The organism is Enterobacter sp. E20 (assembly GCF_000801755.2).
Classification (GTDB): domain Bacteria; phylum Pseudomonadota; class Gammaproteobacteria; order Enterobacterales; family Enterobacteriaceae; genus Enterobacter; species Enterobacter asburiae_B.
Window position 1 is genome coordinate 1,770,785 of sequence record NZ_CP012999.1, and the last position, 57,671, is coordinate 1,828,455.

The window sequence follows — 57,671 nt, forward strand, 5'->3', positions numbered from 1 at the left end:
GTTGAATATTTTTGATATTGCCGGTTCGGCGTTAACCGCGCAGTCCAAACGCCTGAACGTGGCTGCCAGCAACCTGGCGAACGCCGACAGCGTAACCGGACCAGACGGCCAGCCTTATCGTGCCAAACAGGTTGTCTTTCAGGTCGATGCTGCGCCGGGCGCGGCGACGGGCGGCGTGAAGGTGTCTGATGTGGTAGAGAGCCAGGCGCCGGACAGACTGGTGTATGAGCCGGGTAACCCGCTCGCGGATGCCAGCGGATACGTGAAAATGCCAAACGTGGATGTGGTGGGTGAGATGGTGAACTCCATGTCGGCTTCCCGCAGCTACCAGGCCAACGTTGAAGTGCTGAATACCGTGAAGAGCATGATGCTCAAAACGCTCACTCTCGGCCAGTAAAGGAGACATGCATGTCCATCGCCGTAAATGTGAATGATCCTACGAACTCGGGTGTTAATAACACGAAGAGTACGACAGGTTCTAACTCCCTCACCGGGAGCAATGCCTCCGATCTTCAGGGCAGCTTTCTGACGCTGCTGGTGGCGCAGCTTAAGAACCAGGATCCCACCAACCCAATGCAGAACAACGAACTGACCACGCAGCTTGCGCAGATCAGCACCGTGAGCGGCATTGAGAAACTTAACACCACCCTTGGCTCCGTCTCCGGGCAGATTAACAGCGCCCAGTCTCTGCAGGCGGCAAGCCTTATTGGCCACGGGGTGATGATCCCGGGAACCACGATTCTGGCGGGCACCAGCACCACTGAAGGCAACACCACAACGACCACCACGCCGTTTGGCGTTGAGCTCCAGCAGGCGGCTGAGAAGGTCACTGCAACGATCATGGATGCCAATAACGTGGTAGTTCGCACCATTGATATCGGTGAGCTGAAGGCGGGCGTTCACACCTTTACGTGGGATGGCAGCCTGACCGACGGCACTAAAGCACCAAACGGTTCTTACAAAGTAGCGATCAGCGCCAGCAACGGGACGACCCAGCTGGTGGCGCAGCCGCTGCAGTTCGCGCTGGTCCAGGGCGTGATTAAAGGAAGCGACGGCAACAAACTGGATTTGGGAACCTCTGGTTCCACCACACTCGACGAAGTTCGGCAGATTATCTAAGCCTTAACACTTATCAGGAGTAAGTCATGGCCTTTTCTCAAGCGGTCAGCGGCCTGAATGCTGCGGCCACCAACCTGGACGTCATTGGCAACAACATCGCCAACTCCGCGACCTATGGTTTTAAATCCGGTTCTGCTTCATTTGCGGACATGTTTGCCGGTTCCAAAGTCGGCCTGGGCGTGAAAGTTGCGGGCATCACTCAGGACTTTACCGACGGTACCACCACCAACACTGGTCGTGGTCTGGACGTTGCTATCAGCCAGAACGGTTTCTTCCGTATGGTCGATTCCAACGGTTCTGTGTTCTACAGCCGTAACGGCCAGTTCAAGCTGGACGAAAACCGTACGCTGGTTAACATGCAGGGCATGCAGCTGACGGGCTACCCGGTAGCTGGAACGCCTCCAACCGTTCAGACCGGTGCGAACCCTCAGGCGATTACTATCCCGAATACCCTGATGGCGGCGAAATCAACCACCACCGCGACGCAGCAGATCAACCTGAACTCAACCGATCCTGTTCAAACTGCCCCGTTCGATGCGACCAACCCGGATACCTATAACAAAAAAGGGACCGTGACCGTATTCGACAGCCAGGGTAACGCCCACAACATGTACGTCTACTACGTGAAGACGGCCAACAATAAATGGGATCTTTACACTCAGGACGGCAGCGTTGCGGGTTCTACAGCAGCGAAAGCGGCGCAGATGAACTTTGATGCGAACGGTAACCTGGCGGGTGTCTACAACTACGACGCTGCGGGTGTACTGAGCGCAACGCCAAACGCCACGCCGGCCATTAACATCACCACGGGTTCTGTCAGCGGTGCGACGGCGGCGACCTTCTCCCTGAGCTTCCAGAACTCCATGCAGCAGAACACCGGTGCAAACAGCGTTGTGGCAACCAATCAGAACGGCTACAAGCCTGGCGACCTGGTGAGCTACCAGATCAACGACGATGGCACCGTGGTGGGCAGCTACTCTAACGAACAGTCTCAGGTTCTGGGCCAGATCGTGCTGGCAAACTTCGCGAACAACGAAGGCCTGAAATCGGAAGGCGACAACGTCTGGTCTGCCACACAGTCCTCCGGCGTGGCGCTGCTGGGTACCGCAGGCACCGGTAACTTCGGCAAGCTGACCAACGGCGCGCTGGAAGCTTCCAACGTGGATATGAGTAAAGAACTGGTGAACATGATCGTCGCGCAGCGTAACTATCAGTCGAACGCGCAGACCATCAAAACCCAGGACCAGATCCTCAACACGCTGGTTAACCTGCGTTAAGCGGCTAACAGGAAAGCGCAATGGATCACGCAATATATACCGCGATGGGCGCGGCAAGTCAGACGCTCAATCAGCAGGCCGTTACCGCCAGCAACCTGGCAAACGCCTCTACGCCGGGCTTTCGCGCGCAGCTGAATGCGCTGCGCGCGGTGCCGGTTGAAGGGCTGTCCCTGCCGACCCGTACGCTGGTGACGGCATCAACCCCAGGCGCAGATATGACGCCTGGGCAGATGGACTACACCTCGCGCCCGCTGGACGTTGCCCTGCAGCAGGACGGCTGGCTGGCGGTGCAAACTGCGGACGGCAGCGAAGGCTATACCCGTAACGGCAATATCCAGGTGAGCGCGACGGGCCAGCTGACGATTCAGGGTCATCCGGTAATGGGGGAAGCGGGTCCGCTGACCGTGCCGGAAGGCTCTGAGCTGACTATCGCCGCGGACGGTACCATTTCGGCGCTGAACCCGGGCGACCCGGCCAATACCGTTGCGCCCGTCGGACGTCTGAAGCTGGTGAAAGCGGAAGCCAAAGACGTGCAGCGCGGCGACGACGGCATGTTCCGTCTGACCCAGGCGGCGCAGGCGACGCGTGGCGCCACGTTACAGGCCGATCCGAGCATCCGCGTGATGTCCGGCGTTCTGGAAGGCAGCAACGTCAAGCCGGTCGAAGCCATGACCGACATGATTGCCAGCGCCCGTCGTTTTGAAATGCAGATGAAGATCATCAGCAGCGTGGATGAAAACGCGGGCAAGGCTAACCAACTTCTGGCTATGAGTTAACAGGACTCCTTATGATCAGTTCTTTATGGATCGCGAAAACTGGCCTGGACGCCCAGCAAACCAATATGGACGTGATTGCCAACAACCTGGCAAACGTGAGCACCAATGGTTTCAAGCGTCAGCGTGCCGTTTTCGAAGATTTGCTTTATCAAACTATCCGTCAGCCGGGCGCGCAGTCTTCTGAACAGACGACGCTGCCGTCGGGTCTGCAGATCGGTACCGGTGTTCGTCCGGTGGCCACCGAGCGTCTGCACAGCCAGGGCAACCTGTCTCAGACCAACAACAGTAAAGACGTGGCAATCAAAGGCCAGGGCTTCTTCCAGGTGCAACTGCCTGACGGGACCTCTGCCTATACCCGCGACGGTTCGTTCCAGGTCGATCAGAACGGCCAGCTGGTGACGGCGGGCGGTTTCCAGGTTCAGCCTGCGATTACTATCCCGGCGAATGCCCTGAGCATCACCATCGGACGTGACGGTGTGGTCAGCGTAACCCAGCAGGGACAGGCCGCGCCGGTTCAGGTTGGGCAGCTCAACCTGACCACCTTCATGAACGATACCGGTCTGGAAAGCATTGGTGAGAACCTCTACACCGAAACGCAATCCTCCGGTACGCCGAATGAGAGCACCCCGGGCCTGAACGGCGCGGGCCTGCTGTACCAGGGTTATGTTGAAACGTCCAACGTGAACGTGGCGGAAGAGCTGGTGAATATGATCCAGGTCCAGCGCGCGTATGAAATTAACAGTAAAGCAGTGTCGACGACCGACCAGATGCTGCAGAAACTGACGCAACTCTAAGGTGTAGCCCGGTGCGGTAAACGCCGCACCGGCTCCCTGTTTTCGAAGATGAAGGCAATGCAAAAAAACGCGGCGTTTCGTTATCCGATACTGACTGTTCTGGCTGTCACCCTCAGCGGGTGTGCTTTGATCCCGTCTAAACCATTGGTCCAGGGTGCGACGACTGCCCAACCCGTTCCTGGCCCCGCGCCAGTGGTAAACGGCTCCATTTTCCAGACCGCGCAGCCGATTAATTACGGCTATCAGCCGCTGTTTGAAGATCGCCGCCCGCGTAACGTCGGCGATACATTGACCATTGTGCTGCAGGAAAACGTCAGCGCGAGCAAGAGCTCGTCGGCGAACGCCAGCCGCGATGGCAAAACCAATTTTGGCTTCGATACCGTGCCACGCTATCTCGAAGGGCTGTTCGGCAACGCGCGTGCTGATGTGAACGCGTCCGGCGGCAATACCTTTAACGGCAAAGGCGGCGCGAACGCCAGCAACACCTTCAGCGGTACGCTGACGGTCACGGTTGACCAGGTACTGGTTAACGGCAACTTACACGTTGTGGGTGAAAAACAGATCGCCATCAACCAGGGCACTGAATTCATTCGCTTCTCGGGCGTGGTTAACCCTCGCACCATCAGCGGCACCAACACCGTTCCGTCCACCCAGGTGGCGGATGCGCGCATTGAGTACGTCGGTAACGGCTATATCAATGAAGCGCAAAATATGGGTTGGCTGCAGCGCTTCTTCCTTAATTTATCGCCGATGTAAGCGAGGTGACCCATGTTTAAATCGATCTTCGCCGTGGCGCTCGCGCTGGTGGCAACATTTGCCCAGGCTGACCGTATTCGCGACCTCACCAGCGTTCAGGGCGTTCGTGAAAACTCCCTGATTGGCTACGGCCTGGTGGTTGGTCTGGATGGTACCGGTGACCAGACGACCCAGACGCCGTTCACCACCCAAAGCCTGAACAACATGCTTTCCCAGCTCGGCATTACCGTGCCGGCGGGAACCAACATGCAGCTGAAAAACGTGGCCGCGGTAATGGTCACCGCGTCCTACCCGGCGTTTGCGCGTCAGGGGCAGACCATTGATGTGGTGGTCTCCTCAATGGGTAACGCCAAAAGCCTGCGCGGCGGTACGCTGCTGATGACCCCGCTGAAAGGCGTTGACAGCCAGGTCTATGCGCTGGCGCAGGGGAACATTCTGGTTGGCGGTGCGGGGGCATCCGCAGGCGGAAGCAGCGTGCAGGTGAACCAGCTGAACGGTGGACGTATCACCAACGGTGCGATCATTGAGCGTGAACTGCCGACCCAGTTTGGCGCGGGCAACACCATCAACCTGCAGCTTAATAATGAAGACTTCACCATGGCGCAGCAAATTGCCGATACCATCAACCGCAGCCGCGGCTACGGTAATGCAACGGCACTCGACGCGCGCACCGTGCAGATCCGCACCTCCACCGGCAGCAGCAACCAGGTGCGCATGCTGGCGGATATCCAGAATATGGAAGTGAACGTTCCGGTTCAGGATGCGAAAGTGATCATCAACTCCCGTACCGGCTCGGTGGTGATGAACCGGGAAGTGTCGCTGGACAGCTGTGCCGTGGCGCAGGGGAACCTCTCCGTGACGGTAAACCGCTCCGCGAACGTGAGCCAGCCGAATACGCCATTTGGTGGCGGTCAGACGGTGGTGACGCCGCAAACGCAGATTGATATGCGTCAGAGCGGCGGGTCGCTGCAGAGCGTTCGCTCCAGCGCCAACCTGAACAGCGTGGTGCGTGCCCTGAACGCCCTGGGCGCAACGCCGATGGATCTGATGTCCATCCTGCAATCCATGCAAAGCGCGGGCTGCCTGCGCGCCAAACTGGAAATCATCTAATGCTGACCGATAGCAAACTGTTGACCAGTGCAGCCTGGGACGCCCAGTCGCTCAACGAACTGAAAACCAAAGCAGGCAAAGACCCGGCGGCGAACATCCGCCCGGTCGCCCGCCAGGTGGAAGGGATGTTTGTACAGATGATGCTGAAAAGCATGCGCGAAACCCTGCCGAAAGACGGGATGTTCAGCAGTGATTCAACGCGTCTCTACACCAGCATGTATGACCAGCAGATTGCGCAGCAGATGACCGCCGGTAAAGGCCTCGGTCTGGCTGACATGATTGTGAAACAGACCGAAGCCGCGCAGGGCATTCAGCCTCAGGATCAGACGCAGCAGGTGCCGATGAAGTTCGACCTGGAAACGGTGACCAGTTATCAGAACCAGGCTCTGACGCAAATGGTGCGTAAAGCGATGCCAAAAGCCACGGGCAGCGGCGATGAGCCGCTCTCCGGTGACAGCAAAGACTTCCTGGCGCAGCTTTCTCTGCCCGCGCGTCTCGCCAGCGAACAGAGCGGCGTGCCGCATCACCTGATTCTGGCGCAGGCCGCGCTGGAGTCGGGCTGGGGCCAGCGTCAGATCCGCAAGGAAAACGGCGATCCGAGCTTCAACATCTTCGGCGTGAAGGCCACCTCCAGCTGGAAGGGGCCAACAACGGAGATCACGACCACCGAATACGAGAACGGTGCGGCGGTGAAGGTCAAAGCAAAATTCCGCGTCTACAGCTCCTATCTGGAAGCATTGTCCGATTACGTTGGCCTGCTGAGCCGCAATCCGCGTTATACCGCCGTTACGCAGGCGGCGACGGCGGAGCAGGGCGCTCAGGCCTTACAAAACGCGGGCTACGCGACCGACCCGAACTATGCGCGCAAGCTCACCAGCATGATCCAGCAGCTGAAATCCATGGGCGAGAAGGTCAGCAAAGCCTATAGCACAGATATTGAAAATCTGTTCTGAAAGTTCTCAAGTCCCGGTGGAGGTTGCCGATAACCTTCATCAGGACTCGTGTCTGAACGTATAAAAGGAACCCCCATGTCCAGTTTGATTAACAGCGCCATGAGTGGCCTCAGTGCCGCGCAGTCGGCACTCAATACCGTCAGTAATAATATTTCAAGCTATAACGTGGCAGGTTACACCCGCCAGACCACGGTGCTGGGTGCATCTAACAGCACGCTGACCGGCGGTGGCTGGGTGGGTAACGGGGTTTATGTCTCCGGTGTCCAGCGTGAGTATGACGCCTTCATCACCAACCAGCTGCGCGCCGCGCAGACGCAGAGCAGCGGTCTGACGACCCGCTATCAGCAGATGTCAAAAATTGACGATGTGCTCTCCGATACCACCAACTCGCTCTCCACCACCCTGCAGGATTTCTTTAAAAGCCTGCAAACCCTGGTGAGCAACGCGGAAGACCCGGCAGCACGTCAGACGGTGCTGGGTAAAGCGGGCGGTCTGGTCAATCAGTTCAAAACCAACGATCAGTATCTGCGTGACCAGGATACGCAGGTCAATACCGCGATTGGGACCAGCGTGTCTCAGATCAACAACTATGCCAAACAGATTGCGAACCTGAACGATCAGATCTCCCGTCTGACCGGCGTCGGTGCGGGCGCATCGCCTAACGATCTGCTCGACCAGCGCGATCAGCTCGTGACTGAACTGAACAAAATCGTGGGCGTGGAAGTCTCCGTGCAGGATAGCGGCACGTTTAATATCTCTCTCGGCAACGGTTACAGCCTGGTGCAGGGCAGCAAAGCCAGCCAGCTGGCGGCCGTGAAGTCCAGCGCCGATCCGGCTCGTACGACTATCGCCTACGTCGATGACGTGGCGGGTAATATTGAGATCCCCGAGAAATTTATCACCACCGGTTCTTTAGGCGGTTTACTGACATTTCGTGCTGAAGATCTGGATAAAGCCCGTAACAGCCTGAACCAGATGGCGCTGGCCTTTGCCGACGCGATGAACACGCAGCATGAAGCCGGTTTTGATGCGAACGGTGATGCGGGCGGTAAGCTGTTCAACTTCGGTTCTCCGGCGGTCCTGTCCAACAGCAAGAACGGCGGCTCTGCCGTTGTTACGGCTTCTGTGGCGGACAGCAAACAGGTCCAGGCGACAGACTATAAGCTGCAGTTTAACGGCACTGACTGGACGATCACCCGCACGTCAGACAAAACCAGCTTTACGATGAGCCCGGATGCCAGCGGTAATCTGTCGTTTGATGGCCTTAACGTCAACGTGAGCGGCACGGCAAATACCAAAGACAGCTTTACCGTGAAGCCTGTTTCCAACGTCATCATGAACATGGACCTCGCGATCAGCGACGAGTCCAAACTGGCGATGGCATCTGTGCAGAACGGCGGCGAAAGTGACAACCGTAACGGCCAGAAACTGCTCGATCTGCAAAACGGCAAAGTGGTGGGTGGAAATAAAACCTTCAACGATGCGTATGCCTCTCTCGTCAGTACCGTCGGTAGCTCAACGGCGTCACTGAAGGTGAGCAGCCAGACGAAAGCCAACGTGGAAACGCAGTTAATCAAGCAGCAGCAGACCATCTCTGGGGTAAACCTCGACGAAGAGTATGGCAATTTGCAGCGTTATCAGCAGTATTACCTGGCCAATGCCCAGGTGCTACAAACTGCCAGTACGCTCTTCGATGCAATTATCAACATTCGTTAAGGTTGAGGTGAACAATGCGTATTAGCACCCAGATGATGTATGAGCAGAACATGCGTGGGATCACCGATTCCCAGAGCAGATGGCTGAGCTACGGTGAGCAGATGTCCACCGGCAAGCGCGTCAATCGTCCTTCGGACGACCCTATCGCCGCGTCGCAGGCCATCGTTCTGTCACAGTCTCAGTCGCAAAACAGCCAGTTTGCGCTCGCGCGTACCTTTGCAACACAGAAGGTCTCGCTGGAAGATAACGTGTTAACCCAGGTCAACACCGCGATCTCAAGCGTGCGCGAGAAGCTCGTTTATGCGTCGAACGGCACATTAAGCGATGACGACCGTCTTTCTCTGGCAACCGATATTCAGGGGATCCGCGATCAGCTGATGAACCTGGCCAACACGACGGATGGTAATGGTCGCTTTATCTTTGCGGGATACAAAACCGAGAGCGCACCGTTTGATGCCGCGACCGGGGATTACAACGGCGGCGCTGAGGCCATCACGCAGCAGGTTGATACGGCGCGAAATATGACCATTAGCCATACCGGCCAGCAAATTTTCGAAAGCATTACCAGTAATGCGGAACAGCTGCCGGGCGGTGGATATGGCCAGACCAACATGTTCAAAATCCTGGATTCTGCTATTGCCTCGCTGAAGACACCGATTGAGAACGATCCGGCTGCCGCAACGGCGCAAAGCCAGGTGATTGCCAATGCGCAAATCGGCATCAAAAACTCCCAGAACAATGTCCTGACGGTCGTTGCGGATGTGGGAACCAAGATGAACGAGCTGGAAAAACTCGACACGCTGGGTGATGACCGCGCGCTGGGTCAGACCAAGCAGATGAGTGACCTGGTGGATGTTGACTGGAACGAAGCGATTTCCTCTTACACCATGCAGCAGGCGGCCTTGCAGGCGTCTTATAAAGCGTTTAGCGATATGCAGGGCATGTCTCTGTTCCAGCTGAACAAATAACATCTTGACCTCTTGGAACATGTCTTGAAACTGGGCATGTTTTACTGCCCAATCCGTCTGGATTGGGCATTTTTTTTATGCAACTTCTGCTGATGCGAAGGTGACTCGTGCGCTTTCTATCAGACGGATTGCCAGCGCAATGACGCCACAGACCGTCGCCAGCGCGACCACGCCCGTCCAGCCGGCCAGCGAGTAGATATTGCTGCCTAACGCGGAACCCAGCGCCATCCCGATAAAGACCACCGTAAAGAGCAGGGCGTTGAGACGACCGCGCGCCTGCGGTTCAAGGCTGTATACCAGGTTCTGGTGAGCGACCAGGCTGGACTGCAGACCCAGGTCGAACCCGACGGCGGAGATGGCGATCAGAATCAGCTGTCCATGAACGCCCAGCGCGGGCATCAGGAACATCAGGGCGAATGAAACGGTCACAAGAGCGGCACCAATCTGCGTGACTTTTCCTGCGCCCAGTTTGTCCGCCAGACCCCCTGCCAGCGGGGCAGCTAACGCACCGGCGGCACCTGCAATACCAAATCCTCCCGCTACAGCGCTACCCAGGTGATAGCGTTCCAGCAGCATGACCGCAAGCGTAGACCAGAAGGCGCTAAAGGCAATCGACAGAAAGCCCTGGGCCAGCGCCGCACGGCGCAGCGCCGGATAGCGACGCCACAGATGCTCCATTGAGCGCATCAGCGCGGGGTAGCTCAGCGTGGAGTGAATGGCAAAACGGGGAAGCACAAACCACATCATCACCCCGACGAACGCAATGCTCGCCGCTGCCAGCTGGTACATGACGCGCCAGCCAAACGCTTCGCCCACCACGCCGCTCACGGTTCTGGATAATAAGATACCCATCAGCAGCCCGGTCATTACCGTACCCACGGTTTTCCCCTGTTTACCTTCCGGCGCAAGGATGGCCGCGGCAGGGACGATATCCTGTGCCATGGTGGCGGCCATGCCGATGAGCAGGCTGGCCAGCAGCAGAGAGTGGATCTGCCCGGTCAGGCTACAGCCGAGAAGAAACAGCGCCAGCGCCGCACTTTTTATCAGGATTAACGTCCTGCGGTCGTGGCGATCGCCGAGCGGGAGCAGGAACAGGATCCCCAGGGCATATCCCGCCTGGGTGAGCGTCGGAACCATGCCCATTCCTTCGATACTCAGGTGAAGGTCTGCGCCCATCAGCGGCAGCAGAGGCTGGGCATAATAGATAGATGCCACGCTGAAACCTGCACCGATCGCCAGCATTAAGATTACCCAGCGGCTCACGGCATGGGCGGCGGTTGTTGTGTTCATAAGATGTTCCTCATTCGTCGTGTGAGGTTATTTTTTATCAGTACGCCTTGCGACGGTAGCGGGCCCGGTGGTAAAACGCTTATACGTTGAACGTATAAGTGAAAATGCGATGAAAAGAGCTGAGCGTATAGACAGGGTGGAGCTAATGCGGACGTTTGTTCGTATTGTGGAGGCGGGATCCCTCTCTGCGGCGGCACGGCAGCTGGCCACTACCCAGGCCACGGTAAGCAGACGGTTACAGTCGCTGGAGACCATGCTGGGCGTGCGCCTGATATTGCGCACCACCCACACGACGCGGCTGACGGATGACGGCGAGCGCTGCTATCAGCACGCCCGTCGGGTGATTGACAGCTGGCTGGCGCTGGAAGATGAGGTGGGGCAGACGGAAGATGAGCCGGTAGGCGTGCTGCGGGTGCGCGCTCCTCACGCGTTTGGTCAGGACCAGCTTCTGAAACCCGTAACCGAGTTTTTGCAACGCTATCCGCAGCTTTCGATTGAGTGGATGCTCAACGATCGGTCGGCGGACTTCCTCGGCGACAACCTTGATTGTGCGATTCGGGTGGGCGTGGAAGTCGATCCGGCGACCGTGTCCGTTCTGCTGGCCGAAGTGCCGCGTTCGGTGGTGGCTTCACCGGCACTGCTGGCCCGTTTCCCGACGGTTACCACGCCGGAGGATTTGCAGCAGTTTCCCTGGATAGCGATCAGCTCATTCTACCAGCGCCATGTGGAGCTTTTTCACGATGCATCACCCGCCACCGCGCGGATTGCTATTACGCCACGGTTGAGCACCGACAGCCTGTATGTCGCACGCAACACGGCGCTCACCGGGCTTGGCGTGGCGGTGGTATCCAGCTGGACGGTACAGGATGATATTCGGGAAGGGCGGCTGGTGCATTTGCTGCCAGAGTGGCAGCCAGCGGCGTTACCGGTGCATCTGGTTTACCCCTGGTCCCGTTATTATCCGGCACGCTTGCGGCGTTTTCTGGAGTTGATGCGCCAGGTCATGCCGGAGGTCACCGGGATGAGAAAGCCCGTGCAGCAGCCATAAAAAAAGCCGACCCGAAGGTCGGCTTTTTACTTTCAGCGTCGTTATTCGACAGACTGCGGACGCGTCGCCGGTGCAGTCGCCTGATGCGTTGCACTGTGGCCGCCTGCAGCGCCTTTACCGTCGAAGCTGAACGCCGGGCGTACCCAGTCGCTGTGACGCGGGGCTTCAGGCACGTAATCCGGCGCCGGGGCGCGCGTCATTGGTGCTGTCGCCACGTGGGCAGCGGCTGGTGCAGAAACAACCGGCTCAGGTTTCACCTCAGGCGCTTTCGCTTCTTCGACAACCGGTTCAACCTGAATCTCAACGTCCTGAACGACTTCTTCAGTGGTGGTTTCAAGCAGGGTTTCAGCGGTGTCTTCCACTGTGGCTACAGGTTCAGCCACTTCAGCCACTTCCTCAGCCACCACGGCATCTTCTTCGGCGATAAGCTGCGGCGCGGCATCAACCGGCGCGGCAATCACTTCTGGATGGGTGGTTTCAACTTCCACTGCGTGAGGTGCTTCAGCTTCACCAACCTGAGGTTCAACCACGGTTGCCGCTTCAGTCACGACAGCTTCTACCGCGGCTGCTGGTGCAATCACCTCTTCGGTTACAGGCTGTTCTTCAACAACCTGCTCCGGGCGAGCAACCGGGTAGCGGATCCAGACTTTGCCGGAGGCCATTTCTGGCGAAGCACAGGCAATAGTTAGCGGCATTGGCGACTGAGTCGGGTAACGCTCATCACGATAGCGACGACGGCGCTGACCGCTGACGCGCAGATGACGTGGAGAACGACGTGAACGGCGCGGCATACCGGCGTTATCACGGTTTTCGCCGTTATCATCCTGCTCAACGTTGTTTTCAACAACCGCTGGCAGGTCAACTTTCGCCAGCTGAGTACCGGTTGCGATCTCGCTAGTTTCAACCGCGACAACGGCTGACTCTTCGGTTACTTCAGAGGCGAAGCGAACTTTCTGAGCAAGCTGGCGCTGCTTACGACGCGGCATAACCTGAGTACGTTCTTCCTGCTCGCCGTCCTGCTGTTCAACAGGCTCTTCGCGGTTCAGGTTTTTGACTTCCTGCTGTGCCTGACGCTTCTCGTCGTTACGACGACGGCTGCGTTCACGGCGCGGCTGCTGGTCGTCACGCTGTTTGCTCTTCTCAGACTCATCGCCCGCCTGCTGGCGAATTTCGCGATCTTCAACATTCGGCTGTTGTTTCTCGCGACGGTTGCGACGGTTGTCTTCGCGTTGCTCACGGCCTTCGTTATTCTCAGAGCGATTGTCACGGTTGTCACGACGCTCGCTGCGGTCATTGCGATCGCTGCGGTCGTTACGATCGCGGCGGTTGTTCTGACGCTTACGGCGGTCCTGCTGACGCTCTGGCTTGGCTGCTTTTGGCTCTTCTTTCGGCTGCTCTGGCTGAACTTCTTCTTCAGCAAACATTTTCTTCAGCGCGCCAAAGAAGCGGCTCAGCAGACCCGGCTGCGCCGGCTGGGCTTTCGCTACCGCGGCTTCTGGTTTCTGCGCTGCAGGTTTGGCCGCAGGTTTTTCCAGGGCTGCTTCCGGCGGTGCTTCAGGCATGATGAAGGTCGCTAACGCAGGCTGCTCTGGCAGTTTGCGCTCGGCTGGCTCTTCATCGGAAGGCAGGGACATCTCTTCTTCATGCAGCTTCGGCAGCAGGTAGCTGAGGGTGGTCGTCTCTTCGCCCTTACGCACGCGCAGCACGTGATAGTGTGGGGTCTGCATCTGGTCGTTTGGCACGATGATGCAGCGAACGCCGCCCTGACGCGCTTCAATCGCACTTACCGCTGCACGTTTTTCGTTAAGCAGGTAAGAGGCAACGGGCACCGGCACAATGGCGTGAACCTCTTTGGTGTTCTCTTTCAGCGCTTCTTCTTCAATCAGACGCAGAATGGAGAGGGACAGAGATTCGTTATCACGCACGGTACCGGTGCCGGAGCAGCGCGGACAAACGTGATGGCTGGACTCGCCGAGAGACGGGCTCAGACGCTGACGGGACATCTCCAGCAGGCCAAAGCGTGAGATATGGCTAATCTGGATACGCGCCCTGTCCTGACGCACCGCTTCGCGCAGACGGTTTTCAACCGCACGCTGGTGGCGAACAGGGGTCATGTCGATGAAGTCGATAACAATCAGACCACCCAGGTCGCGCAGGCGGAGCTGGCGGGCGATTTCATCAGCGGCTTCGAGGTTAGTGTTGTAGGCGGTCTCTTCGATATCGCCACCGCGCGTTGCACGCGCGGAGTTGATGTCGATAGCGGTCAGCGCTTCAGTGGTATCGATAACGATAGAACCGCCGGATGGCAGACGCACTTCACGCTGGAAGGCGGACTCAATCTGGGATTCGATCTGATAGTGGCTGAACAGCGGGATTTCACCGGTGTACAGTTTAATTTTGCTGGTGAAATCCGGACGACCCAGCGCGGCGATGTGCTGGCGCGCCAGCTCAAGCACTTTCGGGTTATCGATCAGAATCTCACCGATGTCCTGACGCAGGTAATCACGGAAGGCACGCACGATAACGTTGCTTTCCTGGTGGATCAGGAACGGAGCAGGGCGGCTTTCGGCTGCTTTCTGAATGGCTTCCCAGTGCTTCAGACGGAAGCTCAGGTCCCACTGCAGCGCTTCGGCTGATTTGCCAACGCCTGCGGTACGCACGATAAGCCCCATGCCATCAGGCAGTTCGAGGCTTGCCAGCGCTTCTTTCAGCTCGGTACGGTCATCACCTTCGATACGGCGAGAGATGCCACCCGCACGCGGGTTGTTAGGCATCAGAACCAGATAGCTCCCTGCCAGGCTGATAAAGGTGGTCAGTGCGGCACCTTTGTTGCCACGCTCTTCTTTATCAATCTGAACGATAACTTCCTGACCTTCACGCAGAACATCTTTGATGTTTGGGCGGCCATGGGCGTTGTAGTTTGCGGGGAAATATTCGCGGGCGATTTCTTTCAGAGGGAGGAAACCATGACGCTCAGCACCGTAATCGACAAATGCAGCTTCAAGGCTTGGTTCAATGCGGGTGATTTTACCTTTGTAAATGTTCGCTTTTTTCTGTTCGTGTCCAGGACTTTCGATATCCAGATCGTACAGGCGCTGCCCATCCACAAGGGCGACACGCAACTCTTCTTGCTGAGTTGCGTTGATTAACATTCTTTTCATCGTAACTTACTCGTTATTCTTACATTGACGACAAAGCTGCGGGCAAGGTGACGCTTTCCGGGGTATGAACCGATGGCCTCGTGTCTGTTCACGTCGCCAACCTCACGGTTGTCGCTCGCTTAAGAGGCGCAGAGTGTCGGTTGCCTGTATTTCATACGGAAACACAGCGCAATTATCAGGGGAATTGCCTGGGTAGAACTCTCCAGAGAACAATCCTTATACCGGGAAGTACTGCAACCCGCAGCCCGCTAACTGCCTGAAAGATCAATACGTCTTACGCCATTGCTGCGTGGATGATCGGTCAGACAAAATTGGTCATTCCGTCAACATCCTTACTTAACCAGGATTTAACACGGAAAACAGCCTCATTATTCCACTGCTCGCCGGGTTATAGCAAGATGACTTTTACCAATTATCACCCGGTTACTCACAGTTTCTTCACTTCAGAATGGCGATTGGTTTAATAACCACCAAATCGGTTGCGCGAAACGGGGAGCTGGCCGGATAAAAGTAAATATAAGCATAGAAAAATGAGTGGCGCTAATGGCTGACGATATTTAGAATCGCCAACCATGAAAACAGAGACTCCAGCCGTAAAAATGGTTGCCATCGCCGAAGATGACGCGGGGCAACGTATCGATAACTTTTTGCGCACCCAGTTGAAAGGTGTACCAAAGAGCATGATTTACCGCATCCTGCGCAAGGGCGAGGTGCGGGTGAACAAAAAACGCGTGAAGCCCGAGTACAAACTTGAGGCGGGCGATGAAGTACGTATTCCGCCGGTGCGCGTTGCGGAACGTGAAGAAGAGACCGTTTCACCGAAGCTACAGAAAGTGGCGGCCCTGAGCGATGTGATCCTGTACGAAGATGACCACATTCTGGTGCTCAATAAACCGTCAGGAACGGCTGTCCATGGCGGCAGCGGTCTGAGCTTCGGCGTGATTGAAGGGCTGCGCGCCCTGCGCCCGGAAGCGCGTTTTCTTGAGCTGGTGCACCGCCTTGACCGTGACACCTCTGGCGTACTGCTGGTGGCGAAAAAGCGTTCTGCGCTGCGTTCGCTGCATGAACAGCTGCGTGAAAAAGGGATGCAGAAAGACTACCTGGCGCTGGTGCGCGGTCAATGGCAGTCCCATGTAAAAGTGGTGCAGGCGCCGCTGCTGAAGAACATTCTGCAAAGCGGCGAACGTATTGTCCGCGTAAGCCAGGAAGGAAAACCGTCTGAGACGCGCTTTAAGGTTGAAGAGCGCTATGAGTTTGCCACGCTGGTGCGCTGCAGTCCGGTGACCGGCCGTACTCACCAGATCCGCGTGCATACGCAGTTTGCAGGGCACCCCATCGCCTTTGATGACCGCTATGGCGACCGCGAGTTTGATAAGCAGCTGGCGGGGACGGGGCTGTCGCGTCTGTTCCTGCATGCGGCAGCGCTGAAGTTTACCCATCCTAATACGGGAGAAGTCATCCGTATTGAAGCGCCGCTGGACGAGCAGTTGAAACGCTGTCTTAAGGTTCTGCGCGGCTAAGGTAAACGTAAAACGGCAACGAATGTTGTCGTTTTTAATGTTTGCTCCCTCTCCCTGTGGGAGAGGGCCGGGGTGAGGGCATCAGGCCGCAGTTTAGTAGGCCCATGCAAGCGAAGCGCCGCTGGGCAAAAGTCACATAGTCAGCGGATTACACTCTTCTCGCCTTAACATCTGACACAGGGCAATCAGCGGTAACCCCACCAGCGTGTTGGGATCGCGACCGTCCAGCTTGTCGAACAGCGCAATCCCCAGTCCTTCACTTTTAAAGCTTCCTGCGCAGTTCAGCGGACGTTCCCGGCGCACATAATCCACGATCTCTTGCTCGCTGAGATGGCGGAAGTGTACGTCGAACGGCTCGCATTCGGTTTGCAGATGACCGGTGGCAGAGTTATAAAGCGCCAGGCCGGTATAAAAGGTCACGATAGTGCCTCGCGCGCGCAGAAGCTGCTGGCAGGCGTTCTCCTCCGTATGGGGCTTGCCGGTGATTTCGCCGTCCAGCACGCAAACCTGGTCTGAGCCTATAATCAAATGTGTGGGGTAACGTGCGGCCAGCGACTGCGCTTTCTCTTTAGCAAGACGCATCACCAGATGACGCGGTGATTCGCCCGGCTGTGGCGTCTCATCAACCTCTGGCGCGGCGCATTCAAACGGGATCCCGAGCTTTTCCAGCAGCATTCGGCGGTAGGGAGACGTGGAAGCAAGGACGAGATTTGGCATATTTTTATCACCAGATATAGCGTATCGATGCCAGCCATTTTAAACTACAGGCCGCAATGTGTGCGAATAATTGGCAAAAGGCAGCTCTGGTTGCCTTTTTCTTTGACTCTATGACGTTACAAAGTTAATATGCGCGCCCTATGCAAAAGGTAAAATTACCCCTGACTCTTGATCCGGTTCGTACGGCTCAAAAACGCCTCGATTACGAAGGTATCTATACTTCCGATCAGGCTGAGCGTATTGCCGAATCCGTAGTCAGTGTGGACAGTGATGTAGAATGCTCCATGTCGTTCGCTATCGACAACCAGCGTCTCGCCGTTTTAACCGGTGATGCAAAGGTGACGGTAACGCTCGAGTGTCAGCGTTGCGGGAAACCGTTTGTACAGCATGTTCACACAACGTATTGTTTCAGTCCCGTTCGTTCTGACGAACAGGCTGAAGCACTCCCGGAAGCGTATGAGCCGATTGAGGTTAACGAATTCGGTGAAATCGATCTTCTGGCTCTGGTTGAAGATGAAATCATCCTCACCTTGCCAGTAGTTCCGGTGCATGATTCTGAACACTGTGAAGTGTCCGAGGCGGACATGGTCTTTGGGGAACTGCCTGATGAAGCGCAAAAACCAAACCCATTTGCCGTATTAGCCAGCTTAAAGCGTAAGTAATTGAGGAGTAAGGTCCATGGCCGTACAACAGAATAAACCAACCCGTTCCAAACGTGGCATGCGTCGTTCCCATGACGCGCTGACTGCAGTTACCAGCCTGTCTGTAGACAAGACTTCTGGTGAGAAACACCTGCGTCACCACATCACCGCTGACGGTTTCTACCGCGGCCGCAAGGTTATCACTAAGTAATCACGCGCAAGCGTGATTAGGCTTAGTGAGGATTTCCCCGTGCAAACGGGGAATTTACCGAACCAGGCTGCGACGATACCTTGACACGTCTAACCCTGGCGTTAGATGTCATGGGGGGAGATTTTGGCCCTTCCGTGACAGTGCCTGCAGCATTGCAGGCACTGAATTCTAATTCGCAACTCACACTTCTTTTAGTCGGCAATCCCGACGCAATCACGCCATTACTCGCAAAAGCTGACTTTGAACAACGTTCGCGTCTGCAGATTATTCCTGCGCAGTCAGTTATTGCCAGTGATGCCCGACCCTCGCAGGCGATTCGCAATAGTCGTGGCAGCTCTATGCGGATAGCGCTGGAGCTGGTGAAAGAAGGGCGAGCTCAGGCTTGCGTCAGCGCGGGAAATACCGGCGCGCTGATGGGGCTGTCGAAATTGCTGCTCAAACCTATTGAAGGTATTGAGCGCCCTGCGCTGGTAACGGTGTTACCGCATCAGCAGAAGGGCAAGACGGTGGTGCTCGATTTGGGCGCTAACGTCGACTGTGATAGTACTATGCTGGCTCAGTTTGCCGTGATGGGATCGGTGCTGGCAGAAGAAGTTGTCGGGATCAACACTCCCCGTGTTGCGTTACTGAACATTGGTGAAGAAGAGACCAAAGGCCTGGACAGCATTCGCGAAGCGGCTGAATTGCTCAAACAGGTTCCCTCCATCAACTATATTGGTTATCTCGAAGCCAATGAGTTGTTGACGGGTAAAACGGATGTTCTGGTGTGCGATGGCTTCACCGGAAACGTCACGTTGAAGACCATGGAAGGGGTCGTACGCATGTTTCTTTCTCTGCTGAAATCTCAGGGAGAAGGCAAAAAAAGCGCCTGGTGGCTGATTTTATTGAAGCGTTGGTTACAAAAGAGCCTGACGCGGCGATTCAGTCACCTCAACCCCGACCAGTATAATGGCGCCTGTCTGTTAGGATTGCGCGGCATCGTGATTAAGAGTCATGGCGCCGCCAATCAGCGAGCATTTGCTGTCGCGATTGAACAGGCAGTGCAGGCGGTGCAGCGACAAGTCCCTCAGCGGATTGCCGCTCGCCTGGAAGCTGTATTAGCTAAAAGTGACTGAGCGTACATGTATACGAAGATTTTAGGTACCGGCAGCTACCTGCCAAAACAAGTGCGTACCAACGCCGATCTGGAAAAAATGGTAGATACGTCTGACGAGTGGATTGTCACGCGCACAGGTATCCGTGAACGTCGTATTGCCGCGCCAGACGAAACCGTGTCGACCATGGGTTACGAAGCCGCACAGCGTGCTATCGAAATGGCGGGCATTGATAAAGAACAGATTGGTTTGATCGTGGTCGCCACGACGTCTGCCACGCATGCTTTCCCAAGCGCGGCGTGCCAGGTGCAAAATATGCTCGGCATCAAAGGCTGCCCGGCGTTTGACGTCGCTGCCGCGTGCGCAGGCTTCACCTATGCGCTGAGCGTTGCCGATCAGTACGTGAAATCCGGTGCCGTTAAATATGCGCTGGTGATCGGTGCTGACGTGCTGGCGCGTACCTGCGATCCAACCGATCGTGGAACGATCATTATTTTTGGTGATGGTGCGGGTGCGGTGCTGCTGGGGCAGTCCGAAGAGCCAGGTATCATCTCCACGCATCTGCATGCTGATGGCAGCTATGGCGAACTGTTGACCCTGCCTAACGCCGATCGCGTTAATCCGGACAACTCGATTTACCTGACTATGGCAGGGAACGAGGTGTTCAAGGTGGCGGTAACCGAGCTTGCACACATCGTTGATGAAACGCTGGAAGCGAATAACCTTGAGCGTACCGCGCTCGACTGGCTGGTGCCGCATCAGGCGAACCTGCGTATCATCAGCGCCACCGCGAAAAAGCTGGGCATGTCGATGGATAACGTTGTGGTGACGCTGGATCGTCACGGCAACACCTCTGCGGCGTCGGTACCGTGCGCATTTGATGAAGCGGTACGCGATGGACGAATCAAACGGGGCCAGCTGGTCTTGCTTGAAGCCTTCGGTGGCGGGTTCACCTGGGGTTCCGCGCTGGTTCGTTTCTAGTATAAGGAATAAAAAATGACGCAATTTGCTTTTGTGTTCCCGGGCCAGGGCTCTCAAACCGTTGGGATGTTGTCTGAAATGGCAGCACGCTATCCGGTAATTGAAGAGACTTTCCGTGAAGCTTCTGATGCACTGGGTTATGATTTATGGGCGCTGACCCAGCAGGGTCCGGCCGAAGAACTGAACAAAACCTGGCAGACCCAGCCAGCGCTGCTGACCGCGTCCGTTGCGCTGTGGCGCGTCTGGCAGCAGCAGGGCGGTAAAGCGCCAGCGCTGCTCGCAGGTCACAGCCTGGGTGAATACTCTGCGCTGGTGTGTGCCGGCGTGATCGCGTTTGCTGACGCGGTACGTCTGGTGGAACTGCGCGGTAAATTCATGCAGGAAGCGGTGCCGGAAGGCACGGGCGGCATGTCTGCCATCATCGGTCTGGATGATGCTGCAATTGCAAAAGCGTGTGAAGAATCTGCTGAAGGCCAGGTTGTCTCTCCGGTAAACTTCAACTCGCCGGGCCAGGTGGTTATTGCCGGTCATAAAGAAGCGGTTGAACGTGCGGGTGCGGCCTGTAAAGCAGCGGGTGCTAAGCGTGCGCTGCCGCTGCCGGTCAGCGTGCCGTCTCACTGTGCGCTGATGAAGCCTGCTGCCGAAAAACTGGCTGTTGAGCTGGAAAAAATTACGTTTAACGCACCGACGATTTCCGTTGTGAACAACGTCGATGTGAAATGCGAAACCACGCCGGAAGCGATCCGTGACGCGCTGGTTCGCCAACTCTACAGCCCGGTACAGTGGACTAAAACCGTTGAGTTTATGGCCGCTCAGGGCGTTGAACACCTGTATGAAGTCGGCCCAGGTAAAGTCCTCACCGGTCTGACAAAACGTATTGTTGACACCCTGACAGCCTCGGCGATTAACGAGCCGGAAGCGATGTCAGCGGCACTCTCGCAATAAAAGAGGAATACCATGAGTTTTGAAGGAAAAATCGCCCTGGTCACTGGCGCAAGCCGCGGTATCGGGCGTGCAATTGCTGAAACACTGGTTGCGCGCGGCGCGAAGGTGATTGGTACAGCAACCAGCGAGAATGGCGCTCAGGCCATCAGCGAGTATCTGGGTGCAAACGGTAAAGGTCTGGTACTGAATGTGACCGAACCTGCATCTATCGAATCTGTTCTGGAAAATATTCGCGCAGAGTTTGGTGAAGTGGATATTCTGGTAAACAATGCCGGGATCACTCGCGATAACCTGTTAATGCGAATGAAAGACGACGAGTGGAACGATATCATCGAAACCAACCTGTCATCTGTATTCCGTCTGTCAAAAGCGGTAATGCGCGCTATGATGAAAAAGCGTCATGGACGTATTATCACTGTCGGTTCTGTGGTTGGTACCATGGGAAATGCTGGTCAGGCTAACTACGCTGCGGCGAAAGCAGGTCTGATTGGTTTCAGTAAGTCGCTGGCGCGTGAAGTTGCGTCCCGCGGTATTACGGTAAACGTTGTTGCTCCGGGCTTTATTGAAACGGACATGACGCGTGCGCTGACTGATGAGCAGCGTGCGGGTACGCTGGCGGCAGTTCCGGCGGGTCGTCTTGGCGACCCTAAAGAAATCGCCAGTGCGGTTGCATTTTTAGCCTCTGACGAAGCGGGTTACATCACTGGTGAGACCCTCCACGTCAACGGCGGGATGTATATGGTTTAACCACGAGATACACTAAATCATTCTGGTTGGATCAAGGCGGCAAGACCGAGAAGCCTGGGAGCATAGATTACTATGTGACCGGGATTAGAGGGCGCAGCCAACGCAGAGGCAGCCTGGATGATGACGTGTAGAAAAATATTTGCGTTATTAGGGCAAATAGCCTCAAAATAACGTAAAATCGTGGTACGAACTGCCGGGATTTAGTTGCAAATTTTTCAACATTTTATACACTACGAAAACCATCGCGAAAGCGAGTTTTGATAGGAAATTTAAGAGTATGAGCACTATCGAAGAACGCGTTAAGAAAATTATCGGCGAACAGCTGGGCGTTAAGCAGGAAGAAGTTGTGAACTCCGCTTCCTTCGTTGAAGACCTGGGCGCAGATTCTCTTGACACCGTTGAGCTGGTAATGGCTCTGGAAGAAGAGTTTGATACTGAGATTCCGGACGAAGAAGCTGAGAAGATCACCACCGTTCAGGCTGCCATTGATTACATCAACGGTCACCAGGCGTAAGTGAACATCTCCAGGCGGTCATTCGACCGCCTGAGTTTTATCTTTTTTATTCCCACGAATCTCTTTTTTTATCCCTCCCTGGAGGACAAACGTGTCTAAGCGTCGTGTAGTTGTGACCGGACTTGGCATGTTGTCTCCTGTCGGCAATACCGTAGAGTCCACCTGGAAAGCTCTCCTTGCCGGTCAGAGCGGCATCAGCCTAATCGACCATTTCGATACTAGCGCCTATGCAACGAAATTTGCTGGCTTAGTAAAGGATTTTAACTGTGAAGAGATCATCTCGCGCAAAGAACAGCGCAAGATGGATGCCTTCATTCAATATGGAATTGTCGCTGGCGTTCAGGCCATGCAGGATTCTGGCCTTGTGATTACGGAAGAGAACGCAACCCGTATTGGCGCCGCTATCGGCTCCGGGATTGGCGGTCTTGGCCTGATCGAGGAAAACCATACATCTCTGATGAATGGTGGCCCGCGTAAGATCAGCCCGTTCTTCGTTCCGTCCACGATTGTTAACATGGTGGCGGGTCACCTGACCATCATGTTCGGCCTGCGTGGGCCAAGCATTTCAATCGCGACTGCCTGTACGTCTGGCGTACATAACATCGGCCAGGCCGCGCGCATTATTGCGTACGGCGATGCAGATGCTATGGTTGCGGGCGGTGCTGAAAAAGCCAGTACCCCACTGGGTGTGGGCGGTTTTGGTGCGGCGCGTGCGCTGTCTACCCGCAATGATAACCCGCAGGCGGCGAGCCGTCCGTGGGATAAAGACCGTGACGGCTTCGTGCTGGGCGACGGGGCGGGCATGATCGTACTGGAAGAGTACGAGCACGCGAAAAAACGCGGCGCGAAAATTTATGCTGAAATCGTTGGTTTCGGCATGAGCAGCGATGCTTACCACATGACGTCTCCTCCTGAGAACGGCGCGGGTGCTGCGCTGGCGATGGAAAATGCGATTCGTGATGCGGGTATTACCCCAGCACAAATTGGCTACGTGAACGCGCACGGTACCTCTACACCTGCAGGCGATAAAGCTGAAGCTCAGGCGGTTAAGTCTATCTTCGGCGAATTTGCCAGCCGCGTAATGGTGAGCTCCACCAAGTCCATGACTGGTCACCTGTTGGGTGCGGCGGGTGCAGTAGAGTCAATCTACTCCATCCTTGCGCTGCGCGATCAGGCTGTTCCGCCAACCATCAACCTGGATAACCCGGATGAAGGTTGCGATCTGGACTTCGTTCCTCACGAAGCGCGTCAGGTTAGCGGTATGGAGTACACCCTGTGTAACTCCTTCGGCTTCGGCGGCACCAACGGCTCTCTGATCTTCAAAAAGATCTGATCCTGACGTCCCGATAGCATTTAAAAAGGTCCGCTTGCCGGGCCTTTTTTATTAAGCCTAATCTTCTTGTCGGCTGCATGACATCCTGCCAGACTAATTGCCCACGCATAAGGAGCCACCATGTTTTTAATCAATGGCCTTGAGCAGGACACGCTGCCTGCCAGCGACAGGGCGATACAGTTCGGTGATGGTTGCTTTACGACGGCGCGCATTCTGGAAGGTGATGTCTGCCTGCTGGAGGCGCACATTCGACGCCTGCAGCATGGCTGTGAAAAGCTCATGATCCCCTTTACGCACTGGGACACGTTGCGACAGGAAATGTGCCAGTTGGCAACCGGGAAGGACAGCGGCGTACTCAAAGTCATCATCAGCCGCGGCAGTGGTGGCCGGGGTTACAGCGCCGCATCGTGTATCAACCCTACGCGTATTCTCTCCGTTTCTGCTTATCCCGCGCATTATACTCGCTGGCGAGAAGACGGCATCACGCTGACGCTGAGCCCAGTACGACTGGGACGAAATCCGATGCTGGCCGGGCTTAAGCATCTCAACCGCCTCGAGCAGGTGCTCATTCGTACTCATCTTGAACAGACGGACGCCGATGAGGCGCTGGTTCTTGACAGCGAAGGGTTCATTACGGAATGCTGTGCGGCTAATTTACTCTGGCGGCAGGGGGAAGAGGTGTTCACTCCGTCGCTGGAACACGCTGGCGTAAATGGGTTAATGCGCCAGTTTTGTCTGCAACAGCTGGCACGCTCTGGCTTTCGCGTTGTCGAAGTTAGCGCAGGAGAAGCCGCGCTACAGACTGCCGATGAAGTCATCATCTGCAATGCGCTGATGCCTGTTGTACCCGTCCGTGCGTATGGCCAACAACGCTGGTCTTCGCGCGAACTGTTTCAGTTTTTAGCCCCGATATGTGAGCAAACCAGATAGTCATGAAAAAAATGTTGCGCGTTGTCCTTATCCTCATCGTTGCGCTGGGCGTCGCCGGCGGAGCGGGCGTATGGAAAGTTCGCCAGCTGGCGAACAGCAAGATCCTGGTTAAAGAGGATACGATCTTTACCCTGAAAGCGGGAACCGGCCGTCAGGCGCTTGGGGAACAGCTCTATGGCGACAAGATTATTAATCGTCCACGCGTATTCCAGTGGCTATTGCGCGTGGAACCTGAGCTGTCACATTTCAAAGCCGGTACCTATCGTTTTACGCCGGGAATGACCGTCAGAGAGATGCTGCAGCTGCTGGAAAGCGGTAAAGAAGCCCAGTTCCCCCTGCGGTTTGTGGAAGGGATGCGCCTGAGTGATTACCTCAAACAGCTGCGTGACGCGCCGTATATCAAACATACGTTAAAAGACGATAGCTATCAGACGGTGGCAGAAGCGCTGAAGTTTGAACATCCGGAATGGGTGGAAGGCTGGTTCTGGCCAGACACCTGGATGTACACGGCAGGCACGACCGATGTGGCTATCCTGAAGCGGGCGCACAAAAAAATGGTTGCCGCCGTAGATGCCGCCTGGGAAGGGCGGATGGAAGGATTGCCTTACAGCGATCCGAACCAGTTCGTGACCATGGCCTCGATCATCGAGAAAGAGACGGCCGTCGCTGCTGAGCGCGATCGGGTGGCGTCAGTATTTATCAACCGTCTGCGCATCGGCATGCGTCTGCAAACCGACCCTACCGTTATCTACGGCATGGGCGAGAGCTATACCGGCAAAATCTCAAGAAAAGATCTGGAGACGCCAACTGCGTATAATACCTACGTGATTAGCGGTTTTCCGCCGGGCCCGATTGCCACGCCGAGCGAGGCGTCGCTTAAAGCCGCCGCGCATCCGGCGAAAACACCGTATCTCTATTTTGTGGCTGATGGAAAAGGGGGGCATACCTTTAACACCAACCTTGCCAGCCACAATCGCTCTGTTCAGGACTATCTGAAGGCACTTAAGGAAAAAAATGCGCAGTAAATACATTGTCATTGAGGGACTCGAAGGGGCGGGTAAAACCACCGCCCGCAACGTGGTGGTGGATACGCTCAAAGCGCTTGGCGTGGCGGACATGGTATTTACCCGCGAGCCGGGCGGCACGCAGCTGGCTGAAAAGCTGCGCAGCCTGGTACTGGATATCAAATCCGTCGGCGACGAAGTTATCACTGACAAAGCCGAAGTGCTGATGTTCTACGCGGCGCGCGTTCAGCTGGTTGAGACGGTGATCAAACCCGCCCTGGCCGAGGGCAAGTGGGTTATCGGCGACCGTCACGATCTGTCGACTCAGGCGTATCAGGGCGGAGGACGCGGCATCGACCAGACAATGCTGGCAACGCTACGTAATGCCGTACTGGGTGATTTTCGCCCCGACCTGACGCTCTATCTGGATGTGACCCCGGAAGTGGGTCTCAAACGTGCCCGCGCGCGCGGCGAGCTGGACCGCATTGAACAAGAGTCGTTTGATTTCTTTAACCGCACCCGTGCGCGCTATCTTGAGCTGGCCGCACAGGACAGCTCAATTTGTACCATCGATGCGACGCAGTCTCTGGACGACGTTACGCGCGACATTCAGCACACCATTACGCAGTGGGTGCAGGAGCAGCAGGCATGAAATGGTATCCATGGTTGCGCCCACACTTTGAACAGCTGATCGGCAGCTATCAGGCGGGTCGGGGGCATCATGCGTTACTGATTCAGGCGTTGCCAGGAATGGGTGATGATGCGTTGATTTATGCCATCACCCGTTTTCTGATGTGTCAGCAGCCGGAAGGGCACAAGAGCTGTGGTAAATGCCGTGGCTGCCAGCTGATGCAGGCGGGCACGCATCCTGACTACTACACCCTTGAGCCTGAGAAGGGTAAAAGCGCGCTCGGTATCGATGCCGTGCGTGAAGTCAGTGAAAAATTGTATGAACACGCGCGACTGGGCGGCGCTAAAGTGGTCTGGCTTAAAGACGCCACGCTGCTTACCGAGGCGGCGGCTAACGCCCTGCTTAAAACCCTGGAAGAGCCGCCGGTTAAAACGTGGTTTTTCCTCTCATGTCGTGACCCGGGACGATTACTGGCGACGTTGCGCAGCCGTTGTCGTCTTCATCACCTTGCAGTACCTCAGGAATCGTGGGCGCTGAGCTGGCTTGAACGAGAGGTGACAACGTCACCTGAAAGCGCGCTGTCCGCCTTGCGCCTGAGCAGCGGCGCGCCCGCGGCGGCGCTGGCACTACTGCAGCCTGACGTCTGGTCAGAGCGAGAAACGCTCTGCCGGGCCCTGGATGTCTCACTGAACAGTCAGGACTGGCTAAGTTTACTGCCTGCGCTTAACAGCGATCGGGCCGTTGATCGTCAGCACTGGCTGGCCTCCCTACTGCTGGATGCGCTCAAAATCCAGCAAGGTGCAACGCTTCTGACTAACCCGGACGCGTTGCCGCTGGTGAATACGCTGGCGAACCGGCTCTCAGGGACGGTTCTTCACGCGATGCTCCATGACATCTGCCAGAGCCGTGAACAGCTTTTAACCGTAACGGGTCTTAATCGCGAGCTTTTACTGACCGACCAGTTACTGCGTATCGAACATTACCTGCAACCCGGCGTCACACCGCCTGTTTTCCATCTCTGAGAGAGACATTATGTTTTTAGTCGACTCACACTGCCATCTTGATGGCCTGGATTATCAATCCCTGCATAAAAACGTGGATGACGTGCTGGCAAAAGCCGCTGCCCGCGATGTGAAATTCTGTCTTGCGGTGGCGACGACGCTGCCGGGCTACCGCTCCATGCGTGAGCTGGTGGGCGTTCGCGATAACGTGGTGTTCTCCTGCGGCGTACATCCGTTGAATCAGGACGAGGCCTACGATGTTGAGGATCTGCGCCGACTGGCAGCCGAAGAGGGCGTTGTGGCGATGGGCGAGACCGGGCTGGACTATTTTTACACGCCGGAAACCAAACCGCGCCAGCAGGAGTCCTTCCGCAACCATATTCGCATTGGCCGGGAACTGAATAAGCCGGTTATCGTCCACACCCGCGATGCGCGTGCGGATACCCTGGCTATCCTCCGGGAAGAAAACGTGACGGATTGCGGTGGCGTACTACACTGTTTCACAGAAGACAGAGAAACGGCGGGGAAGCTGCTTGATTTGGGGTTTTATATCTCGTTTTCGGGGATCGTGACGTTCCGTAACGCTGAGCAGCTGCGTGATGCTGCACGTTATGTTCCGCTCGATCGCATTCTGGTGGAGACGGATTCTCCGTACCTGGCACCGGTACCGCATCGCGGTAAAGAGAACCAGCCCGCTATGACGAGAGATGTGGCTGAGTACATGGCCGTACTGAAGGGCGTCAGCATCGATGAGCTGGCCCGCGTGACGACGGAAAACTTCTCCACGCTGTTCCATATCGACCCCGCCCGCCTGCAATCTGTTTGATACACCTGTTTTTTTTAGGCTCGTAATTAATAAGTAAAGCGAGTAAAGTTCACCGCCTCATTTGGGGCGGTGAGTGTGTATTTAGACACATCCGGACATGCTTTTTGTAAATAACTGAAAGTTTTTCGACCGCCTTAAGCTGAAACGTGATAGCCGTCAAACAAACTCAGAGGGAATTATTTTACTCTGTGTAATAAATAAAGGGCGCTTAGATGTCCTGTCCACGGCACGGTACTCCCCCCGCGCCAATGCGTGAAAGCGTAAAAAAAGCACAAATACTCAGGAGCACTCTCAATTATGTTTAAGAATGCATTTGCTAACCTGCAAAAGGTCGGTAAATCGCTGATGCTGCCAGTATCCGTACTGCCTATCGCAGGTATCCTGCTGGGTGTCGGTTCTGCTAACTTCAGCTGGCTGCCAGCCGTAGTGTCCCACGTGATGGCCGAAGCAGGCGGTTCTGTCTTTGCTAACATGCCACTGATCTTCGCGATCGGTGTGGCTCTGGGCTTCACCAATAACGACGGCGTTTCTGCGCTGGCTGCAGTGGTTGCCTACGGCATCATGGTGAAAACCATGGCTGTGGTTGCGCCGCTGGTTCTGCATTTACCGGCAGAAGAGATCGCCGCGAAACACCTGGCGGACACCGGTGTTCTGGGCGGTATCATCTCCGGTGCGATTGCAGCGTATATGTTTAACCGCTTCTATCGCATCAAGCTGCCTGAGTATCTGGGCTTCTTCGCGGGCAAGCGTTTCGTTCCGATCATCTCTGGTCTGGCAGCGATTTTCACTGGCGTGATCCTGTCCTTCATCTGGCCACCAATCGGCTCTGCTATCCAGACCTTCTCTCAGTGGGCTGCTTACCAGAACCCGGTTGTGGCGTTTGGTATCTACGGCTTCATCGAGCGTTGCCTGGTGCCATTCGGTCTGCACCACATCTGGAACGTTCCATTCCAGATGCAGATTGGTGAATTCACCAACGCAGCAGGTCAGGTATTCCACGGCGATATCCCACGTTACATGGCGGGCGACCCAACTGCAGGTAAACTGTCTGGTGGCTTCCTGTTCAAAATGTACGGTCTGCCAGCAGCTGCGATTGCTATCTGGCACTCTGCTAAGCCAGAGAACCGTGCAAAAGTGGGCGGTATCATGATCTCCGCAGCGCTGACCTCGTTCCTGACCGGTATCACCGAGCCGATCGAGTTCTCCTTCATGTTCGTTGCGCCGATCCTGTACGTTATCCACGCGATTCTGGCGGGCCTGGCGTTCCCAATCTGTATCCTGCTGGGTATGCGTGACGGTACGTCCTTCTCTCACGGTCTGATCGACTTCATCGTTCTGTCCGGTAACAGCAGCAAACTGTGGCTGTTCCCAATCGTGGGTGCGTGCTATGCCGTTGTTTACTACACCATCTTCCGCGTGCTGATTAAAGCACTGGACCTGAAAACTCCGGGTCGTGAAGATGCGACAGAAGACAGTAAAGCTGGCGCTACCAGCGAAATGGCTCCGGCACTGGTCGCAGCGTTCGGCGGTAAAGAGAACATCACTAACCTGGACGCGTGCATCACTCGTCTGCGTGTGAGCGTTGCCGACGTGGCGAAAGTAGACCAGCCGGGTCTGAAAAAACTGGGCGCAGCGGGCGTAGTTGTTGCAGGTTCTGGTGTACAGGCAATCTTCGGTACCAAATCCGATAACCTGAAAACCGAAATGGATGAGTACATCCGCAGCAACTAAGTTGTGACCTGGGGAGACTAAGGCAGCCGAATGGCTGCCTTTTTTATTTGTGTCTTAAAAAACGCCACTGAGACGCGAGAGCGGTCACTCTTCAGTCAGCTGATGAACATTCAGGAAAGAAATCGAGGGAGGAGGTTGAAAGGACAGGAGAAACTCGCTCATACTCTTGGATTGTGTCACACACCGATCCCGGGAGTGTGTTTACAGCGGACGCATTGCGCCAGATTAAACAAAAAAGGAAAAGGTCATGGCTGAAGAAACGATTTTCAGTAAAATTATCCGCCGCGAAATCCCGTCGGATATCGTCTATCAGGATGAACTGGTGACGGCTTTCCGGGACATTTCCCCTCAGGCCCCGACGCACATCCTTATCATTCCCAATATTCTGATTCCGACTGTAAACGACGTAAAAACCGAGCATGAAGTGGCGTTAGGTCGTATGCTGACTGTGGCTGCCAGAATCGCTGAACAGGAAGGGATTGCAGAAGACGGTTACCGTCTGATCATGAACTGCAACCGCCATGGTGGCCAGGAAGTTTATCATATTCACATGCATCTGCTGGGTGGACGTCCTCTGGGGCCGATGCTGGCACATAAAGGTCTTTGACATGCTGAAAGGGCGTATTGCAGCGCTGGTAATGGCGATGATGATTGTGGGGTGCAGCTCGCGTCCGGCGATCCCCGTGAATGATGAACAGACGCTGGTCATGGAGTCCTCCGTGCTTGCCGCGGGCATCACGGCGCAACAGCCCGCGTTGACCATCAGTGAAATCAACTCATCTGCCTCCTCTACGCTCTTTAATGAAAGACATGAACCGGTGACGGTCCACTACCGTTTTTTCTGGTATGACGTAAGAGGTCTTGAAATGCATCCGCTGGAGGCGCCGCGCAACGTCACCATTCCGGCCAGGTCGTCGGTAACGCTCTATGGCAGCGCCAACTATCTGGGTGCGCATAAGGTGAGACTTTATCTTTATCTCTGAGGGGTGAACCTTGATTAAAAATTTGAGCCGCTATGCGCTCGTGACAGCTTTCGCTCTGTTTCTTGCAGGGTGTGTGACCCGAACTGAACAGCCTGCGCCTGTGGAAGAGGCTAAACCGGGTACTGAACAGCCGACACCGCCAACGCAGCAGCAGCCAACCGTGCCGTCTGTACCGTCTATTCCGGCGCAGCCAGGCCCGATTGAACATCCGGACCAGACGTCACAGCCCACGCCGCGCGTGCGCCATTACGACTGGAACGGGGCTATGCAGCCGATGGTAGGCAAAATGCTGCAGGCGCAGGGCGTGACGGCGGGCAGCGTATTGCTGGTCGACAGCGTGAACAACCGTACCAACGGTTCGCTGAACGCGGGTGAAGCCACGGAAACCCTGCGTAATGCTCTGGCTAACAACGGCAAGTTTACGCTGGTCTCGGCTCAGCAGCTCGCCGTCGCCAAACAGCAGCTGGGCCTGTCGCCGCAGGATAGCCTCGGTACCCGCAGCAAGGCGATCGGCATTGCCCGTAACGTTGGCGCGCAGTATGTGCTTTACTCTAACGCCACCGGTAACGTGAATACCCCAGCCCTGCAGATGCAGCTGATGCTGGTTCAGACAGGCGAAATTATCTGGTCAGGTAAAGGTGCGGTTACGCAACAATGACGGCACGCGTGAAGAGATTCTGACGCGCTATTTTCCTCAGTACCGCCTTATCGCGCCGCAGGCCCATTCCGGGCTTGGCGGCGCGAGTTGCATTATAGAACAGGGCGAACGACGTCTGGTCTTGCGGCAAAATCACGATCCCGACGCGCCTGCCTCCCATTTCCGTCGTCAGTTTCGTGCCCTGAGACGTCTTCCGTCAGATCTCGTGCCTGCCCCTCGTTTTTTCAGACAGGGCTGGATGGCCGTCGACTATCTGGAAGGTGAAGTTAAAAGCGCGCTGCCGGACACGCCGGAGCTTGCGGCGGTGCTGTATCATCTGCACCGGCAGCCACGTCTGGGATGGCGAATTACGTTATTCCCACTGCTGGAACATTACTGGCAGCAAGCCCTGCCTGACAGGCGTACTCCAGTGTGGCTGGCACTTCTCAGGCGGCTGCGTAAAACGGGCGAGCCGCAGCCGATTCGGCTCGCGCCGCTGCATATGGATGTTCATGCCGGGAATATTGTTCATACGCCAGCGGGGATCAGGCTTATCGACTGGGAGTATGCCGGAGATGGCGATGTGGCGCTGGAGCTGACGGCCGTCTGGACGGAGAGTGAAGCCGCGCGGCAGATGCTCATCAGGGGCTACGCCCGGGTGGCGCATATTGACCCCGACGCGCTGAGGCGTCAGGTCAGACGCTGGCGACCCTGGGTCATTATGTTAATGGCTGGCTGGTTTGAAATGCGCTATCGGCAGTCCAGAGACAAACAATTTATTGCGCTGGCAGACGATGCCTGGCGTCAGTTACAAACTAAAGGATAAGAGAGGTGGATGTGGGTCCAGTCATGTTGGATGTTGAAGGGGTTGAGCTGGATGCGGAGGAGCGTGAAATTCTGGCGCATCCGCTGGTGGGTGGCCTGATCCTGTTTACTCGCAACTATCACGATCCGGCGCAGCTGCGCGAGCTGGTGCGTCAGATCCGCGCCGCGTCGCGCAATCATCTGGTGGTGGCCGTCGATCAGGAAGGCGGGCGCGTGCAGCGTTTTCGCGACGGTTTTACCCGTCTCCCGGCAGCCCAGTCATTCGCTGCGCTGCTCGGCACGGAAGAGGGTGGAAAACTGGCGCAGGAGGCCGGCTGGCTGATGGCCAGCGAAATGATTGCTATGGATATCGACATCAGCTTTGCACCGGTGCTGGATGTAGGGCATATCAGCGCTGCCATTGGCGAGCGCTCATACCATGAAGACCCGCGTATTGCGCTGGCAATGGCGACCCGGTTCATCGACGGCATGCACGACGCAGGCATGAAAACCACCGGGAAACACTTCCCGGGTCACGGGGCGGTGACGGCGGATTCTCACAAAGAGACCCCGCGCGATCCGCGCCCGGAAGCGGAAATTCGCGCCAAAGATATGTCGGTTTTCCAGTCGCTTATCACCGATAACAAGCTGGATGCCATTATGCCCGCGCACGTGATTTACAGCGACGTCGACCCGCGTCCTGCCAGCGGTTCTCCGCACTGGCTGAAAACCGTTCTGCGTCAGGAGCTGGGCTTCAACGGCGTGATTTTCTCTGACGATTTGTCGATGGAAGGGGCCGCGATCATGGGCAGCTACGCTGAACGCGGTCAGGCATCGCTGGATGCGGGTTGCGATATGATCCTGGTCTGCAATAATCGTAAAGGTGCCGTTAGCGTGCTGGATAACCTGTCGCCGATCAATGCAGAGCGTGTTACACAATTGTATCATAAAGGTTCATTTAGCCGTCAGGAGCTGATGGATTCGGCGCGCTGGAAGACGGTCAACGCCCGGCTTGAAGACCTGAATGAGCGCTGGCAGGCACATAAAGCCAGCCTGTAAACCCTCCCGGAAGGCGTAGCGTGGTGAGAAGACGATGATCATCTATTTACACGGTTTTGACTCAAACAGTCCTGGCAATCATGAGAAGGTGCTGCAGCTGCAGTTTATCGATCCGGATGTACGGTTGATCAGCTACAGCACGCGTCATCCGAAGCATGATATGCAGCATCTGCTCAAAGAGGTGGACAAGATGTTGCAGCTCAACGTCGACGATCGCCCGTTGATTTGCGGCGTAGGGCTGGGCGGCTACTGGGCGGAGCGGATTGGCTTCCTGTGCGACATTCGCCAGGTGGTGTTCAATCCTAACCTGTTCCCGAACGAGAACATGGAAGGCAAAATTGACCGTCCGGAAGAGTATGTCGATATTGCGACCAAGTGCGTGAGCAACTTCCGTGAGAAAAACCGCGACCGCTGCCTGGTGATCCTTTCCCGTAATGATGAAGCGCTCAACAGCCATCGGGCAGCAGAGCTCCTGCATCATTACTATGAGATCGTCTGGGACGAAGAACAGACCCACAAGTTCAAAAACATCTCTCCGCATCTGCAGCGTATCAAAGCGTTTAAAACGCTGGGTTAATCAAGTACCCGCAAGCATCAAAGCCCGGCCGCGAAAGCGCACCGGGCTTTCTTTTTGACCAGAATTGTCTACTTTTAAGCCATCAAAACTTGATGCATATCAATTTTGGTATGACCAATGCGCCTGACGTGGTATTCTCAATGCACCTGAATGGTTTCAGTGCTGTAACCTGTTGTTAATTAAGGGTTATTTTTATAACTTTTAATTAACAATTGGTTAATAATTTGAGGGGGTCACGTTGACTACGCCATTGAAAAAGATAGTGATTGTAGGCGGTGGTGCTGGCGGGCTGGAGCTGGCTACACAGCTGGGCAAGAAGCTGGGTCGCGGTAAAAAAGCCAAAATTACGCTGGTGGATCGTAACCACAGCCACCTGTGGAAACCGCTGCTGCACGAAGTGGCGACCGGTTCTCTGGATGAGGGCGTGGACGCGCTCAGCTATCTGGCGCACGCGCGCAACCATCATTTCCAGTTCCAGCTGGGCTCGGTGGTGGACATCAACCGTGAAAGCAAAACCATTACCCTGGCAGAGCTGCGCGATGAAAAAGGGGAGCTGCTGGTTCCCGAGCGTAAACTGGCGTACGACACGCTGGTCATGGCGCTGGGTAGTACCTCCAACGACTTCAACACGCCGGGCGTGAAAGAGCACTGCATCTTCCTCGATAACCCGCACCAGGCGCGTCGTTTCCATCAGGAAATGCTGAACCTGTTCCTGAAGTACACCAGCAATATGGGTGCGAACGGTAAGGTGAATATCGCTATTGTCGGCGGCGGCGCGACGGGCGTTGAGCTGTCAGCGGAGCTGCACAATGCGGTGAAACAGCTGCACAGCTACGGTTACAAAGGGTTAACTAACGAAGCGCTGAACGTCACGCTGGTTGAAGCCGGTGAACGTATCCTGCCTGCGCTGCCTCCGCGTATTTCCGGTGCGGCGCACAATGAGCTCACCAAACTGGGCGTGCGGGTGCTGACGCAGACCATGGTGACCAGCGCCGACGAAGGCGGCCTGCACACCAAAGACGGCGAGTATATCAAAGCGGATCTGATGGTCTGGGCGGCTGGTATCAAAGCGCCTGACTTTATGAAAGAGATCGGCGGTCTGGAAACCAACCGCATTAACCAGCTGGTTACGGAGCCAACGCTGCAAACCACGCGCGATCCTGAAATCTTTGCCATCGGTGACTGTGCCTCCTGCGCGCGCCCTGAAGGTGGATTCGTGCCGCCGCGCGCGCAGGCCGCTCACCAGATGGCAAGCCTGGTGCTGCACAACATTCTGGCGCAGTACAAAGGCAAGCCAATGAAAGCCTATGTCTACAAAGACCACGGTTCACTGGTGTCATTGTCAAACTTCTCTACCGTCGGCAGCCTGATGGGCAACCTGATGCGCGGCTCAATGATGGTAGAAGGGCGCATTGCCCGCTTCGTGTATATCTCCCTGTACCGCATGCACCAGATTGCGCTGCACGGCTACTTCAAAACCGGGCTGATGATGCTGGTGGGCAGAATCAACCGCGTGATCCGTCCGCGTCTGAAGCTGCACTAATCTTTCACTCCCTCCGGGCCCTCCGGAGGGAGTTTTTAGCATTTCATGCTGTAGATCACAGTTTGACTGCTTAAGAGTTCTCCTAAATACAATATATCTCCTCTCAACGCCCCTTTTTTGATCCTTTATCTTATTGGCGAAGCCGTGCCTCCATTGCAAAATTGTTACCAATAGCAACAAAGGAGGAAGTCCCGTGAATAAATCAATGTTGGCGGGTATAGGGATTGGCGTCGCGGCTGCGTTAGGTGTGGCTGCCGTTGCCAGTCTCAACGTATTAGATCGCGGCCCGCAGTATGCACAGGTGGTTTCTGCTACACCGATTAAAGAAACCGTAAAAACGCCTCGTCAGGAGTGCCGTAACGTCTCCGTGACGCACCGTCGTCCGGTGCAGGATGAAAACCGCATTGCCGGTTCTGTTCTGGGTGCAGTAGCGGGTGGCGTTATTGGTCACCAGTTTGGCGGCGGCCGGGGTAAAGACGTGGCGACCGTGGTCGGCGCGCTGGGTGGCGGCTATGCCGGTAACCAGGTGCAGGGCGCGATGCAGGATAATGATACCTACACCACGACTCAGCAACGCTGCAAAACCGTCTATGACAAGTCGGAAAAAATGCTGGGCTATGACGTGACGTACAAAATTGGCGATCAGCAGGGCAAAATCCGCATGGATAAAGACCCGGGCACGCAAATTCCACTGGATGGAAACGGCCAGCTGGTTCTGAATAACAAAGTGTAAAAAAGATGTTCTCTGAATTTAGCTCCTCATGCGCTCAGGCTGAGGAGCTTTTTTTTTGCTTCAGATTTTCAGTAGCTCAGGCCACAGCCGCAGCGTGGTTTCGCTAATATGCTGCAGTTTTTCCAGCGTGGCCCCTTCACGGGCGCTGATCGACATCCCCTGCAAAATACAGCTCAGGTATTGTGCCAGCAGCTGAGGGTTGCATTGCGCGGGGATTTCACCGCGCTGCTGGCGCTGAGCCAGAAATGCGCTGAGGGTCTCCTCCTGCATGGCATGTCGTGATTTCACCGTATTGGCAATCTCTTTAGAGGACGCCGCAAGGGTGGCAGAGGTGTTAATCATAAAGCAGCCCGCAGGCGTTTCTTTACTGGTGAAACAGGTCGCGACGGCGGTGAAATAGTCCCGAAGCGCCTGTTCAACGCTTTTCTCTTCGCAGAACAGCTGGGCTTCGTGTTTCGCCGCAAAGCGCGAAATGTATCTGTCCAGCACCGCCCTGAACAGCCCCTCTTTATTGGTAAATTCGGCATACAGCGTCGGCGCTTTGGCTCCGGTGGCTTCTACCAGATCGGAAAGCGAGGTTGCTTCATACCCATGTTGCCAGAAGAGAGTCATGGCCTTATCAAGCGCTGCATCCCTGTCAAACACTTTTGGTCGGCCACGGCTTTTCTTCGCACAACTCGTGACATCGGTTGTCATTTGCCGTTGGTCCTCTGTTGGTTTGGTGAATGACCATTATAAAAATAAACGTAACCCACCACCAGTGCAGAATGCTTAAAAATAAATTAATCATATATGTATGAAAAATAACAATTTTAAAATTAAGTTAACGCTCGTTATAAAATTGTGTTGACGCGTGACCTGGATCACATTTATGATTTACCTATCGATCGTTAACTAAATGATTAACGACCTCCAAATTCATCTGCTAAAGGTAAACATCATGAAAAACGTAAAAACTCTCATCGCTGCCGCTGTCCTGAGTTCACTCTCTTTCGCAAGCTTTGCTGCTGTACAGGTACAATCCACCCCTGCTGACCAGCATAAAGTCGGGACAATCTCTGCGTCTGCAGGTACTAACCTGGGTTCCCTGGAAGATCAGCTGGCGCAAAAAGCGCAAGAGATGGGTGCAAAATCTTACCGCATCACCTCAGTGACCGGTCCTAACACCCTGCACGGCACGGCGGTCATCTACAAATAAGCCGTGCATAAACCCTCATTTATGCCACTGCAATAAAAAACGCCCTGCTCAGCAGGGCGTTTTTTTATTTCTGATTTACATCGACTGCGGGACGACATCGTGATGCCGGGTGACATCGGTCGGCATGCCTGACCGGGCTTCCATCGCACGCTCCATCACCACGCTGTTGGTATTCGCATTCGTTTTGAAACTTACCATCGCGGCATTCAGGTTAATGGGCAGCGTCTGCGGATCGTCGCCAATGTTTTTCGATAACGGCTGATGGATCTCAACCAGCCGCACGCCGCCGGGCTCCTCTGAAACCTTAATCGGCGTATTGATAATATTCACTTTGGTTCCCGGCGTAACGACGTTAAACAGCGTTTTGATATCGTCATCGCGCAGACGAATACAGCCGGAGCTGACGCGCATGCCGATGCCAAAGTCCGCATTCGTTCCGTGCAGCAGGTAGACGCCGCCGTATGCCGCCAGGCGGATCGCGTGGTGCCCCATCGGGTTATCCGGACCAGCCGGCACCACGGCAGGAAGATCGATCCCCTGGGCCTTATAGCGGGCACGAATGTTGGCCGTCGGGGTCCAGGTTGGATTCGCGCGTTTATCCGAGACGGTGGTGACCATCGTCGGCGTCAGCGTGTCGCCGCCCAGCTGACCAATACCGATAGGGTAGACGGTGACTTCATTTTTACCCGGCGGGTAATAGTACAGGCGCAGCTCGGCGAGGTTTATCACCATCCCCTCGCGCGGGGCGTCCGGCAGGATAGTCTGTAACGGGATGGTCAGTACGCTGCCCGCGCGCGGGACATACGGGTCGACGCCGGGGTTCGCCTGCAGCAGGGCCAGAAAACCGACGTTATATTTTTTGGCAATCGCTTCCAGTGAACCACCATTATTTTCAACTACATGAAAGCGGTTTTCACCCACGACATTGCTGCCGGGAGGGGGAAGGGGCCAGGTGTTTGCCCGAGCGGGAAGCGCAACCGCGACGGTGGCTGCCAGCGCAAACAGGGTCATCCAGCGAGTAAAACGCGAAGAGGTCATCATCACCATAATCCATCTAAATGATAAGGTTATTATTTTATAAGGCGTTAAACATAATTATGGCGAATGGGTATGTCGGGAAGATCGGGTGAAGTGCAAAGAGTTTGTAAATTGTCCCCCCGTAGCGCCGGGCTAACAGGGGGAAGGGATCCCCATAAAATAATGCCTGAACGGACGACCCCCTCTCCCTTGAGGGAGAGGGTTGGGGTGAGGGGGAACATACGGCTCTGGTGGTCATTCCGTTCACTTCATGTTCCTTGCTACTCTTTAACGACATAACCGGTGAACGTGCCAGGGTGGCTCAATCGCCACCACCCTGGCGACCCGGGCTCCCGGCGGTAAATCGCCGCTTCGCGGATTGTTCGCCCCATCCCTGGGGCTCACCCCTTCGGGGCCAGCGCAAGCGCTGTCCAAAATTGCTCCCGGCAATTTTGTCTTCGGCTTATTCCTTCCGGCTTATCGGGGACGGGCGGAGGCAACGTCCATGTAAAGCCCGCCCTCTCGGCGCATCCCTGCGCCTCGCCCCGGCCTGCAGGAAACGCCTCAGCGATTTACAGCCGGACCAGGGTGTCGCTGTAAGCTGTTCCTTCCCGGAAGCAACTTTCATCGCTTCCGGTTAATAAACTACATGAAATTCCTCAGTTAACAGGGGGAAGGGAGGTTATGCGATCGCGTTCTCTTCCAGCTGGCGCATAAAGTTACGCACCCAGTCCATACGGGTTTTGCGCTCCGTCAGCTCCTGGGTAAATTTCAGACGGGTTGGACCATCCAGACGGAAATGCTGCGGCTGTTTTTGCAGCAGGCCGATCAGCCACATCGGGTTGACGTGATTCTTCTCGGCGAATTCAATCACGCCGCCTTTTTCATTGCCTTCAAGCTTGCGGATCCCCAACTTTTGCGCCTGCTGGCGCAGCCTCGCGATATCCAGCAAATTTCTCGCCGGATCGGGCAGCAGACCAAAGCGGTCAATCAGCTCCACCTTGATCTCTTCCAGCTCGTTCTCCTTCTTCGCGCTGGCGATGCGCTTGTAGAACGACAGTCGGGTATTCACGTCCGGAATAAAATCGTCCGGCAGCAGGGAAGGCATACGCAGCTCGACCTCGGTCTGCTGGCTGGTGAGATCTTCCAGCGACGGCTCGCGTCCGGCCTTCAGGGCATCAACCGCGTTTTCCAGCAGCTCCATATAGAGCGAGAAGCCGATGGTTTCCATGGAGCCGCTCTGGTCTTCACCCAGCAGTTCGCCGGCACCGCGGATCTCGAGATCGTGCGTCGCCAGCGCAAAGCCAGCGCCGAGGTCTTCCAGCGAGGCGATGGCTTCCAGACGCTTTTGCGCGTCGGTGGTCATCGCTTTCGGATGCGGCGTCAGCAGCCAGGCGTAGGCCTGATGGTGCGAACGCCCGACGCGGCCGCGCAGCTGGTGAAGCTGCGCCAGACCAAAGTGATCCGCACGCTCAATGATGATGGTGTTCGCCGTCGGAATGTCGATCCCGGTCTCAATGATGGTGGTACACACCAGCACGTTAAAGCGCTGGTGATGGAAGTCGTTCATTACCCGCTCCAGCTCGCGCTCGCGCATCTGCCCGTGACCGATAGCGATGCGCGCTTCCGGCACCAGCTCCGCCAGCCTGTCCGCCGCTTTCTGGATGTTTTCCACGTCATTGTAGAGGTAGTAGACCTGACCTCCGCGCAGCACTTCACGCAGAATGGCCTCACGCACCACCAGATTATCGTACTCGCGGACAAAGGTTTTCACCGCCAGACGGCGCGCAGGCGGCGTGGCGATAATTGACAGATCGCGCATGCCGCTCATCGCCATGTTGAGGGTTCGCGGGATCGGCGTCGCGGTCAGGGTCAGGATATCGACGTCGGCGCGCATCGCTTTGATTCGCTCTTTATGACGCACCCCGAAGCGGTGCTCTTCGTCGACGATCAGCAGCCCCAGATCTTTCCACTTCACGTCGCTTTGCAGCAGCTTGTGGGTGCCGATCAGAATATCGATTTTGCCTTCGCTGGCCTGTTCGAGGATCTGCGTCTGCTCTTTAGTGCTGCGAAAACGCGAGAGCATCTCGATACGTACCGGCCAGTTGGCGAAACGGTCGCGGAAGTTGTCGAAGTGCTGCTGTGCGAGCAGGGTGGTCGGCACCAGCACCGCCACCTGCTTGTTGTTTTCCACCGCAAGGAAGGCGGCGCGCATCGCCACTTCGGTTTTGCCGAAGCCGACGTCGCCGCAGACTAAGCGGTCCATGGCCAGCGGCTGGCACATGTCGCTCAGCACGGCGTTGATGGCCTGGGCCTGATCCGGCGTGGTTTCAAACGGGAAGCTGTCGCAGAACAGCTGGTACTGTTCTTTATCATGCTTAAAGGCGAAGCCCTGTTTAGCCGCGCGCTGGGCGTAGATATCCAGCAGCTCGGCGGCCACGTCGCGTACTTTTTCCGCCGCCTTCTGGCGCGCGCGCGCCCAGGCATCGCCGCCCAGCTTGTGCAGCGGCGCATTCTCTTCGGCGCCGCCCGCGTAGCGGCTGATCAGATGCAGAGAGGAGACCGGGACATACAGTTTGGCGTCGTTGGCGTAGGTGAGCATCAGATATTCACCTTTGATGCCGCCCGCTTCCAGCGTGGTCATCCCCTGATAGCGCCCAACGCCGTGTTCCAGGTGAACAATCGGCTGGCCCGGATGCAGCTCGGCCAGGTTACGGATCAGAGTGTCCGGGTTGATGGTCCGACGGCTGTCCTGACGGCGACGCGCGACGCGCTCGCCCAGCAGATCGCTTTCGCAAATCAGCGCCAGGTTGTTGAGCGTGTCGATGAACCCGTGCTCGGCGGCGCCAATCATCAGATAACGGCCGTTTCCGGTCGCTTCGCTCAAACGCAGGATGCGCTTCGGCGCCACCTTAATGCGTCCCAGTAGCTCACCTAACGCTTCGCGGCGGCCTTCACTCTCAACGGAGAACACCACCGGGCCGGTGAAGGACTCCAGGAACTTGCGCAGATTATCCAGCGGGGATTTCTGCTGCGCCTGAACGGCCAGGTCCGGCAGCGTCCGGAAGGCGAGGTTGGTGTTAGCGGCCTTGTCGGCAAGCGAATCGGTTTTCAGCTGCATGCGCGGCCAGCGCTTCAGCTCGGCGTTGAGCTCGTCGGTGCGCAGCCACAGCGCTTCCGGTGGCAGCAGCGGACGCATCGGGTCAACGCCACGGTTTTCAAAGCGGGCGCGGGTTTCGCTTTCAAAGCGGCTGGCGCTGGCGTCGATATCCCCGGTGTTGACAATCAGCGTGTTCGCCGGGAAGTAGCTGAACAGGGCAGGCAGCGGCTCGTTGAAGAACAGCGGCTGCCAGTATTCGATCCCGGCTGGAAGCGTGCCTTTACTGACCTGCTGATAAATATGTTCCGCGTCGCGCTTCACCTCGAACTTATCGCGCCACTGGCTGCGGAACAGCTCGATAGCGGTTTTGTCCGTGGGGAACTCATGCGCGGGCAGTAAATTGATCGACTCGACTTCCTCCAGCGTGCGCTGCGTGTCAGCGTCGAATACGCGCAGGCTGTCGATTTCATCATCAAAGAAATCCAGACGATACGGCTGGTCGCTGCCCATCGGGTAAAGGTCAAGCAGCGCGCCGCGGGTCGCGTATTCCCCGTGCTCCATCACCTGGTCGACGTGGCGATAGCCGGCACCGTCAAGCTGCGCGCGCAGGGCATCACGGGACAGACGCTGGCCTTTTTTCATCACCAGCGCGTGACCGTGCAGATAGCTGTGCGGACAGACGCGCTGCATCAGGGTGTTCACCGGCACAATCAGCACGCCGCGCTGCATGGTCGGCAGCTGATAGAGCGTCGACAGGCGCGAGGAGATGATCTCCTGATGCGGAGAGAAGCTGTCATACGGCAGCGTCTCCCAGTCGGCCAGGCTGAACACCAGACTATCGGTGAACTGGCGAATTTCGTCGTGCAGGCGCAGGGCGTTTTGCATATCCGGGGCAACCAGAATCACCGGGCCTGGATGACGCTCGGCGATTTCCGCCACCAGCGTGGCGCACGCCGCGCCCGTGAGTTCACCCAGCTGGCGCTGGTCGCCCGCTTTGACAGGCAAGGAATAACGATAGTGTTCAGGCATGGCTATGTCAGAGTCTCTTATGGATATACCAACAGTATTGGGGCATATCACTGATACGCAATGTCTTTATTATCCTCGATCGTTTTACATAAGCAAATCGTAACCGCACGGCAGGGCTAAACGCCCCCGAAACGGGGGCGGAGAGGGCATTAACGCGTTGAAGGTGACAGGGTTAGCGTAGACGGAGGAGAGAAGAACACGTCCCCAAACAGCGCGGTGGAGATTTTACGCACTCCGAGCCCGGCAAGGGTACAGATAAGCAGGCTGGCAAACGGGTAGACCAGCACTAAGGTGAGCTCTGCCCAGACCGGCCACGAGGCGGCATTCATCTCGCCAATCAGGAACAGGCTAAAGGCCTCAATCAGGATGCGGTGGGTGGTATAAATCGCGATGGTGTTGGAGCCAATCACATTTAGCAGATTGTTCGGGTTAACGGCGTAGCGCTGCTCAAGGCTGTAGAACAGCTTCATGATCAGCACAATCGACAGCAATGAGAGCAGCAGCGGAACGTTAGCAAACCACAGCACCACGGAGACGGCGGCGAAAGCCCCGGTTGCCAGCCAGAAGCGGCGCAGGTTGACGCTTTTCATCCACGCCATCAGCGCTGCGCCATACCACGCCCCGAGGCAGTAGTAGATCATGTTGCGGACCACGCTGTTCATCCCCCACCACGGCAGCGGCATGAAGTTAATCGCGATGCTCGCCAGTGCCAGCAGTCCCAGTACCGGCAGCTTCCAGCGGCTCAGCAGTTTACACAGCGTGAAGTAGACCACCAGAGCATACAGATACCACAGGCTGGTGCTGGCGGTGAGCATACCCCGTACAAATCCTGAGAGCGAGTCGGCGTAGGCCGCGTTCGACGCGGTGGCAAGCTCACGCTCGGGCGCCAGCCAGGCGTTCAGGTGGGTCAACGCCTGCCATTGCAGGACGCCCCACAGCACCAGGACCCAGACAATGCTCCAGATCCGTTTATCGAGACTGGTTCGCCAGTCCACTTCGTCAATATAACGACGGATCAGATAGCCGGAGATGAAGAAGAAGACCGGCATACGAAACGGTGCGAGATAGAGGTTAAAATAGACCCAGCATTTGGCGAGAAGGCCGGAGAGCGGGTGTTGCAGCCCGATCAGATGCGGATAAAACGTGATAACCGAATGATAGATAACCACCAGGCAGATACACAGCCCTTTTATCTGGTTAATCCATAATGCTTTTTGCTTCATTGTTCGCCACTACCTTATTGCCATAAACGAACGAGCAATTGTTGTAAAACGAAGCCGGGATGTAATGGGTAACAGTCTGTATCCGGCGGTTTTTCGGAAAAGGTGGAGGTTGCGAGGTGAGTATTCAGACAATAGCACCCTGATTTATCTGAATTTTTCGGAAGAATGATTACCAAAGCTTACTGTTTCAGTCATTTACGCTTAACGGATTCGCTTATATACTCGTGGGTCTGCTATCAGCAAACAGACGGATTTCATGTATCAACCTGTCGCACTCTTCATAGGCTTACGTTACATGCGTGGGCGCGCCGCGGACCGCTTCGGTCGCTTTGTCTCCTGGCTTTCGACTATTGGCATTACGCTTGGCGTGATGGCACTGGTGACGGTGCTTTCCGTCATGAATGGCTTCGAACGCGAGCTGCAAAACAACATCCTGGGGCTGATGCCGCAGGCCGTTCTCTCATCATCCAACGGTTCGGTTAACCCGCAACAGCTGCCGGAAAGCGCGGCGAAGTTACAGGGCGTCACGCGCGTCGCGCCGTTGACGACCGGCGACGTGGTGCTGCAAAGCGCCCGCAGCGTGGCGGTCGGCGTGATGCTGGGTATCGACCCGGCGCAAAACGATCCGCTGACGCCGTATCTGGTTAGCGTGAAGCAGACCGATCTGGAAGCCGGAAAATACAACGTGATTCTGGGTGAACAGCTTGCCGGACAGCTTGGCGTCAACCGCGGTGACCAGCTGCGCGTGATGGTACCTTCTGCCAGCCAGTTTACGCCGATGGGGCGCCTGCCAAGCCAGCGCCTGTTCAACGTGATTGGTACCTTTGCCGCCAACAGCGAAGTCGATGGTTACCAGATGCTGGTAAATATCCAGGACGCTTCACGCCTGATGCGCTACCCGGCAGGGAACATCACCGGCTGGCGCCTGTGGCTCGATGCGCCGCTGAAGGTCGATACCCTCAGCCAGCAAAAACTGCCGGACGGCACCAAATGGCAGGACTGGCGCGAGCGTAAAGGCGAACTGTTCCAGGCCGTGCGGATGGAAAAAAATATGATGGGGCTGCTGCTGAGCCTGATCGTGGCCGTGGCCGCATTTAACATCATTACCTCGCTGGGCCTGATGGTGATGGAGAAGCAGGGCGAAGTCGCTATTCTGCAAACCCAGGGGCTCACGCCGCGCCAGATTATGGCGGTGTTTATGGTGCAGGGAGCCAGCGCAGGCATCATCGGCGCGCTGCTCGGCGCCGTGCTGGGGGCCTTGCTTGCCAGCCAGCTTAATAACTTAATGCCGATCATCGGCGCTCTTCTCGACGGCGCGGCGCTGCCGGTGGCTATCGAGCCGCTGCAGGTGGTCGGTATTGCGCTGGCCGCGATGGCCATTGCGCTGCTTTCTACGCTTTATCCTTCCTGGCGCGCTGCCGCCACTCAACCCGCTGAGGCTTTACGTTATGAATAAGATCCTGTTGCAATGCGACAACCTGTCCAAACGCTATCAGGAAGGCACTGTGCAAACCGACGTGCTGCACAATGTGAGCTTCAGCGTGGGCGAAGGCGAGATGATGGCGATTGTCGGCAGCTCCGGCTCGGGTAAAAGTACGCTGCTGCATCTGCTGGGCGGGCTGGATACGCCAACTAACGGCGACGTGATTTTCTCCGGCCAGCCGATGAGCAAAATGTCCTCTGCGGCGAAGGCAGAGCTGCGTAACCGCGAGCTGGGCTTTATCTACCAATTCCACCACCTGCTGCCTGATTTCACGGCGCTGGAAAACGTGGCGATGCCGCTGCTGATTGGCAAAAAGAAACCGGCAGAAATTAACGCCCGCGCCAGCGACATGCTGAAAGCGGTAGGGCTGGGCCATCGCGGTAACCATCGTCCCTCTGAGCTTTCCGGCGGCGAACGCCAGCGCGTGGCGATTGCCCGTGCGCTAGTCAACAACCCGCGTCTGGTGCTGGCGGATGAGCCTACCGGTAACCTGGATGCCCGCAATGCGGACAGTATTTTCCAGCTTCTGGGCGAGCTGAACGCCTCGCAGGGCACCGCGTTTCTGGTCGTAACCCACGATCTGCAGCTGGCAAAACGCATGGGGCGTCAGCTTGAGATGCGCGACGGCCATCTGAACGCGGAACTGACCCTGATGGGAGCAGAGTAATGGCGTCACCGTTATCGTTACTCATCGGTTTACGTTTTAGCCGCGGCCGCCGTCGCGGCGGCATGGTGTCGCTGATCTCCGTCATCTCGACCATCGGTATTGCGCTCGGTGTGGCGGTGCTGATTGTCGGCTTGAGCGCCATGAACGGTTTTGAGCGCGAGCTGAATAACCGCATTCTGGCGGTAGTGCCGCACGGGGAGATCGAGCCGGTTAACCAGCCGTGGACGAACTGGAGCGATGCGCTCGCCAAAGTCGAAAAGGTGCCGGGCATTGCCGCAGCCGCGCCCTACATTAACTTTACAGGGCTGGTGGAGAGCGGGGTAAACCTGCGCGCGATTCAGGTGAAAGGGGTCAACCCCGCCCAGGAAGCGCGTCTCAGCGCGCTGCCAAACTATGTGCAGAACGGCGCGTGGGCCAACTTTAAGGCCGGCGAGCAGCAGATCATCATGGGTAAAGGCGTGGCCGATGCCCTGAAGGTGAAGCAGGGCGACTGGGTGTCGATCATGATCCCGAACGCCAGCGCCGACCACAAGCTGCAGCAGCCTAAGCGCGTGCGCCTGCACGTCACCGGTATTCTTCAGCTGAGCGGTCAGCTTGACCATAGCTTTGCGATGGTGCCGATGGAGGATGCGCGCCAGTATCTCGACATGGCCGACAGCGTGACGGGCATTGCCATTAAGGTGAACGACGTCTTTAACGCCAACAAACTGGTCCGCGACGCGGGCAGCGTGACCAATAACTATGTCTACATCAAAAGCTGGATCGGCACTTACGGCTATATGTACCGTGATATCCAGATGATCCGCGCCATTATGTATCTGGCGATGGTGCTGGTGATTGGTGTGGCGTGCTTTAATATCGTCTCGACGCTGGTGATGGCGGTCAAGGACAAGAGCGGCGACATCGCCGTGCTGCGTACGCTGGGGGCGAAAGACGGTCTTATTCGCGCCATCTTCGTCTGGTACGGTTTGCTGGCGGGGCTGTTCGGTAGCCTTTGCGGCGTGGTGATTGGCGTGGTGGTTTCCCTGCAGCTGACGCCGATTATCAACGGGATCGAAAAGCTTATTGGTCACCAGTTCCTGTCGGGTGATATCTACTTTATTGACTTCCTGCCGTCGGAACTGCACTGGCTGGACGTTTTTTATGTGCTGGTTACAGCACTTTTACTGAGTCTGCTGGCAAGCTGGTATCCGGCGCGTCGCGCAAGCCGAATTGATCCGGCGAGGGTATTAAGTGGCCAGTAATTACGTCACGATCTAGCGGCTTTCGGGTCGCCAGATCGAAAGAGGAATGCGTTATGTATTATGGATTTGATATTGGCGGCACCAAGATTGCGCTCGGCGTGTTTGATAAAGACCTCAAACTACAGTGGGAAACCCGCGTTCCCACGCCGCGCGAAAGCTACGACGAATTTTTAACCGCGATTGCCGCGCTGGTGGCGCAGGCCGATGAACGCTTTGGCGTGAAAGGCAGCGTCGGCATCGGCATTCCGGGTATGCCCGAAACCGACGACGGCACGCTGTATGCCGCCAACGTGCCTGCCGCCAGCGGTAAACCGCTCCGCGCCGATCTCTCTGCTCTCCTTGAACGCGACGTGCGTTTAGACAATGATGCTAACTGCTTTGCGCTCTCCGAAGCCTGGGACGAAGAGTTCCGTCAGTATCCGCTGGTGATGGGTCTGATCCTCGGTACCGGCGTCGGCGGGGGAATTGTGATCAACGGGAAGCCAATCACCGGGCGCAGCTACATCACCGGCGAGTTTGGTCATATCCGTCTCCCGGTGGATGCCCTGGAAGTCGTGGGGCGCGATTTCCCGCTGACCCGCTGCGGCTGCGGCCAGCACGGCTGTATTGAGAACACCCTCTCCGGCCGCGGGTTTGCATGGCTTTACGAACACTTCTATCATCAGAAACTTGAGGCCCCTCAAATCATTACCCTGTGGGAGCAAGGGGATGCGCAGGCGCGTGAGCACGTCGAGCGCTATCTGGATCTGCTGGCGGTGTGTCTGGGAAATATTCTCACCATCGTCGACCCGGATCTGCTGGTGATCGGGGGAGGGCTGTCAAACTTTACCGCGATTACGGAACGGTTGTCCGGGCGTTTGCCCCGACATTTATTGCCGGTTGCCCGCGTGCCGCGTATTGAACGCGCGCGACACGGGGACGCAGGAGGCATGCGCGGAGCCGCATTCCTTCATCTCACCGATTAGTTTACGAGGTTTCTATGCTGTCGCGTCGCCAGGGTCGACTCAGCCGTTTTCGCAAAAACAAACGCCGCTTGCGTGAGCGCTTGCGCCAGCGGATTTTTTTCAGAGACAGAATAATGCCAGAAGCGATGGATAAACCCAGAGTGGTGGTGCTGACCGGGGCGGGGATCTCCGCCGAGTCAGGAATTCGAACCTTCCGCGCGGCGGACGGCCTGTGGGAAGAGCACCGCGTGGAGGATGTAGCCACGCCGGAAGGCTTTGCCCGCGATCCGGATCTCGTCCAGGCGTTTTACAACGCCCGCCGTCGTCAGCTTCAGCAGCCTGACGTCGCGCCGAATGCGGCGCATCTGGCGCTGGCGAAGCTCGAAGAGGCGCTCGGCGATCGTTTTCTGCTGGTGACGCAGAATATCGATAACCTGCACGAGCGGGCCGGTAACAAGAACATCATCCACATGCACGGCGAGCTGCTCAAGGTTCGCTGCGCCTGGAGCGGTCAGGTGCTGGACTGGCAAGAGGACGTGCTGCCAGAGGATAAGTGCCACTGCTGCCAGTTCCCGTCGCGCCTGCGTCCGCACGTGGTCTGGTTCGGCGAAATGCCGCTGGGAATGGATGATATCTACAGCGCGCTGGCGATGGCCGACATGTTTATCGCCATCGGCACATCCGGTCATGTTTATCCGGCGGCGGGGTTTGTCCACGAAGCGCGCCTGCACGGTGCGCATACGGTAGAACTCAATCTTGAGCCAAGCCAGGTGGGCAGCGAGTTTGAAGAGAAACACTACGGTCTGGCAAGCACGGTCGTCCCGGAGTTTGTCGACAAGCTGCTGAAAGGGCTGTAACGGCAATCGCCAGAAAAGGCACCCGTCCAGCGGGTGCCTTTTTATTTATGAATGGAAGAACGCCAGCGTCTTCTCGAGCGATTTAGCCTGCTCATCCAGCGAGAGCGCCGCCGCAGAGATCTGCTGAACCAGCGAGGCGTTCTGCTGGGTCGTGCTGTCCATCTGGTTAACGGCGGTGCTGACCTGGCTAATCCCGCGATTTTGCTCGTCCAGCGCCTGAACGATATCGTTGATGACCAGATGCACATGCGATACCGCTTCAATCACCTGTTTCATCATCACGCCGGTTTCATTGACCAGCTCAACGCCTTTGCTGACGCGCCCTGAGGACTCGGCAATCAGCTGAGAGATCTCTTTTGCCGCGTTGGCGCTTCGCTGGGCAAGATTGCGCACTTCCCCAGCGACAACCGCGAAGCCGCGCCCCTGTTCGCCTGCCCGTGCCGCTTCAACGGCAGCATTCAGCGCCAGGATATTGGTCTGGAAGGCGATGCCATCGACAATGCTGTTAATCTCGCCGATCTTACGCGCGCTCTCATCAATCTCCCCAATCACCACGACCACGTCGTTCACCAGCGTTTCGCCATGCCCGGCGAGGTTCGCGGCGCGATCGGTCAGCGTGGTCGCCTTGTGGGCGTTGTCGGCGTTATTCTTCACCGTGACCGAAATCTCTTCCATGCTGGCTGCCGTTTCAACAATCGCAGCCGCCTGTTCCTCGGTTCGCGAGGCGAGGTCCAGGTTGCCCGCCGAAATTTCGCTGGTGCCGCCGTGCACGGAGTGGCTGGCTTCGCTGATGTTGTCGACGATGCGCTTGAGCTGCATCTGCATGGTGTGCAGGGCGTAAAAAATGCTGTGGGTATCTCCGGAACGCACCGGGATGGTGTTGTTCAGGTCTCCCCGGGCAACGGCCAGAGCGATCCCGGCGGCCTCAGAAGGTTCTCCCCCAACCGGACGGTCAACTTTGCGGGTGAAGATCTGTGCCATGACCAGGCTAACCGCCACGATGCTTAGCACCATCATGATGATGGCTTTCAGTAAAAATGCGCGCGCTTCGGCCATCACTTCGCTGACCGGCGTGATAATGGCAAGTTTCCACGGCGTCTGGCTGTTACCGACGGCGATGTCCTGCCAGGTGATAAACACGTCCTCCTTCAGCAGCGGATCGTTAATGCGGGTGACGTCATGACCGGCAATCTGACCGGCGTAAGGCTTGCCCGCAGCGCGCTTGTCCGGGCTGGACACCACGTTATGGCCTGCGGAGAGGAGCAGGGCATAGCCCGTGCCGTTCCACGGTTTAATCGCGCCGATCGTCGACTGCAGCGTGGCGAGGGAGAAGTCAGAGGTGACCGAGCCCAGAAACTGACCGTCACGCATGATGGGGGCGGCAATCGAGGTGAGCATCACGTCCACGCCGTTGTAGGGATAGATATAGGGTTCGATGATCACATCTTTATGGCGTTGTTTCGGCAGCAGATAATAATCGCCGCTGCCGGGCGTTTCGATGTCCGTCAGCAGGTGTAATGCCGGTTTGCCGGTGGCGTCCCGGTCGACATAGCGGGCGTAGCGCCCGGCAGGATCTTCACCGCTTTGACCGGCCCAGACGGCATCTTTATCGTCGAACGCGTTAGGCTCAAAGGCCATCGACATGGAGAGAAACTGCGGGTGAGCCGAAAGGTAGTGGATGAGCAGCTGGTTCAGGCTCTGGCGATCGGTCACGCCCGCCTCGCGCAGCGCCAGGGCGCTGTTGCCCATATCCCGGGCGGCAGTCAGGGCAGAATCCAGCTGTTTGCTGACCTGCAACGCTTGCACTTCAGCAATCTGGCGGATATGTTTTTTGGCCAGAACCTCCTGCTGTGCCATCCACTGCCACATCATAAACCCGATCGTTGCCGTAAAGCCCACCGTTACGGTGAGGAAAATGGACAATAGCATCAACGTCTTGACTCTTATTTTTTTTCTTTGGACCACGGCGTCTTTCATTCTCATCTCCCGTAATATCGTGCATGTCGGGCAGGCACATATTCCTTATCGGATATTTTCTCCTCTTTCTGTAGAGCGCCAGGGATATTTAATTTAAATTTTGATTTGTAAATCCGGTTAATTAGTGTGGATGCTTTTATTTTGTGCATTCAATCAAAATAGTGCTCGATAAAACTCGTTATCGTCGTGTAGAAAGAGGATGCTAATAAATATAAAGTTGTAGAGGAGGATGGGATATGTACGGATTTATTGCGCGACAACCCATTTTTAACCCTGAGATGAAGACGGTGGCCTACGAGCTGCTCTTCAGAGATGGGATGACAAACCGTTTTCCGGATGTGTCGGCGGAATATGCCACCTCCAGGATGATATCAGATCAGTTTTTATGCGTGCCGTCCCAGCGCATCGCCGGGGCACATACGTCGTTTATTAATTTCCCTTCGCGGATGGTCATAGACCGCAGTGGAGAAGCGCTGGATAAAGAGAGCGTGGTCATTGAGATCCTGGAAGATGCTGTGCCGGGAGCGGAGCTGTTGCAGGCCGTCAGGGAGATGAGTGCGGATGGTTATCAGTTTGCGCTTGATGATTTCACCCTTGCTCCAGAATGGGATGCTTTTTTACCCTATATTTCAATACTGAAATTTGACGTCAGGAATTATACCTTAGCGCAAATTAAACAGTATCTTAAAGAGCGTAAACATTTAACCGGGCATATTAAATATCTCGCTGAAAAAATTGAGACTAAAGAGGAATTCAGCCAATACAGGGAAGAGGGATTCTCGCTGTTTCAGGGCTATTTTTTCTGCCGTCCGGAGGTCATTAAATATAAACGGCTATCGCAAAATCAGCTGGCAATTTTTCGGCTGCAAATGGAGGTTGGGCGCAATAAGCCTGATTTTCGGATCGTCGAGTCGTTGATTAAAACCGATCTCACGCTGTCCTGGAAAATCATGCGCTACATGAAGCACACCGCCTTTAAACATATCGGTGCCTGTAATTTCAGCAAGTTAACCCTGAGTGAAGTCCTCAGATATCTCGGGGAAAACCAGCTGAGACGGTTTGTTGCCGTCGTGGTCCTGGCGAGCGCGGGCAATGACACCGTCAGCGAGCTTTATCCGCTGAGCATGATGCGCGGCAAGTTCTGCGAGCTGATAGCCGGGACGATGAACGAACCGGCGCTGGCTGAAAATGCCTTCATGTGCGGCCTGTTTTCTCTGCTCGATACCCTCCTCGAACAGCCGATGGCCGAGTTGATGAAGCAAATTGCGGTCCCGCAGAGCGTGAGCAATGCCCTGTGCCATCAGGAGGGACGGTTAGCCGATATGGTGAGCCTGTGCCGATACTATGAACAGCAGCAGTGGGACGAGGCGACCCGGGTTCGTCAGGCGCTGGGTCTGTCGGATGAGGATGTGGTTGAGGCGATGAGAAAGGCGACGATCTGGGCTGGGGAGAATGCGGTCGGTTAATCCTCCTCACGCCGCACGTACGGCGTGAGGAAGAACGCGATACCGTTTATCGGCCCGCTTTTAATTTCTGGTAATACTCTTCGTAGAGGCGGCTGGCGTCACCGACATCGTTTTGCCATTCACCTTTGCTGATGGTTTCGGCATTCGGGTAGAGCGATTTATCGTTAGCCACTTCAGGCTTCAGCAGCTTGCGTGCGGCGAGGTTTGGCGTCGGGTAGCCAATCGTCTCGGCAACCTGTTTCGCCACGTCCGGGCGCAGCAGGAAGTTAATCAGCTTGTGCGCCCCTTCAGCGTTTTTCGCGTTGGCGGGGATCGCAAGGCTGTCCATCCAGAAGATCCCCCCTTCTTTCGGCCAGACCACCTCAAGCGGCGTCCCGGCCTGGCGGGCGACATACGCGGAGCCGTTCCACACCATCCCCAGGTTCACTTCGCCTTCCATATACGGGTTTGCCGGGTTATCAGAGTTAAACGCCGCCACGTTAGGCATCAGCTTTTTCAGCTCGTTATACGCCGCTTCAATCTCTTTCGGATCCGTCGTGTTGCCCGAGTAGCCCAGCTTGCGCAGCGCGACCTGGAACACCTCACGCGCGTCGTCGGTTAACAGCAGGCTACCCTTGTATTCTGGTTTCCACAGATCGGCCCAGCTTGTCACCGTTTTCGGATCGACGGCATCGCTATTCACGCCAATCGCGGTTGCTCCCCAGATGTACGGAATGGAGTAGTCGTTATTGGGGTCGAACGGCTTGTTGAGCATCTCTGGATCGAGGTTTGAAAAATGGGTTAGCTTCGTTTTGTCGATCTTCTGGATCATGCCCTCTTTGCGCATTTTGTCGACAAAGTAGGTGGAAGGCACGACCAGATCGTACGCGCCGTCTTTGTAGGTTTTCAGCTTGGCGTACATGGTTTCATTCGACTCGTAGGTCGAGTAGATAACCTTGATGCCCGTCTCCTTCGTGAACTGTTCCAGCAGGCCCGGCGGCACGTACTCGGTCCAGTTGTAGAAGTAGAGCGTTTTGCTGTCATCAGCGTGCGCGGCACCCATGCCAAGCACCAGCGCCGCAGCGGCGAGCATTTTTTTCATTTCATTGTCCCCTGAGATTTTGTTTTATCACGAGCAATAACCTGGCTGGCGATCACCAGAACCAGCGACAACACCAGCAGAATGGTCGCCAGCGCGTTCACCTCCGGTGAGACGCCGACTTTCACCATTGAATAGATCTTCAACGGCAGAATTTCATAGCTCGGACCGGTGACGAAGGAGGACACGACCACGTCATCCATCGACAGGGTGAAGCTAAGTAGCCATCCGGCCGCCACGGCGGGCATCGCCAGCGGCAGGATGATTTTGCGCAGGATGGTCATCTCGCTGGCGCCCAGATCCTTCGCCGCCTCCAGCATGCGCACGTCGAACCCTTTCAGGCGCGCGAAAACGGTCACCACCACAAACGGCAGGCAGAAGGTGATGTGCGAGAACAGCAGCGACCAGAAGCCAAGCTGTACGCCCAGCAGCATAAACAGCACCAGCAGCGAAATGGCCATCACGATGTCCGGCGACATCATCACCACAAACAGCATGCCGCTGACGAACGGTTTGCCGCGAAAGCGATAGCGGTACAGCGCCACGGCGGTGAGCGAGCCAATCAACGTCGCGAAGGTGGCGGAGAAGATCGCCATCGTCAGCGAGTGCTGCGCGGCCTGCAGGAGGCTGTCGTTGTTCATCAGCAGCCTGTACCAGCTGGTGGTAAAGCCCTGCCAGTTAATCCCGAAGCGTGAGCTGTTAAACGAGTTCACGATCAAAATAACGATCGGGATATAGAGCCAGGCATAAATGGCGGTCATAAAACCGCCGCGAAGCAGTCGACTGATCATTCGAGTTCCACCTTCTTATTCAGCAAGCGTGAGGCGCGCCAGTAGACCAGCAGCATCAGGCCCATGACCACCGTCAGCGTAATGCTGGTCGCGGAGCCGAACGGCCAATCGCGGATGTTCAGGAACTGGCTCTTGATTACGTTACCGATCAGCAGGTTTTTCGCGCCGCCCATCAGATCCGACACGTAGAACAAACCCATCGCCGGGAGCATTACCAGCAGACAGCCCGCGATAATGCCGGGCATGGTCAGCGGGATAATAATGCGGATGAAGGTCTGCAGCTTGTTAGCGCCCAGATCTTTTGCCGCCTCCAGCAGCGGTTTATCCAGCTTCTCGATGCTGGAGTAGAGCGGCATCACCATAAACGGCAGCAGGATATAGACCAGGCCGACAATCACCGCGCTCGGGGTAAACATGATGCGGATCGGCGTATCAATCACCCCCAGCCACAGCAGAAACTCGTTGAGATAGCCTTTAGTGCTAAGGAAGATTTTCAGCCCGTAGATGCGGATTAACGAGTTGGTCCAGAAGGGAACAATCAGTAAAAACAGCAGCAGGGGCCGCACCTTTTGCGGCAGGCCCGCGAGGAACCATGCGAAAGGATACCCCAGCACCAGACAGGCAAGGGTGGCAATCAGCGCCATGTTGAGCGAGTGCAGCAGCACGTCAAAATAGAGCGGATCGAGCAGGCGCGCGTAGTTGTCCAGCGTAAAGACCAGCGAAACGAAGCTAGCGTCGTCGCGGGTCAGAAAGCTGGTGGCAACGATCATCAGGTTGGGCAAAAAGACAAACAGCACAAGCCAACCGACGATCGTGGCAATCACCACATTCTGGAATTTACTTGTGTTCTTCATCAGCCAGCACAACCTCCCAGCTTTCTACCCAGTTGATAACCATTTTCTGGTCGAGAGAGTGGTCGAAGTCAGGATCGTCTTCGTTAAAGAACTCGCTGACCATCACCATCTTGCCGTTCTCCAGCTCGACAACGGACTCCAGCGTCATCCCTTTGTAGTTGCGCTCGCGGATATAGCCGATTAACCCTTCGGCCTCGGTATTGCCGTGAATTTCATCGACGCGCAGATCTTCCGGGCGCAGCAGAACGTTGAGTTTTTGTCCCTTTTCGACGGGGAAAGTCACCGTGATATTGCACTCGCGTCCTTCAACGCTGGCGCGCACGCGCTGGTCGTCCAGACGCTCAATCACCGTGGCGTCGAAGATATTGATCTCGCCAATGAAGCTGGCGACAAACAGATTCTTCGGCTCTTCGTAGATTTCGCGCGGCGTGCCGTCCTGCTCGATTTTGCCGTCGCGCATTACCACGATGCGGTCGGACATAGTCAGAGCCTCTTCCTGATCGTGGGTGACGAAGACAAAGGTAATGCCGAGCTTGCGCTGCAGGGCTTTAAGCTCGTTCTGCATCTGCTTGCGCAGCTTGTAATCCAGCGCGGAGAGGGATTCATCCAGCAGGAGCAGGCGCGGCTTGTTGACCACGGCGCGGGCGATGGCCACGCGCTGCTGCTGGCCGCCGGAAAGCTGATGGGGTTTACGCTGGGCAAACGTCTCAAGCTGCACCATGCGCAGGGCGTCGATGACGCGCGGTTCGATCTCATTCGCCGGCGTTTTTTGCATCCGCAGGCCAAACGCCACGTTTTCAAACACGGTCATGTGCGGGAACAGGGCGTAGCTCTGAAAGACGGTGTTGACGTGGCGATCTTCGGCAGGAACTTGGGTGATGTCCTGGTTTTCAAGATGGATATGGCCGTTATCGACGCTTTCCAGCCCGGCGATAAGGCGCAGTACGGTTGTTTTGCCGCAGCCCGAGGGGCCAAGCAGCGTCAGAAACTCACCGTCATTGATGGTCAGAGTGAGGTCGGAAATAACGTCTTTACCATCAAAACTTTTACGAATTCGTTCCAGTTGCACCAGCGGTGAACGTGAACGGGATTGTGTATTCAATTTTTGCGCTGTCCCATATAGACGCCTCAGGCAGCAGACTGAAGCGGGGTTTGTGTGTAACCACCTTGGTGACTCGTAATGAGGGCGGACATTCTACGGCAATCCCCTGCGAACGCCAAACCTTGTCACTGATTCATAAGCTACATTTACTAACGCATAACCATATAAACGGAAAATATTCTCGTTTGCGGGATAAAAGTGACCTGACGCAATATTTGCGTTTTGATGCTTATTGATAATGTTGTCACGAAAAGTGAGGGTGACTGCATGGATAAATTACTTGAGCGTTTTTTACAGTACGTTTCGCTGGATACCCAATCTAAACCGGGTGTTCGCCAGGTGCCGAGCACCGAAGGCCAGTGGAAGTTATTAAACCTGCTTAAAGAGCAGCTTGACGCCATGGGGCTGGTCAACGTCACGTTAAGCGAAAAAGGCACTGTGATGGCAACGCTGCCGGCGAATGTCCAGGGTGATATTCCGGCGATTGGCTTTATCTCCCATGTCGACACCTCTCCGGATTTTAGCGGTAAACATGTGAACCCGCAGATTGTGGAAAATTACCGCGGCGGCGATATTGCGCTGGGCATTGGCGACGAGGTGCTCTCGCCGGTGATGTTCCCGGTACTGCACCAGCTGCTGGGCCAGACGCTGATCACCACCGACGGTAAAACGCTGCTGGGGGCGGATGACAAGGCGGGTATCGCGGAAATTATGACGGCGCTGGCGGTGCTGAAGGGCAAAAATATCCCGCACGGGGATATCCGCGTGGCCTTTACGCCGGATGAAGAGGTCGGCAAGGGCGCGAAGCACTTCGACGTGGAAGCCTTTAACGCGCAGTGGGCCTATACCGTTGACGGCGGCGGCGTCGGTGAACTGGAGTATGAAAACTTCAATGCCGCGTCCGTCACGATCAAAATTGTCGGCAACAACGTTCACCCCGGCTCGGCGAAAGGCGTCATGGTGAACGCGCTGTCGCTGGCGTCCAGAATTCATGCAGAAGTCCCGGCGGAAGAGAGCCCTGAACAGACCGAAGGGTATGAAGGTTTCTATCACTTGACCAGCATCAAAGGCACCGTGGACAGCGCGCAGATGCACTACATCATCCGCGATTTCGACCGAAAAGCCTTTGAGGCGCGCAAGCGCAAGATGATGGAGATCGCGAAGAAGGTCGGTAAAGGTTTACACCCTGATTGCTATATTGAGCTGATCATTGAAGACAGCTACTACAACATGCGCGAGAAGGTGATGGCGCATCCGCATATTCTCGATATCGCCCAGCAGGCGATGCGCGACTGCAATATTGAACCGCAGCTGAAGCCGATTCGCGGCGGCACCGACGGTTCTCAGCTGTCGTTTATGGGGCTGCCGTGCCCGAACCTGTTTACCGGTGGCTACAACTACCATGGTAAGCATGAGTTCGTGACGCTGGAGGGGATGGAAAAAGCGGTGAAGGTGATAGTGCGGATAGCGGAGTTGACCGCGAAGCGGTAAGAAAAGCCCGGTGGCGAAGC

At 56.2% G+C, this 57,671-nt stretch carries 54 protein-coding genes (1 of these 54 cut by a window edge); 42 read left to right on the top strand and 12 right to left on the bottom strand.

The genetic code is table 11. From position 1 onward, the window contains the following. From flgC to flgL, 10 genes are all read left to right on the top strand, one after another. Nucleotides 1–397, top strand: the 3' portion of a protein-coding gene (gene flgC, locus NI40_RS08340; protein WP_008500814.1) for a flagellar basal body rod protein FlgC. Its footprint begins 8 nt before the window's first position; 397 of the gene's 405 nt are visible here — the last part of the coding sequence; the start codon falls outside the window, past its left edge; the stop codon is at nucleotides 395–397. Between the two features lie 11 nt (nucleotides 398–408). Continuing rightward, complete coding sequence (gene flgD / locus NI40_RS08345; protein ID WP_029740349.1) at nucleotides 409–1,119, top strand: flagellar hook assembly protein FlgD; 711 nt, start codon at nucleotides 409–411, stop codon at nucleotides 1,117–1,119. A 26-nt stretch (nucleotides 1,120–1,145) separates the two neighbouring features. After that, nucleotides 1,146–2,396: a flagellar hook protein FlgE gene (gene flgE / locus NI40_RS08350; protein ID WP_039261882.1), complete on the top strand. Its 1,251-nt coding sequence runs from the start codon at nucleotides 1,146–1,148 to the stop codon at nucleotides 2,394–2,396. Nucleotides 2,397–2,416: 20 nt separating this feature from the next. Then, nucleotides 2,417–3,172: a flagellar basal body rod protein FlgF gene (locus NI40_RS08355; RefSeq protein WP_033145205.1), complete on the top strand. Its 756-nt coding sequence runs from the start codon at nucleotides 2,417–2,419 to the stop codon at nucleotides 3,170–3,172. 11 nt (nucleotides 3,173–3,183) lie between these two features. Beyond that, nucleotides 3,184–3,966, top strand: a complete 783-nt coding sequence (gene flgG / locus NI40_RS08360) for a flagellar basal-body rod protein FlgG (protein WP_008500810.1) — start codon at nucleotides 3,184–3,186, stop codon at nucleotides 3,964–3,966. A gap of 57 nt (nucleotides 3,967–4,023) precedes the next feature. Then, entirely contained in the window at nucleotides 4,024–4,722 is a 699-nt protein-coding gene (flgH, locus tag NI40_RS08365; RefSeq protein WP_024909015.1) for a flagellar basal body L-ring protein FlgH, read from the top strand. Nucleotides 4,723–4,734: 12 nt separating this feature from the next. Then, nucleotides 4,735–5,832 carry a flagellar basal body P-ring protein FlgI gene (locus tag NI40_RS08370; RefSeq protein ID WP_029740346.1) on the top strand — a complete coding sequence of 366 codons (1,098 nt, stop codon included), beginning with the start codon at nucleotides 4,735–4,737 and terminating at the stop codon, nucleotides 5,830–5,832. After that, complete coding sequence (gene flgJ, locus NI40_RS08375; RefSeq protein WP_033145206.1) at nucleotides 5,832–6,785, top strand: flagellar assembly peptidoglycan hydrolase FlgJ; 954 nt, start codon at nucleotides 5,832–5,834, stop codon at nucleotides 6,783–6,785. The genes NI40_RS08370 and flgJ overlap by 1 nt, the downstream gene beginning before the upstream one ends. A 75-nt stretch (nucleotides 6,786–6,860) precedes the next feature. Continuing rightward, a complete protein-coding gene (gene flgK / locus NI40_RS08380; protein ID WP_039261885.1) occupies nucleotides 6,861–8,501 on the top strand; it encodes a flagellar hook-associated protein FlgK in 1,641 nt (546 codons plus the stop codon). 14 nt (nucleotides 8,502–8,515) lie between these two features. Then, nucleotides 8,516–9,469 (top strand): flagellar hook-associated protein FlgL, encoded by a 954-nt coding sequence (gene flgL / locus NI40_RS08385; RefSeq protein ID WP_033145208.1) that lies wholly within the window; start codon nucleotides 8,516–8,518, stop codon nucleotides 9,467–9,469. 75 nt (nucleotides 9,470–9,544) lie between these two features. Here flgL and NI40_RS08390 read toward each other — a convergent pair whose 3' ends face one another. Next, nucleotides 9,545–10,759, bottom strand: a complete 1,215-nt coding sequence (locus tag NI40_RS08390; RefSeq protein ID WP_039261887.1) for an MFS transporter — start codon at nucleotides 10,757–10,759, stop codon at nucleotides 9,545–9,547. Nucleotides 10,760–10,904: 145 nt separating this feature from the next. On the opposite strand from NI40_RS08390, the gene NI40_RS08395 reads away from it, so the two are divergent. Continuing rightward, nucleotides 10,905–11,807, top strand: coding sequence for a LysR substrate-binding domain-containing protein (locus tag NI40_RS08395; RefSeq protein ID WP_074399113.1), 903 nt, complete (start codon nucleotides 10,905–10,907; stop codon nucleotides 11,805–11,807). Between the two features lie 41 nt (nucleotides 11,808–11,848). Here NI40_RS08395 and rne read toward each other — a convergent pair whose 3' ends face one another. Beyond that, nucleotides 11,849–14,968, bottom strand: a complete 3,120-nt coding sequence (gene rne / locus NI40_RS08400; RefSeq protein ID WP_039261891.1) for a ribonuclease E — start codon at nucleotides 14,966–14,968, stop codon at nucleotides 11,849–11,851. 572 nt (nucleotides 14,969–15,540) lie between these two features. Between rne and rluC the strand changes: the two genes are divergently transcribed. Beyond that, nucleotides 15,541–16,488: a 23S rRNA pseudouridine(955/2504/2580) synthase RluC gene (rluC, locus tag NI40_RS08405; RefSeq protein ID WP_024909023.1), complete on the top strand. Its 948-nt coding sequence runs from the start codon at nucleotides 15,541–15,543 to the stop codon at nucleotides 16,486–16,488. Between the two features lie 132 nt (nucleotides 16,489–16,620). Here the strand turns inward: rluC and NI40_RS08410 are convergent, their stop codons facing one another. Further along, a complete protein-coding gene (locus NI40_RS08410; protein WP_039261893.1) occupies nucleotides 16,621–17,205 on the bottom strand; it encodes a Maf family protein in 585 nt (194 codons plus the stop codon). Nucleotides 17,206–17,345: 140 nt separating this feature from the next. On the opposite strand from NI40_RS08410, the gene yceD reads away from it, so the two are divergent. The 22 genes from yceD (at nucleotide 17,346) to NI40_RS08520 (ending at nucleotide 36,130) form a co-directional block, all read left to right on the top strand. Beyond that, nucleotides 17,346–17,867, top strand: coding sequence for a 23S rRNA accumulation protein YceD (yceD, locus tag NI40_RS08415; protein WP_014883375.1), 522 nt, complete (start codon nucleotides 17,346–17,348; stop codon nucleotides 17,865–17,867). 16 nt (nucleotides 17,868–17,883) lie between these two features. Beyond that, nucleotides 17,884–18,057, top strand: a complete 174-nt coding sequence (gene rpmF / locus NI40_RS08420) for a 50S ribosomal protein L32 (RefSeq protein ID WP_003857964.1) — start codon at nucleotides 17,884–17,886, stop codon at nucleotides 18,055–18,057. Nucleotides 18,058–18,137: 80 nt separating this feature from the next. Further along, on the top strand, nucleotides 18,138–19,172 hold the full coding sequence (gene plsX / locus NI40_RS08425) for a phosphate acyltransferase PlsX (RefSeq protein WP_071884832.1): 1,035 nt from the start codon (nucleotides 18,138–18,140) through the stop codon (nucleotides 19,170–19,172). 6 nt (nucleotides 19,173–19,178) lie between these two features. Further along, the gene (locus tag NI40_RS08430) at nucleotides 19,179–20,132 is read left to right on the top strand and encodes a beta-ketoacyl-ACP synthase III (RefSeq protein WP_023311150.1); all 954 of its coding nucleotides are present in this window, start codon (nucleotides 19,179–19,181) and stop codon (nucleotides 20,130–20,132) included. 15 nt (nucleotides 20,133–20,147) lie between these two features. Then, nucleotides 20,148–21,077, top strand: coding sequence for an ACP S-malonyltransferase (gene fabD / locus NI40_RS08435; protein ID WP_033145214.1), 930 nt, complete (start codon nucleotides 20,148–20,150; stop codon nucleotides 21,075–21,077). A 12-nt stretch (nucleotides 21,078–21,089) separates the two neighbouring features. Then, the gene (gene fabG / locus NI40_RS08440; protein ID WP_008500795.1) at nucleotides 21,090–21,824 is read left to right on the top strand and encodes a 3-oxoacyl-ACP reductase FabG; all 735 of its coding nucleotides are present in this window, start codon (nucleotides 21,090–21,092) and stop codon (nucleotides 21,822–21,824) included. Between the two features lie 277 nt (nucleotides 21,825–22,101). After that, a complete protein-coding gene (acpP, locus tag NI40_RS08445; protein WP_003857954.1) occupies nucleotides 22,102–22,338 on the top strand; it encodes an acyl carrier protein in 237 nt (78 codons plus the stop codon). 91 nt (nucleotides 22,339–22,429) lie between these two features. Beyond that, a complete protein-coding gene (gene fabF, locus NI40_RS08450) occupies nucleotides 22,430–23,671 on the top strand; it encodes a beta-ketoacyl-ACP synthase II (protein WP_039261904.1) in 1,242 nt (413 codons plus the stop codon). Between the two features lie 120 nt (nucleotides 23,672–23,791). Then, nucleotides 23,792–24,601, top strand: a complete 810-nt coding sequence (gene pabC, locus NI40_RS08455) for an aminodeoxychorismate lyase (RefSeq protein ID WP_039261906.1) — start codon at nucleotides 23,792–23,794, stop codon at nucleotides 24,599–24,601. 2 nt (nucleotides 24,602–24,603) lie between these two features. After that, entirely contained in the window at nucleotides 24,604–25,626 is a 1,023-nt protein-coding gene (gene yceG, locus NI40_RS08460; RefSeq protein WP_039261908.1) for a cell division protein YceG, read from the top strand. Further along, a complete protein-coding gene (tmk, locus tag NI40_RS08465; protein ID WP_023311155.1) occupies nucleotides 25,616–26,257 on the top strand; it encodes a dTMP kinase in 642 nt (213 codons plus the stop codon). The genes yceG and tmk overlap by 11 nt, the downstream gene beginning before the upstream one ends. Beyond that, the gene (holB, locus tag NI40_RS08470; RefSeq protein WP_039261910.1) at nucleotides 26,254–27,258 is read left to right on the top strand and encodes a DNA polymerase III subunit delta'; all 1,005 of its coding nucleotides are present in this window, start codon (nucleotides 26,254–26,256) and stop codon (nucleotides 27,256–27,258) included. The genes tmk and holB overlap by 4 nt, the downstream gene beginning before the upstream one ends. Before the next feature lie 10 nt (nucleotides 27,259–27,268). Further along, the gene (locus NI40_RS08475; RefSeq protein ID WP_029739870.1) at nucleotides 27,269–28,063 is read left to right on the top strand and encodes a metal-dependent hydrolase; all 795 of its coding nucleotides are present in this window, start codon (nucleotides 27,269–27,271) and stop codon (nucleotides 28,061–28,063) included. Between the two features lie 297 nt (nucleotides 28,064–28,360). Then, nucleotides 28,361–29,794 carry a PTS glucose transporter subunit IIBC gene (gene ptsG, locus NI40_RS08480; RefSeq protein ID WP_023311158.1) on the top strand — a complete coding sequence of 478 codons (1,434 nt, stop codon included), beginning with the start codon at nucleotides 28,361–28,363 and terminating at the stop codon, nucleotides 29,792–29,794. A gap of 247 nt (nucleotides 29,795–30,041) precedes the next feature. After that, nucleotides 30,042–30,401 (top strand): purine nucleoside phosphoramidase, encoded by a 360-nt coding sequence (gene hinT / locus NI40_RS08485; protein WP_033145218.1) that lies wholly within the window; start codon nucleotides 30,042–30,044, stop codon nucleotides 30,399–30,401. 1 nt (nucleotide 30,402) lies between these two features. Next, nucleotides 30,403–30,777 (top strand): YcfL family protein, encoded by a 375-nt coding sequence (locus NI40_RS08490; RefSeq protein ID WP_039261911.1) that lies wholly within the window; start codon nucleotides 30,403–30,405, stop codon nucleotides 30,775–30,777. A gap of 13 nt (nucleotides 30,778–30,790) precedes the next feature. Beyond that, entirely contained in the window at nucleotides 30,791–31,435 is a 645-nt protein-coding gene (gene lpoB / locus NI40_RS08495) for a penicillin-binding protein activator LpoB (protein ID WP_103791505.1), read from the top strand. Continuing rightward, nucleotides 31,416–32,240 carry a thiamine kinase gene (thiK, locus tag NI40_RS08500; protein ID WP_039261913.1) on the top strand — a complete coding sequence of 275 codons (825 nt, stop codon included), beginning with the start codon at nucleotides 31,416–31,418 and terminating at the stop codon, nucleotides 32,238–32,240. Before lpoB ends, thiK begins: the two co-directional genes overlap by 20 nt. A gap of 11 nt (nucleotides 32,241–32,251) precedes the next feature. Further along, a complete protein-coding gene (gene nagZ / locus NI40_RS08505) occupies nucleotides 32,252–33,277 on the top strand; it encodes a beta-N-acetylhexosaminidase (protein WP_039262160.1) in 1,026 nt (341 codons plus the stop codon). 34 nt (nucleotides 33,278–33,311) lie between these two features. Next, nucleotides 33,312–33,854 carry an alpha/beta hydrolase YcfP gene (gene ycfP / locus NI40_RS08510; protein ID WP_008500781.1) on the top strand — a complete coding sequence of 181 codons (543 nt, stop codon included), beginning with the start codon at nucleotides 33,312–33,314 and terminating at the stop codon, nucleotides 33,852–33,854. A gap of 238 nt (nucleotides 33,855–34,092) precedes the next feature. Next, nucleotides 34,093–35,397, top strand: a complete 1,305-nt coding sequence (locus NI40_RS08515; protein WP_023335290.1) for an NAD(P)/FAD-dependent oxidoreductase — start codon at nucleotides 34,093–34,095, stop codon at nucleotides 35,395–35,397. A gap of 193 nt (nucleotides 35,398–35,590) precedes the next feature. Beyond that, the gene (locus tag NI40_RS08520) at nucleotides 35,591–36,130 is read left to right on the top strand and encodes a glycine zipper 2TM domain-containing protein (RefSeq protein WP_008500779.1); all 540 of its coding nucleotides are present in this window, start codon (nucleotides 35,591–35,593) and stop codon (nucleotides 36,128–36,130) included. A 60-nt stretch (nucleotides 36,131–36,190) separates the two neighbouring features. Here the strand turns inward: NI40_RS08520 and NI40_RS08525 are convergent, their stop codons facing one another. Further along, nucleotides 36,191–36,826 (bottom strand): TetR/AcrR family transcriptional regulator, encoded by a 636-nt coding sequence (locus NI40_RS08525; RefSeq protein WP_029739866.1) that lies wholly within the window; start codon nucleotides 36,824–36,826, stop codon nucleotides 36,191–36,193. Between the two features lie 244 nt (nucleotides 36,827–37,070). Here NI40_RS08525 and bhsA point away from each other — a divergent pair, with 244 nt between their 5' ends. Further along, nucleotides 37,071–37,328 (top strand): multiple stress resistance protein BhsA, encoded by a 258-nt coding sequence (gene bhsA, locus NI40_RS08530; RefSeq protein ID WP_023616599.1) that lies wholly within the window; start codon nucleotides 37,071–37,073, stop codon nucleotides 37,326–37,328. 75 nt (nucleotides 37,329–37,403) lie between these two features. Here the strand turns inward: bhsA and ldtC are convergent, their stop codons facing one another. From ldtC to NI40_RS08545, 3 genes are all read right to left on the bottom strand, one after another. Next, on the bottom strand, nucleotides 37,404–38,369 hold the full coding sequence (gene ldtC, locus NI40_RS08535) for a L,D-transpeptidase LdtC (protein WP_039261914.1): 966 nt from the start codon (nucleotides 38,367–38,369) through the stop codon (nucleotides 37,404–37,406). A gap of 658 nt (nucleotides 38,370–39,027) precedes the next feature. After that, entirely contained in the window at nucleotides 39,028–42,474 is a 3,447-nt protein-coding gene (mfd, locus tag NI40_RS08540; protein WP_023311167.1) for a transcription-repair coupling factor, read from the bottom strand. A 149-nt stretch (nucleotides 42,475–42,623) separates the two neighbouring features. Beyond that, nucleotides 42,624–43,697 carry an acyltransferase family protein gene (locus NI40_RS08545; protein ID WP_039261916.1) on the bottom strand — a complete coding sequence of 358 codons (1,074 nt, stop codon included), beginning with the start codon at nucleotides 43,695–43,697 and terminating at the stop codon, nucleotides 42,624–42,626. A 256-nt stretch (nucleotides 43,698–43,953) separates the two neighbouring features. Here NI40_RS08545 and lolC point away from each other — a divergent pair, with 256 nt between their 5' ends. The 5 genes from lolC to cobB are packed head-to-tail and all read left to right on the top strand — an operon-like array spanning nucleotide 43,954 to nucleotide 48,892. After that, a complete protein-coding gene (gene lolC / locus NI40_RS08550; RefSeq protein WP_039261918.1) occupies nucleotides 43,954–45,153 on the top strand; it encodes a lipoprotein-releasing ABC transporter permease subunit LolC in 1,200 nt (399 codons plus the stop codon). After that, nucleotides 45,146–45,847: a lipoprotein-releasing ABC transporter ATP-binding protein LolD gene (lolD, locus tag NI40_RS08555; protein ID WP_008500772.1), complete on the top strand. Its 702-nt coding sequence runs from the start codon at nucleotides 45,146–45,148 to the stop codon at nucleotides 45,845–45,847. Before lolC ends, lolD begins: the two co-directional genes overlap by 8 nt. Continuing rightward, nucleotides 45,847–47,091, top strand: coding sequence for a lipoprotein-releasing ABC transporter permease subunit LolE (lolE, locus tag NI40_RS08560; protein WP_032657985.1), 1,245 nt, complete (start codon nucleotides 45,847–45,849; stop codon nucleotides 47,089–47,091). The genes lolD and lolE overlap by 1 nt, the downstream gene beginning before the upstream one ends. A 53-nt stretch (nucleotides 47,092–47,144) precedes the next feature. Then, nucleotides 47,145–48,056 carry an N-acetylglucosamine kinase gene (gene nagK, locus NI40_RS08565; RefSeq protein ID WP_039261920.1) on the top strand — a complete coding sequence of 304 codons (912 nt, stop codon included), beginning with the start codon at nucleotides 47,145–47,147 and terminating at the stop codon, nucleotides 48,054–48,056. 14 nt (nucleotides 48,057–48,070) lie between these two features. Then, nucleotides 48,071–48,892 (top strand): Sir2 family NAD+-dependent deacetylase, encoded by an 822-nt coding sequence (gene cobB, locus NI40_RS08570; protein ID WP_039261921.1) that lies wholly within the window; start codon nucleotides 48,071–48,073, stop codon nucleotides 48,890–48,892. A gap of 45 nt (nucleotides 48,893–48,937) precedes the next feature. Here the strand turns inward: cobB and NI40_RS08575 are convergent, their stop codons facing one another. Further along, the gene (locus tag NI40_RS08575; RefSeq protein ID WP_039261923.1) at nucleotides 48,938–50,869 is read right to left on the bottom strand and encodes a methyl-accepting chemotaxis protein; all 1,932 of its coding nucleotides are present in this window, start codon (nucleotides 50,867–50,869) and stop codon (nucleotides 48,938–48,940) included. Nucleotides 50,870–51,105: 236 nt separating this feature from the next. Here NI40_RS08575 and NI40_RS08580 point away from each other — a divergent pair, with 236 nt between their 5' ends. Then, nucleotides 51,106–52,335, top strand: coding sequence for an EAL and HDOD domain-containing protein (locus NI40_RS08580; RefSeq protein ID WP_039261925.1), 1,230 nt, complete (start codon nucleotides 51,106–51,108; stop codon nucleotides 52,333–52,335). 46 nt (nucleotides 52,336–52,381) lie between these two features. Here the strand turns inward: NI40_RS08580 and potD are convergent, their stop codons facing one another. From potD to potA, 4 genes are read right to left on the bottom strand one after another with little or no spacing between them, the layout of a single operon-like run. Beyond that, nucleotides 52,382–53,416 carry a spermidine/putrescine ABC transporter substrate-binding protein PotD gene (gene potD, locus NI40_RS08585; protein ID WP_039261926.1) on the bottom strand — a complete coding sequence of 345 codons (1,035 nt, stop codon included), beginning with the start codon at nucleotides 53,414–53,416 and terminating at the stop codon, nucleotides 52,382–52,384. Next, complete coding sequence (gene potC / locus NI40_RS08590) at nucleotides 53,413–54,204, bottom strand: spermidine/putrescine ABC transporter permease PotC (protein ID WP_039261927.1); 792 nt, start codon at nucleotides 54,202–54,204, stop codon at nucleotides 53,413–53,415. Before potC ends, potD begins: the two co-directional genes overlap by 4 nt. Then, the gene (potB, locus tag NI40_RS08595; RefSeq protein WP_023311177.1) at nucleotides 54,201–55,058 is read right to left on the bottom strand and encodes a spermidine/putrescine ABC transporter permease PotB; all 858 of its coding nucleotides are present in this window, start codon (nucleotides 55,056–55,058) and stop codon (nucleotides 54,201–54,203) included. The genes potC and potB overlap by 4 nt, the downstream gene beginning before the upstream one ends. Then, a complete protein-coding gene (gene potA, locus NI40_RS08600) occupies nucleotides 55,042–56,190 on the bottom strand; it encodes a spermidine/putrescine ABC transporter ATP-binding protein PotA (RefSeq protein WP_176662574.1) in 1,149 nt (382 codons plus the stop codon). The genes potB and potA overlap by 17 nt, the downstream gene beginning before the upstream one ends. A gap of 237 nt (nucleotides 56,191–56,427) precedes the next feature. On the opposite strand from potA, the gene pepT reads away from it, so the two are divergent. Continuing rightward, nucleotides 56,428–57,651, top strand: coding sequence for a peptidase T (gene pepT / locus NI40_RS08605; RefSeq protein ID WP_039261931.1), 1,224 nt, complete (start codon nucleotides 56,428–56,430; stop codon nucleotides 57,649–57,651). The last annotated feature ends 20 nt before the right edge of the window (nucleotides 57,652–57,671 follow it).

Bases quoted from the DNA above. Each gene is read 5' to 3' on its own strand.
- ycfP (WP_008500781.1), top strand. From the start codon at position 33,312: ATGATCATCTATTTACACGGTTTTGACTCAAACAGTCCTGGCAATCAT.
- rpmF (WP_003857964.1), top strand. From the start codon at position 17,884: ATGGCCGTACAACAGAATAAACCAACCCGTTCCAAACGTGGCATGCGT.
- NI40_RS08370 (WP_029740346.1), top strand. From the start codon at position 4,735: ATGTTTAAATCGATCTTCGCCGTGGCGCTCGCGCTGGTGGCAACATTT.
- flgE (WP_039261882.1), top strand. From the start codon at position 1,146: ATGGCCTTTTCTCAAGCGGTCAGCGGCCTGAATGCTGCGGCCACCAAC.
- acpP (WP_003857954.1), top strand. From the start codon at position 22,102: ATGAGCACTATCGAAGAACGCGTTAAGAAAATTATCGGCGAACAGCTG.
- potC (WP_039261927.1), bottom strand. From the start codon at position 54,204: ATGATCAGTCGACTGCTTCGCGGCGGTTTTATGACCGCCATTTATGCC.
- yceG (WP_039261908.1), top strand. From the start codon at position 24,604: ATGAAAAAAATGTTGCGCGTTGTCCTTATCCTCATCGTTGCGCTGGGC.
- flgD (WP_029740349.1), top strand. From the start codon at position 409: ATGTCCATCGCCGTAAATGTGAATGATCCTACGAACTCGGGTGTTAAT.
- flgJ (WP_033145206.1), top strand. From the start codon at position 5,832: ATGCTGACCGATAGCAAACTGTTGACCAGTGCAGCCTGGGACGCCCAG.
- potB (WP_023311177.1), bottom strand. From the start codon at position 55,058: ATGAAGAACACAAGTAAATTCCAGAATGTGGTGATTGCCACGATCGTC.
- NI40_RS08430 (WP_023311150.1), top strand. From the start codon at position 19,179: ATGTATACGAAGATTTTAGGTACCGGCAGCTACCTGCCAAAACAAGTG.
- NI40_RS08545 (WP_039261916.1), bottom strand. From the start codon at position 43,697: ATGAAGCAAAAAGCATTATGGATTAACCAGATAAAAGGGCTGTGTATC.
- bhsA (WP_023616599.1), top strand. From the start codon at position 37,071: ATGAAAAACGTAAAAACTCTCATCGCTGCCGCTGTCCTGAGTTCACTC.
- cobB (WP_039261921.1), top strand. From the start codon at position 48,071: ATGCTGTCGCGTCGCCAGGGTCGACTCAGCCGTTTTCGCAAAAACAAA.
- flgK (WP_039261885.1), top strand. From the start codon at position 6,861: ATGTCCAGTTTGATTAACAGCGCCATGAGTGGCCTCAGTGCCGCGCAG.
- NI40_RS08575 (WP_039261923.1), bottom strand. From the start codon at position 50,869: ATGAAAGACGCCGTGGTCCAAAGAAAAAAAATAAGAGTCAAGACGTTG.
- holB (WP_039261910.1), top strand. From the start codon at position 26,254: ATGAAATGGTATCCATGGTTGCGCCCACACTTTGAACAGCTGATCGGC.
- flgL (WP_033145208.1), top strand. From the start codon at position 8,516: ATGCGTATTAGCACCCAGATGATGTATGAGCAGAACATGCGTGGGATC.
- NI40_RS08395 (WP_074399113.1), top strand. From the start codon at position 10,905: ATGCGGACGTTTGTTCGTATTGTGGAGGCGGGATCCCTCTCTGCGGCG.
- NI40_RS08475 (WP_029739870.1), top strand. From the start codon at position 27,269: ATGTTTTTAGTCGACTCACACTGCCATCTTGATGGCCTGGATTATCAA.
- rluC (WP_024909023.1), top strand. From the start codon at position 15,541: ATGAAAACAGAGACTCCAGCCGTAAAAATGGTTGCCATCGCCGAAGAT.
- NI40_RS08355 (WP_033145205.1), top strand. From the start codon at position 2,417: ATGGATCACGCAATATATACCGCGATGGGCGCGGCAAGTCAGACGCTC.
- lolC (WP_039261918.1), top strand. From the start codon at position 43,954: ATGTATCAACCTGTCGCACTCTTCATAGGCTTACGTTACATGCGTGGG.
- ptsG (WP_023311158.1), top strand. From the start codon at position 28,361: ATGTTTAAGAATGCATTTGCTAACCTGCAAAAGGTCGGTAAATCGCTG.
- mfd (WP_023311167.1), bottom strand. From the start codon at position 42,474: ATGCCTGAACACTATCGTTATTCCTTGCCTGTCAAAGCGGGCGACCAG.
- pepT (WP_039261931.1), top strand. From the start codon at position 56,428: ATGGATAAATTACTTGAGCGTTTTTTACAGTACGTTTCGCTGGATACC.
- tmk (WP_023311155.1), top strand. From the start codon at position 25,616: ATGCGCAGTAAATACATTGTCATTGAGGGACTCGAAGGGGCGGGTAAA.
- nagK (WP_039261920.1), top strand. From the start codon at position 47,145: ATGTATTATGGATTTGATATTGGCGGCACCAAGATTGCGCTCGGCGTG.
- fabD (WP_033145214.1), top strand. From the start codon at position 20,148: ATGACGCAATTTGCTTTTGTGTTCCCGGGCCAGGGCTCTCAAACCGTT.
- potD (WP_039261926.1), bottom strand. From the start codon at position 53,416: ATGAAAAAAATGCTCGCCGCTGCGGCGCTGGTGCTTGGCATGGGTGCC.
- flgG (WP_008500810.1), top strand. From the start codon at position 3,184: ATGATCAGTTCTTTATGGATCGCGAAAACTGGCCTGGACGCCCAGCAA.
- fabG (WP_008500795.1), top strand. From the start codon at position 21,090: ATGAGTTTTGAAGGAAAAATCGCCCTGGTCACTGGCGCAAGCCGCGGT.
- flgH (WP_024909015.1), top strand. From the start codon at position 4,024: ATGCAAAAAAACGCGGCGTTTCGTTATCCGATACTGACTGTTCTGGCT.
- hinT (WP_033145218.1), top strand. From the start codon at position 30,042: ATGGCTGAAGAAACGATTTTCAGTAAAATTATCCGCCGCGAAATCCCG.
- yceD (WP_014883375.1), top strand. From the start codon at position 17,346: ATGCAAAAGGTAAAATTACCCCTGACTCTTGATCCGGTTCGTACGGCT.
- lolD (WP_008500772.1), top strand. From the start codon at position 45,146: ATGAATAAGATCCTGTTGCAATGCGACAACCTGTCCAAACGCTATCAG.
- NI40_RS08410 (WP_039261893.1), bottom strand. From the start codon at position 17,205: ATGCCAAATCTCGTCCTTGCTTCCACGTCTCCCTACCGCCGAATGCTG.
- lolE (WP_032657985.1), top strand. From the start codon at position 45,847: ATGGCGTCACCGTTATCGTTACTCATCGGTTTACGTTTTAGCCGCGGC.
- rne (WP_039261891.1), bottom strand. From the start codon at position 14,968: ATGAAAAGAATGTTAATCAACGCAACTCAGCAAGAAGAGTTGCGTGTC.
- NI40_RS08490 (WP_039261911.1), top strand. From the start codon at position 30,403: ATGCTGAAAGGGCGTATTGCAGCGCTGGTAATGGCGATGATGATTGTG.
- NI40_RS08580 (WP_039261925.1), top strand. From the start codon at position 51,106: ATGTACGGATTTATTGCGCGACAACCCATTTTTAACCCTGAGATGAAG.
- pabC (WP_039261906.1), top strand. From the start codon at position 23,792: ATGTTTTTAATCAATGGCCTTGAGCAGGACACGCTGCCTGCCAGCGAC.
- ldtC (WP_039261914.1), bottom strand. From the start codon at position 38,369: ATGATGACCTCTTCGCGTTTTACTCGCTGGATGACCCTGTTTGCGCTG.
- NI40_RS08390 (WP_039261887.1), bottom strand. From the start codon at position 10,759: ATGAACACAACAACCGCCGCCCATGCCGTGAGCCGCTGGGTAATCTTA.
- NI40_RS08525 (WP_029739866.1), bottom strand. From the start codon at position 36,826: ATGACAACCGATGTCACGAGTTGTGCGAAGAAAAGCCGTGGCCGACCA.